The sequence below is a fragment of the Paenibacillus sp. NAIST15-1 genome (genome assembly GCF_001894745.1).
Lineage (GTDB): Bacteria > Bacillota > Bacilli > Paenibacillales > Paenibacillaceae > Paenibacillus_B > Paenibacillus_B suaedae.
This window is the reverse complement of record NZ_BBYF01000003.1, coordinates 461,373-519,043: the sequence shown is the minus strand read 5'-3', so window position 1 is coordinate 519,043 and position 57,671 is coordinate 461,373. Positions and strand designations below refer to the sequence as shown.

The window sequence follows — 57,671 nt, the reverse complement described above, 5'->3', positions numbered from 1 at the left end:
CTCGATCTTGAAGTCGCGACCTTCGATCATGCCAAGAATGGCACCTGTTCTATGGTCGACCATCAGCGATGCTACCTGTTCAACACCCTTCGTCTTGCTGTCAGGGGAGAAGTTATCAGGATTAGCAGAGACTCGCTTCATTGCATCATATATTTTCTTATCAATGGTGGTATACACGAGATAACCGCCGCGAAGCAGCTGCTCGCGTGCCGACTGCAGCATTTCGTTGTTCTCGCGCTTGCGCAAGTCTGCCTTCGTAAGTCCAGGATTCTGCTGAAGTACGAGTACTTCTGCTGCGGCACGTTCTGTTTCCATCATCAGATATGGATATGTAGCGTATGCCTTCTCCCGAGGCTGGGCAATTGATTTGCGAATATCAAACGCCAGCGCTTCATTATATTGCTGCATCGTAATTTTATTTTCTTCAAGCATTCGCTTGAGAACAAGCTTCTGCCGTTCAATTGCGCGTGCAATCCCTTTTTCATTGACTTCACCTTTACCGGTAAAGGCCGAGTAAGCGGATGGAAGCTGTGGAAGGCCTGCAAGATACGCTGATTGGGCGATGTTCAACTTGCTCAGATTATCAATATTAAAAATACCTTTTGCTGCTGCTTTAATTCCGTATAAGTTGTAGCCTGTTGAACCGTTGCCGAAAGGAACCTTATTCAAGTATGCAACAATAATTTCATCTTTGGACAATACACGCTCCATACGCATGGAGAGCAGTATTTCCTTCGCTTTACGACTGTCGGTACGATCCAAATTCAAAAATACACGTCTTGCCAATTGCTGAGTAAGCGTACTGCCGCCTGTCTGCACAGATTGATTCATTACTTTCTGTACAACAGCCCGAGACAGTCCGCGAATATCAACGCCCATATGCTCATAGAATCGATTGTCTTCAATCGCAACAAGGGCATCAATGACGGATTGGGGGATATCTTTTAATGAGACGGGACGACGATCCTCTTCGGTTCGAAGCTGTCCGATCGGATTGCCGTCATTAAAAAAAGCGAATCCGGTTATGGCATTCTCCTGAATCTTCTGCTGAATCATTTCTCGTGGGCGAACCGGTTCGTCCTTGACTAAGGACGTTACATAACCGAGACCAGCGCCACCAGCAAATAAGCCGCATAGCAGGCCGAACAGCATGAGCCACTTCATAACGGACCATATCGTACGGCCAATCGACCTCTTGCGTGCTGGTCTTTTGCCGCTTTCCGTCACTTTCTCCTCAACCATGCATTATTTCCTCCTTAGTAATTGCAGCGCTTTCCATTATACCATAAAAGTGAGAGGAAAAAGAGCGTCCGTTATCGCATTTCCTGATGATAATATAGCAGGAAAAATAAAAAAATCGCCTCCCGCTAGGGAAGGCGATTGTGGTGTCGCTTCTATGCGATAGAGCGAATCTTATCGGCTGTAGAACTCGACGATTTGCTTTTCATCGATGTCTTGGGACAACTCGCCGCGCTCAGGCAAACGTACGAATTTACCTTCCATAGCAGCTTCGTTGAACTCCATGTATCCTGCCAAGTGATGACGGCCTTCAAGAGCTTCCTTGATCACTTTCAAGTTACGGCTTCTTTCGCGCAAGCCGATTACATCACCAGGAGATACGAGGTAAGACGCGATGTCTACTTTCTTGCCGTTTACAGTCACGTGACCGTGAGCTACCAATTGGCGAGCACCTGCACGGGAGTTGGAAAAGCCAAGACGGTATACCAAGTTGTCCAAGCGGCTTTCGAGCAAGAACATGAAGTTCTCACCAGCGATACCTGGCAATTTGGATGCGCGGTTGAACAGTGTGCGGAATTGCTTCTCGCCCAAACCGTACATGTGGCGCAATTTTTGTTTTTCTTGCAATTGAACACCGTAGCCGCTCAATTTTTTGCGTTGTCCTGGACCATGTTGTCCTGGAGGATACGCGCGCTTCAATTCTTTACCAGTACCGCTCAAGGAAATTCCAAGACGACGGCTCAATTTAAATTTAGGACCTGTGTAACGTGCCATGTTATATTGACTCCTTCTCAATCAAAATTATCGTTAGATTGTGGGGTGTCATTGCGTCGAAATCATCCTATGCTTTCCGATAATTCGGTCAGCTCCGACTCAGGTTTTCAGCCGCTGCCTAGTCGGTGATGATTATCGTGAGGGTGACACAACAGTTTCGCCCATATACATCACATAATATTATAAGATAGAGTACGCTCCTGTCAAGCTATATAATCAAATTGAGTTAGAATTTGATTTCTAGTTAGATCTTTTGGCATGGTTCAAATGGACCAAAAAAATAGAATTGGTTTTCGGGATATAGTACATTTTAATTGCAAAATCATGTATGATAGAAATTGAACAACCTTTCGAAAATGAAGGAGAAGAGGATGACGGAACGTCAACTTCCACAATACACAACTGAATTTGAACCCATAAAGACAGAGACAGAGGATTGCCAAGATCCTGCTCCTGTCGACGAAGAATTGGCATTAGAAGGATGGCTGCTTCAGCGTGACGTGACGACGCATGATTTCCCTTATATTGCCTCGCAATTGCAATCCGCATATCGCGCATGGCTGAAGGATATGCCGTATGAAGCCATTTCTATAATTGGAAGCAGTGCGATTTACGATTATGCTGGAGGATGGTTGGCAGGGGATGAGTCACTGCATGCGGATAGCAGGATAAGTATAGCGTTGAATGAATGCTTGCAAGAACGAACCAAGACAACAGCAGCTATAGACAATGGACAGTTGGTTATCTGCCCGCTGCAGACACGCGAGGGGCAAAATGTATTCGCAGCCGTTGCTTACAAGCTGTCGGCAGCTATGTCGAGTGGAGCCATGACAGCGCTGGAGGCGTGGACACACGCGCTTCGCTCGCAGTTCTACCTTGCATTCGAATATACATTTATTAAGGAACTTATGTACACTCAGCGCATTGTTGAACGAGAATACAAACGCAGAGATGTTCTATATAATGTGGTGCGTCACATGCATGATCGAATTGATGTTGATGCGGTGCTGACGCAAATAATGGAAAGTGTAGAGCGGCTTGTGCCGGAATCGAGCATTGAAGTGTATCTATCACAGGATCACCATAGTGTGAACCCGAAGGTGAAGACACTCGTGTTCAAGTCTTGGGGCGATCCGATTGTCATGCAGGCATTTATGAAGGGAGAGCTGTGCTACGGCCGGACGCAAGAGGGTCACACCGAAGTTGCTTTTGCGCTTTGCGGCAAGCAGGGCTCGTACGGCGTACTGAAAGTCTGCTTCCCATACGAGGAACCAGATCCTTCTGACGTACAGCTCATTCAACTCGTGGTCGAGACAGCAGGTACGGCATTTGAAAATGCGCGCCTTCATGAACAGGCCAATGAGGTCATTCAAGAGCTTCGCTTCATTAATGACTTGACGAAACGAATTAATCAGAGCTTGAGGTTGCGGGACGTATTCCGGGATGCGACGCACGAATTGCTCCGAGTATTCGGGGCTGAGTTCTGTGTACTGCTGCAGCTCAATGCTGAGAAGAACCGCTTTGAGGTTGTATCCTGCAACCTCGAAGAATTTGATGGTGCTCATATGCCAGCGGATGAAGGATTGTTCGGCTACATGATCTCATTGCGCGAGCCAATTATTGTCTCAGACAGCAAGGAACAGAGCCCTACATCCATGCACTTCTTTGAAAAGCTTGGACTGCGCTCTGTGATTGCTGCACCGTTATTTGGCGGAGGTGAGCTGGTTGGAATTGTCGTGCTGGCAGACAAGCGGCCGCAGTTCTTTACGTATGAGAATTTGAAACTGTTGCAAATGCTTGCCACTCATATCGGCCTTGCGATTGCCAACGCCACCTTGCATGCTAGGGTAAAGCATCTTGCCAACAAAGATCAGCTGACTGGTCTCTATGCTCGGCATTATTTGGATAAGCAGATTGATCGGTTGCAAAAAAACGACTTTTGCGGTTCATTGATTGTAGCGGATATCGATTACTTTAAACAGATTAACGACTCGTATGGCCATCAAATTGGCGATAAAATCTTGAACCAAGTCAGCCGGATTATTCGTACTTCAATTCGGGAGACTGATATTGCAGCTCGTTGGGGCGGTGAAGAGCTTGCAATTTATTTGCCGCAGTTGACCCTGCCCCAAACACTACGGGTGGCTGAACGCATACGAGCCCGGGTTGCGAACGAGACAGACCCGCGGGTAACAGTCTCATGCGGCATCGCGGACTGGAACTGGCAGGATGAGAAGATCAGTGTTGAATCCCTGTTCTACCGTGCGGATGTCGCTTTATATGAAGCGAAGCATGGCGGCCGCAATCAGATTCAAATGAGCAAGAAGGAGCAGTAAGCATCATTTTGATGCGCCGCATAATTCCAAAACAGACGTGACACGCTAAAAGAGGCAGGAATGCAAATTCCGACCTCTTTTTTTTGTTCATTTACAGTGGAGGTGACTTAATGACCATAGCACGATCAACATTACGGGAGAAGCGGCGCCGTGTCATATGGATGGCAACTTTGCTGATTGTTGCGCTTATTGCTCATGGATGTTCGATTGCTGACCATACTCCTCCTGATGCATTGCTCGATAGAGCGCTCAATGGAATGGTAGGCAAGGATCAGTTTCGCTTTCAGGGCATGGCCGAAATCCGAACAGGCAAAGATAAACTGCTAGCCAAGCAGCTGCGATACGAGGGGGAGATTCAACAGCATAAGGGCACCCATATGCGAATCAGTCCTCAAGCGGAGCAGACAACGACCGAGAGCAGATGGAATCCTCTGCGACAATTGGAGGAGCTTCGACTTGATGGGGCGAAGCGGGTAAAGCTGCTGACGGATTCTGATCCAGTTGTTCAGACGCATGCTGGGTTGCCCAACCAAATGCGTGTAATGAGCATCGATGCGAAGCAGCGGGCAGACCTGATTCCATTGCAAATCGTAATCGGTGCAGATCAGGCAAAGCGCCTGTATACCAAACAATTGGTTGAAGATTACGAACGGCTGATTACACCGAACGTGCAGCTGCAGCAAATGAAGGGCAGCATGTCGCAGGCTGATGAGCAGAAGCTTCAGAAGGAGTTAGCAGTTCTTGCTGCCCAAGGCCGCAAGGAGCTCCATGCAAGACTGGAGGATGCAGCGGTGCAGGCGAAGTATGTCGTGTGGGTGAATAAGCGAGATTCACTCCCTGCCTATGTCGAAGGTTGGATAACGTCATCCTATAAGGAGCAAGGGGAACCGAGAGAAGAATTGGTTCACATGCAGTCACAATTTATATACGAGTAGAAGTCTGCTGTACCGTGCAGGAACACGCTGACTCTGCATGATCATCGTGATACAATGATAATCGTAAGTTCATGTTAACTAATCGAGGAGGAACCATAGGATGAAAGACCCAAGAATAGAACAGCTTGCGAAAAACTTGGTTGGATACTCAGTTGATGTACAGCCAGGGGAAAATATCCTTGTAGAGATGATTGGATCTGAGCGTGAATTGGTTAAGTGTATAGTGGATGAGATTGCTAAGCGCGGCGGCCGTCCATTTGTACAGCTGACGGATCGTTCTGTACTGCGTTCGCTTCTCTTGAATGCAACGAAAGAGCAGATGGAGACATGGAAAGAGTATGATCTGCTTCGGATGCAGAATATGCAGGGATACATTGGAATCCGTGCTGGTGAGAATGCGAACGAATTGGCCGATGTGCCAAAAGATAAGATGGCGTTGTACGAATCGATCTATTCCCATCCAGTACATATGGAAGAACGCGTTAAACGTACGAAATGGGTTGTGCTTCGCTATCCGAATGCCTCCATGGCTCAGCTGGCGAACACGTCGACAGAAGCATTTGAGGACTTCTACTTCAATGTTTGCAACTTGGACTACTCCAAGATGGATGCTGCGATGGATTCCTTGAAAAACTTGATGGATCGTACAGACAAGGTGCGCTTGGTCGGGCCAGGAACAGATCTCAGCTTCTCCATCAAGAACATTGGTTCTGTCAAATGCTCCGGACAACGGAACATTCCAGACGGAGAAGTGTACACGGCTCCAGTGCGTGATTCGGTGAATGGCACTTTGTCCTACAACACACCGTCCATCTATAACGGGTTCACATTCGAGAACGTGAAATTCCGTTTTGAGAACGGTAAAATTGTGGAGGCAACAAGCAATGATACGGATCGCTTGAACGAAATCTTGGATTCGGATGAAGGTGCTCGCCACATCGGTGAATTTGCAATTGGCGTCAATCCGTATATTTTACACCCGATGAAGGACATTCTGTTCGATGAGAAGATTGCAGGCAGCATTCACTTCACACCGGGGCAAGCCTATGATACTGCTGATAACGGCAATCGCTCTTCCATCCACTGGGATCTGGTTCTGATCCAGCGTCCAGAGTACGGCGGCGGCGAAATGTACTTTGACGATGTGCTTGTTCGCAAAGACGGCCGCTTTGTTATTCCAGAGCTGGAATGCTTGAACCCTGAACATTTGAAGTAGTCTATATTTGCCTGCTTCATCTGATGGATTTCACCTTGCGCCCAGCCTCTTATTCACGGTATGATGGAAGCGTATAAATTAGATGTGATTTACTGAGACGGAGGGATTTCAATGTCTAATAACACGGCAATTGTGGAAATCTCGCAAACAGCGAACAAATTCAGATCTTCGATTGTGTTACAAGCCGACAACAAATACATTGACGTAAAAAGTATTCTTGGTTTGTTCACGACACTCGTTGGCAATCAAGCGTATGAACTGCATGTTCATGGACCGGATGTAGACGAAGCGAAAGTAGCTATGTCTGAAGTATTCGAGAAGCATGGTCTGAATGTAACTGTTGTAGCCGAATAATTCGGATCGAGAATTGGGGGGTCGGGACGTATTGTCTCGGCTCTTCTTTCTTTTGGACAAGCACTTTCTGCTTAATATTGAAATACGCTGTTATTTTTTTGCTCTCTCAAGTTTTTCTCTATGAGATGGCAATTATGCTGACCATGCAAGGCGTCGCTTCACTTTGGTACAGGGAATTGCAGGTGGAAAAGTGCGCATTGTCACACAGAAGTTCGCGGTGCATCTTGTGTTACAGGTCATGATCGTCTAATATTAGAAATAGAACAAACGTGACTTCGGGTCATAGGGGGGAAATCAGGCATGTCTTCGTCGGATGTGGTACAACAGATCAATGATAAAGCGCTCGCTCTGCTTGAAGATGATGCGCATCAAATAGAGAAACTCATTCAAGTTCAAATGGAGAACTTGGCGACGCGTTACTGCCCTCTCTATGAGGAAGTGCTAGATACGCAAATGTATGGTTTTTCTAGACAGGTGGATTTTGCAGTTAGAGCGGGATTGGTAGAAGAGACCGTCGGACGTATGCTGGTCAGCAGATTAGAGCGGAATCTTGCTGTACTGTATGAAGCATTGAACAAAGAAGAGAAATAAGATGAATGAAATTGCTCAGTGCGTAAACGACTGAATACAAAGAAAGCTTGGGACAAGTCCCAAGCTTTTTGTGTTTTGTTGGCAAATGGAAGGAAGGGGACAACGGCAAGCTGTTTCCATACACGAATCATGAATCAGAACGCCTATACGAGGTAAAAAGATACGCCAAGAATAATATACACAGCGAGCAGCAGCAGTCCTTCGTACCAATTCGTACGTCCATCCTGAGAAATCGACTTTGCGATAAAGACAGAGACTGCAATGGCCACCATTTCAATGGTTGTAAATACGATGTCCATCGTTTGCCCGAAGAGTGCACTGACAAACACGAGTACCGGTGCTACGAACAGAGCAATTTGCAAGCTGCTGCCGATTGCAATCTCGACAGCTGCGCCGATCTTATTCTTCATCGCCATCATGACGGCTGCGCTATGCTCTGCGGCGTTACCGACGATTGCAATAACGAATGCGCCCACGAACAGTTCGGATAAGCCGAATTGTGCGGTGAACGAATCAAGGGTGCCAACCAGCCATTCACTCACGAATGCGACCATAACCGTAGCTAGGAGCAGGAATACGATAGACTTTGATTTTGACCAAGCTGGCTCTTCTTCTGCCTGTTCCTCGCCAACCGCTGATTCATCGGTGAGCAGGTCCTTATGGGTAATCATAGAGAACACGAGCCAGAGCAAGTAAGCAGCGATCAATACGCCGGCAACAATGAGACTGAGCGTCTTCGTGCCTTCTGCACTAATCGAATGAGTGGTGAAAAATGCGGCAGGCACGAATAAGGCAATCACAGCAAGCAGCATCAGAGAACCGTTCATGCCTGCAAGCTCGATGTTGAACCGCTGCACCTTGTATTTTAAGCCGCCTACAAATAAGCTAAGCCCCAATACAAGCAGTAAGTTGCCGATAATCGCACCAGTCAAGCTAGCCTTGACCATGTCGAACAATCCTTCCCGAACAAGGAAGATTGCGATGATGAGCTCAGCTGCATTGCCGAAGGTTGCATTAAGGAAGCCACCGAGCCGCTGGCCTGCGTAGTGGGATACACTCTCTGTGGCCCGTCCAAGAAAGCCGGCGACGAAAATAATCGCGACTGCGGAGATGACGAATTGCAATGTCATATTCCAGTGAAGGTAATGACCTACCCCGCTAAGGACGAATGTGGTGCACAAAAGCGCAAAAAACAATCGGTTGCGCAAACCGATCACTCCTAACGTTCATAAGGTATGGGGCAAAACATCTGATATTTAATATAGCGAACTGATTTTCGTTTGTAAACTATGCCAATTGATCCATATCGTCGGTGCGAATTGAATCTGATTCGAGTTGAATAACACTGTTTGCTTTCATGTTCAAAAATCGACTACAATATAAGGGAGACAGAAAGGAGGATGACGATGGCTGAGGAACAATTGAACACGCAGGAAGGTAACATTCGGATATCCGACGATGTCGTCGCCACAATCGCTGGTCTTGCTGCGCTTGAAACTCCAGGTATTGCTGCTATGTCAGGCGGACTGTCCGAAGGCTGGGCGAAGCGATTGAGCGGCAAGAATGTACAAAAGGGTGTATCTGTAGAGGTAGGCCAAGTGGAAGCCGCTATAGATCTACGAGTGATTGTCATGTATGGCATGCCAATTCAGGAAGTGTGCCGCCAGTTGCAATTAAACGTCCGCGAAGCGGTTCAGAATATGACCGGACTAGGCGTCGTTGAAATTAATGTTAAGGTTGAGGGCGTCGCATTTAAAGATGAGGAACTGGAAGAGATCCAGCGAATCAGTAAATAGGCACTTATGCTTGCATGCACACCACGAAAAAAAAGACTACACGGACCTAAGAGGCCGGTAGTCTTTTTTGGTTGTTCGCTCGCGGGAATTCGGCAAGCTCCCAATTGGCTTCTTATCATGATTCATCCGATTCGCCTCGCGTGACACACTGAGCAATATGCCGATACTCGCCATCGTAATGAGCAGCGAGGAACCGCCATAACTGATGAGTGGAAGCGTGACACCGGTTATCGGGATCGTTCTCGTTACGCCTCCGATGTTAATGAAGGCTTGAACGGCGATAATCCCAACGATGCCGACACTAACAAGTGTCCCGTACGTATCTGGACACCGGAGAGCGATCATGATGCCGCGCCAGATGAACATCAAATAAACGATCAGGAATATGCTTGTTCCGATAAAGCCCCATTCCTCGGCGATGATAGCGAAGATGAAGTCATTATACGGGTAGGGCAGATAGAGCAGCTTCTGGATGCTCTGACCGAACCCAGCGCCAGTCCATCCGCCATGAGCGATCGCCTTCAACGATTGCAGGAGATTATAACTGGTATTCTGCGAATCGTGAAAAGGGTCGAGCCAGGACTGGATGCGGGCGAATTGATATCCGTCCGTCAGCTTCCCGGGCGATAACAAAAAATGCAATCCTAGAACGACAATCACACCTGTCAGTCCTACCAACAGGCAATTCATGATGTGCTTCAGGTTGGCTCCGCCTGCAATGACGATTACACCGGCGCAGAAGGCTAGAATCATGGCAGACCCAAAGTCGGGCTGCAGCATGATCAGGCCGACAACGAAGCCGACGATAATCATGACAGGGAAGAGCCCTTTTTTGAAATCTCGAAATTTCTCGCCCTTCTTGGTAATTAAGGCGGCCAGGTACAGAACAATTGATATCTTAGCCAGCTCTGCCGGCTGTACCCCAATGGTACTTCCGATGCCGAACCAGCTTCGCGCCCCGTTTCGTTCTTGTCCTATATAAGGAACGAGCATTAGCATTATAATCGTAACAATAAATAAAGGGATAAATAACTTTTTATACATCCTGTACGGGATATTCATTGCAATGAGCATTGCGATGAATCCAAGTCCAGCCCACATGAGCTGACGCTTGCCGAAGTAAAGTGCATCATGGTTGTATAAAGCAGAAACGGCAGCCAGACTAGAACTCGCACTATATACCATGACGACACCGAATCCTACTAGCAATAACGTAAGCACGAGCAAGGTGAAATCCGGCGTGCCTTTGGCTGGTGGAGACGGGGTATCTCGTTTCATGGGTTTATATGTTGTTCTACTCAAATGAGAACCACTACGCGCTAAGCGCTTCCTTCAATTGATGCAGGCGTTGGGTAGCAGTGTTGAGCTGTGCTTGCGGAATGGGTGTTTCGTAATCCAATCCGTGCGGGAAAGACGCACGTCCCATGTAGACCGCTTCGATTGCCAGAATCGCATCTGGCTTCTCCAGCTTGCCTTCCTTCACCCGTGTGTTAATACGCAAATAATAGTCTTCGCTGCCTGCTTCCAGTTTCAAGTCGTATGTAGCACGGTAATACTCCCATTGGCCGCGAAAGAAACCGAGCTTCTCCATTGCTTCATCAAGATAAGCAAGGTCGGATTCAAGCCCGATCAGGCCAGAATTTTCGATTATCATGTACCACTTTCCTCCTTCGAGTTCTCGTCTACCTTGTAAGTACAACCATCTTTACTCTCTACCATGATAGTATGTTTCCTACGCTTGCGCAAGACACCTCTAGCAGGAGCGGATATGGCTCCATATTTCAGGCAGAATCATGCAAAGATGTCTACGAAAGAATGCATGTTATGGTACAATTATGAAAATGGAAACGTAGGGGGGAGAGAAGGATGAGTGTGTCTCAGGCATCGTCCTTATGGAAGGAAGCTTTGTCAGCGCAGTTTGACCAGATGATTGCATGGCGACGTTACTTGCATCAGAATCCGGAACTGTCCTATGAGGAATCGAAGACATCCGCATTTGTAGCGGAACAGCTGCGCTCCTTCGGAATTGAGGTTGAAACCGGCATTGGTGGCAACGGAGTGGTAGGCCGCATTCGCAATGGTGATGGTGCGGTCGTTGCCCTGCGTGCAGATATAGATGCGCTTCCGATTCAAGATGAGAAGCAGTGTGAATACCGTTCACAGGTTGCCGGCGTGATGCATGCATGTGGTCATGATGGACATACGGCTACGCTGCTGTCGGTAGCTAAGGTGTTGTCAGAGCATCGAAGCCATTGGTCAGGAGAAATACGATTGCTGTTCCAGCCTGCGGAAGAGGTAAGCCCTGGCGGCGCTCAGGCTATGATCCGTGATGGCGCGCTGGAAGGTGTAGATCGGATATACGGCGTTCATCTGTGGACACCGATCCCTACAGGCATCATAGCTACGCGTCAAGGGCCGATGATGGCGGCTGTGGATGACTTCCGCTTGACGATTGCAGGGAAGGGCGGGCATGGAGGAATGCCGCATCTGTGTACAGATGCTGTATTAATCGGAGCCTCGCTTGTGCAGCAGCTGCAATCCATCGTTAGCCGCAACGTATCGCCGCTTCAGCCTGCGGTACTATCCATTGGCTCCATACAGGCGGGTACGACCCAAAATGTGATTGCAGAACGTGCAGAATTGAAGGGGACATTACGCTCGTTTGATCCGGATGTCCGCCAGCTGCTTCGTCAGCGCTTCGAGCGTATCGTAGATCTTACTTGTGCAATGCACGAAGCTGAATATGACTTAGAATTCCGAGTTGGCTATCCGGCACTCGTGAATGACAACAGCGAAGCTGAGCGTGTCTTCCGCATTGCAGCAGAAGTGGTGGGGCAGGATTGCGTTCGGGAAGCAGAGATGATGATGCCAGCCGAAGATTTTGCCTATTACGTGAAGCAGATTCAAGGCTGCTTCGTACTTGTCGGTGCTGGAAACGAGGACTACGCTCGTTATCCACACCATCATCCGAAGTTCGACTTCGACGAGTCTGCCATGTTGCCCGCTGGCCAGATGTTGATCGGATTAGCTATGGATGCATTGGCCGAGAAGAAGTAGCCATTGGCTGCCTGTGATATAGTAGTATAGAATACGTAACAGACTCCATTGGATGTGAATAAATTTGAGCAGCTAACCTCTTATTCAGCATTACATACGTGTTCGGCAATTACATACGTGGCTGAGCATTAGAGCGCATTATGCTGGGAGAATGGTTGATAACCTTGGATAATCTCCTCCAATTAGGGCAACCTATGCCTGAATAGGAGGATGCTGATGTCAACGGTACAAGAGGTAATGACGACAAACTGTGCATCATGTACAGTATTGGATAACATCTACGAGGCAGCCGTCAAGATGAAGCAATACGATACGGGATTTATTCCGATAGTTGACGGAGAACGACTCGTTGGGGCTGTAACGGATCGTGATTTGGTGCTTCGCGGCATTGCAGCCAAGCACCCTGGTTCCACACGGATTTCGCATATTATGACAGAAGAGATCGTTAGCATATCACCGGATACGACGATTGACGACGCAGCTGCATTGATGGCTGAAGAGCAAGTTAGACGTCTTCCTGTCGTGAAGAACGGCAAGCTCGTAGGGGTCGTGTCCATCGGCGACTTAGCGAAACGGACGCCATTTGCGGATGAAGCAGGCCAGGCGCTCAGCGAGATTTCTGAATCGCCTTACACACATTAGGCAAGACATGTAACATGTACAGTTCATCTCGTCTTCTGTTATGAGGAGGGATGGACTTTTTTGCATTTTGTGTTAAGGACAGTTCGGGGATTCTTATATAGATAAAAATAGTAACAAGCGAAGGGAGGTGCGGCAAATGACGAAAGAGATGTTTACGCTCGCAGTTCAGCAGGACATGACGATACTGGTTAATGCGCAGTCCGATGGCTATTCAGTTGTACGCCGAGCTCTGTTAGGATTTGCCGAGTTGGTGAAGAATCCGCACGGGCTGCATACCTTTCGAATGACTCCAATTACGCTATGGAATGCTGCGGCAAGCGGCAAGACTGCGGAGATGGTCTGCTCGGTGCTGGATGCTCATGCAACCTACCCTGTTCCTGTTAAGGCCAAGCAAGAGATCGCGATGTGGATGGGGCGGTATGGCTTATTCGTCCTGCATGGGGAAGAAAAAGAATCCAGCATTACCTTGCATGCTAAGGATGCGAAAGTGTTAGAGCGCATGTTGTCAGACCGAGAGGTCGGCAGATTGTTCACAGGGAAGCCGCAGGATGGCTGTGTGGCTATATTAGCGAAGCATCGTGGACGCTTGAAGCGGGCGCTTGCTAATGCAGGATATCCGGTTGTGGATCGGGTTGGATTCAGAGATGGGGAGCCGCTAGATTTCCGGTTTCGAGATGAAGGAGGCTTCCGAGTACGGGATTATCAGCGGGAAGCCGTACGGGCTTTTATCGGCAGTGAAGAACGTGCTGCGGGAGATGGCGTCATTGTGCTGCCATGCGGAGCGGGCAAGACAATCGTTGGGATTACGGCTATGACTGAGCTGCAAAGCGAGACTTTGATTCTCACATCGAATACAACTTCAGTGAAGCAGTGGAAGCGGGAAATACTGGCGCGAACGACCCTGTTAGATGAACAGATTGGCGAATATACGGGCAGAACGAAGCAGGTACGGCCGGTAACGATATCTACCTACCAAATGATGACTTACCGTCAAGACAAGGATGGGGAGTGCCAGCATATGCACTTATTTCATGAGCGGGATTGGGGGCTTATCGTTTATGACGAAGTGCACTTGCTTCCGGCCCCTGTATTTCGCACAACGGCAGATTTACAGGCAACCAGACGGCTTGGTTTGACGGCCACACTCGTCCGTGAGGATGGATGCGAACGGGATGTATTTTCCTTGATTGGTCCGAAGCGGTATGAGCTCCCTTGGAAGGAGCTGGAGCAGGATGGTTGGATTGCCGAGGTGGATTGTGTAGAGGTTCGTGTACCCTTATCAGAGGCTGGCAGACGGTACTACCTTCAAGCCGGCGAGCGAGACAAGGCAAGAATCGCGGGAGAGAATGAATTGAAGATAGAGGCTGTAAAGCGCCTCCTTCAGCGCCATCCCGGTGTTCCAACTCTGGTTATCGGGCAATATTTGCAGCAGTTGGATCGGTTATCGCAGTCACTGAATGCCCCTGTATTGACTGGGAAGACGCCGCAAGAGGAGCGGGAGCAGTTGTATGCACAGTTCAAGCAAGGAGCGATACAAGTGTTGATTGTCTCCAAGGTTGCTAACTTTGCTGTGGATTTGCCGGATGCTACGGTAGCGATACAAGTGTCTGGCAGCTTCGGATCAAGGCAGGAGGAGGCCCAGCGGTTAGGAAGACTGCTTCGTCCGAAGGCGGATGGGAGACAAGCAAGCTTCTATTCAGTTGTGAGTGAAGATACGAAGGAGCGGGATTACGCCTTGAAGCGACAGCGGTTCCTCGTGGAACAGGGGTACCAATATGCAATTGAGCAACAGGAGGGCAGCCATGAATACGTATCAACTATGGAAGCGGACGGAACAGGATAAGGAGCATCCACGCAGCCAGCAGTGGAGAACATTCAACGACAATCCTGCCCGGATTGCCGAGGCATATGCAGCACTGTCTGAGGAGCATAGAGTCTCGTACGATGTCATGCTCGATCGAACCGCTACTCTCCCTTTCGCATTGGATTCTCTGCGTAAATGGCATGGTCCTCAGGCAACAGGGGCGATGCTGCGCGCTGCTTGCGGATCGTTGTTGAAGTCAGGTCTGTTGGCAAGTGTCCGAACATCATGGGGAGAACGGCTTTTGTTCATTCCGAAGGACATTTACGAGCATTTGCTTGCAATGCGTCTAAACGATGCGTTCTCGAAGAATGATTACGTACCGGAAGGAGCGGAAATGGAAGATGCGTTCCTGTATTCCCTTCATCCTCTCCCTGGAGGCGGTGTAATCTCGGTAGAAGCTTCCAAGGGGATGCTGACTGATTTGTTCCAAATGCTCGTATACGCCATGAATGAAGGCCTTCCGCTTACGGCTAAAGGGAACCTGCATAAGAGGGCAATCACGCGGCTTGATTCCTTGCTTCGTTTGGATGGACAAGCACTTGCATCTTGGAACATCAAAATTCCGTTTGCAGAGTCGTTGCCCGTGCATGTAGCTATCGTGCTGGATATGGCTCTCCGGCTAGGGCTGCTGCGTAAAGACCCAACTAGCTATGCGGTGCAGATTGAACAGTTGAAGTGGTGGTTCAGCTTGCCTTCGCACGAAGCACTTCGAGCTATAGCCGAAGTTGTGATTGAGCACTATTTGCCTAATGAGGCGTTGGCAAGACATATTGCTTATTCCGCACTTTACTATGGAAGTTTGCGCAAGTGGAGCTCAGAAGAGAGTGTTGTGAACGCTTGTCGGCATCTTGGGTGGCTCGAAGAAACTGAACATACATATGAGGCGGTGCGAGGGCAAATTCGGGACTGGCTGAGAACGGCCCACTCCATAGGGTTGTGCGATGTTGGCACGTCGGATGGATGCTGGATGTTCCGCAGCATACAACAGGAAGAAGGTGTACATCAACGCGTTCTATTCGTCCAGCCCGATTTTGAGATTATGGTGCCGCCTCACACCTCATTTCTCATTCGCTTCGAATTGGAGGTCTTTGCCGAACTGTGGAAGTCCGATCAGATGGACACGTATCGCTTGACTCGTGATTCGTTCGAGAACGGATTGGAGCATGGTCGCTCCGTTCAGTCGGTTCTGTCGTTTCTAGAGAACTGCTCGCTGACGGGAGTACCGGGGCATGTACGCGATGCAATCGAAATGTGGGGTCGTCAATACGGAAGAGTTCAGTTCGCAGAAGTCATTCTGCTTCGTTGTACAGATGCGGATACAGCCCAGGCTGTACAGTGCGCAATGGACAGCTCTGAGCCGCTCAAAAGATGGCTTACTCCCGTAGGTGCCCTCGATTATATTGTCGATCGGGAACATGTTGATGAAGTATCCAATCAGCTGACTCGCTTCGAGCTGCCGCCCTTGCAGCGCTGGGGTGGAGAAGAGCGGATGCGCATGCCATGCCTGTGGCAGGGTGAGGTACGCGAACAAGAAGAACTGGAAGCAGATCATGAAGGGCCAGTTTACAGTCCATCCTCATTGCAGTATTATGAAATGGATACCGGTTCGATGGCGCAGGATGTTGATGAGAATAGCTACGACGACATTTCCAGCCAATGGACGAAGGCATTGCGGCCCTATCATACTTCAACGAAGCGTGATATGGTAATGGCCGCCATTCGGCATCAGACACAGCTTGAAGTCGAGGAAGAGGGGCGATCGCACGTGATTGTGCCGCTAACCTCGAAGGTGTCTGATGACAAGCGCTGGGCGGTGACAGCTTACGTATTGCCGTGCCTGTCGAGCGACAAGCCTGTCAACCTGTCTCCTGAGAAGTGGGACAAGGTTCGCTTGATCGTACCGGAGGGGCTTCTGTAGGGTTGGACTGCTGTATGCCCTCAATCGCAATACTTTTAAGAGAATTGAGCGTGATAACGTGCCAATAGAAGAAAAGCAAGATGTTGCCGATATGGCCGTTCTGCTCACCAATGCATATGAATTAGGCGACATGATCAACCAGTCAATAGAGGTTGCCGATTATGTGATGTGGAAAGAACGCATGGAAGGCAATGAGCAGGTTAAGCAGCTCGTACGTGAATTTGCCCGTAAGAAGGAACGTTTTGAAGAAGCGGAGCGATTTGGTCACTTCCATCCCGATTATCATAAGGCGAAGGATGAAGTGCTCGCTGTACAGCATGAGCTGGAGTCTATAGAAGAAGTATTTCAATTCAAGCAAGCTGAGGAAGCAGTCGATAAGCTGCTGCACAACTTGTCAGAAACAATTGCTCTTGCAGTATCTGAGACGATCAAGGTGCCGAGCAATGATCCACAACCGAAAGGTGGATGTGGGAGCGGCGGTTGCAGCGGCGGCTGCAGCAGTTGTTCATAGCAGCTCGGCTAGGGGAAAGCGAGGAGAGTTATGATTCCTGAACGGACGGGGTATATCATTTGGGTAAACGATGTGAAAGCAGCGCGCAACTTGGATAAATACGGAACGCTTCACTATGTATCGAAGAAGATGCAGTATGCTGTTCTTTATGTAAATGCGGAGAAGGCAGAAGAGACGGTCAAAAATGTGAAACGCTTGAATTACGTGAAGAAGATTGAGCGCTCGTATCGAAATGAGATTAAAACGGAATACAGTAAGGATGTTCCAGACAAAACTCGTTTTTACGGTATGTAAAATCAGATTAGAGCAGAATAGCAGAACTCTCCATTCTATTTGGAGGGGGCTGCTATTTTTTTTGTAATTTCTGATTTTATGTTAAAGATTTCCTAAAATGAAGGAAAAAGTTCTGTCTTGAACTTGTGAACAGTTGGCGCATCATGTAATATATTGGGTATATGTACATAGATATAAAGACCTAACATGGTGGAGAGTGGTGAAGCCAATGAGAGATAAAGTAATGAATCGATGGAGCACCTATGAACCTTTCTATGTGTTGTTAGGCGATAAGAAAGTAGCCAATGTTGTCATTACGAATCATGCACGGGCTCGCTGGAATGATCGTATCGCGAAGGAAGAGGCGGATATTGAGTCTATAGCAGCGTTCATATGGGACAGCTTGAAGCAGAATCGGATCATCTCTTACTACCGTAATGAGCAGGATGTGTTCTTAATCGATGATGATTTGGTTGTGGTAGCAGAGTTCGTGGAATCGGACACGGAGTTCGATTTGGCAGGTGATCCATTGTCTAAGATGATTATCGTTACCTTTCTCGGCAAGATGTCGGAGACGATGGAACTGCGTGATTTGAAGACATATTATTCATGGCTGCGGCATTCGCGGCGCATGACGTTGGTGAAGAATAGCCGCAAACATAGATGAATGCTTCTCCGAGTTGCATCGCATATATAATAGGCCAATCAGATTATCTGATTGGTTTTTTTGATTTGGCAACAGCATCGAGCTGAGTTGGTGCCGGCATGATATCAGTGGGAGGAGAAGTCTTATTGCATCTTACGGATTTACGCTATAATAGAGCAGAAGAGTTAGGAAAGAGGGGAAAGGCGTATGGGGTTGAACTTTCATCAGCTGCATATTTTCTATAACGTCGCAACAAGAGGAAGCTTCTCGGCTGCTGCGCAAGCGCTGCATATGACCCAGCCGGCGGTAACGATGCAGATTCAGGCATTGGAAGAGTATTTCGGAACGAAGCTGCTGCACCGTTCTACGAAGAAGCTGCAATTGTCTGAGGCGGGCCATAAGCTGTTCCCTTATGCACAGCGTTGTATGGAGCTTGTTCGTGAAACAGAGGAAATGATGTCAAATTATACACTCGACTTGCATGGCAAGCTTGTGCTTGCAGCGAGTTTGACCATTGGTGAATATATGTTGCCGCCGTTCCTCGGTCATTTTGCCAAGCTGCACCCGCATTTGGACATCCATATGCGCGTGATGAACAGCTCGCAAATTGTAGAGGGGATTCGCAGTCAACAGCTGCATCTCGGGCTCGTGGAAGCTCCGGTAGCGGATAATGACATCCATGTCGAGCCGATTATGGAGGATGAGCTGCTGCTGGTTGTGCCGCGGGATCACTCGCTGGCAGCGGTCAGTGAAGTGAAGCTTGAGGATGTGCTGTCTTATCCATTTGTGCTGCGGGAAATGGGATCGGGTACGCGCATTGTGATGGAGGAAGCGCTTCGCCAGCAGGGAGTTGACCCAGAGAAGCTCCATGTTGTGATGGAGCTAGGAAGCACGGGAGCGGTGAAATCTGCTGTAGAGGCAGGAATTGGCGTAACGATGCTGTCGCCGTATGTTGTACGGCATGAAGAAGCGCTCGGGCTGCTGAAGACTATTCGTATTCAGCAGGTGAACATGAAGCGACAATTTTATGCGGTTCATGCCCAAGCGGATCTGCTGTCGCTGCCTGCGACGGCACTGCTGACGATGCTGCGCAATCGACATGATAAGGAGCTATTACGATGAATAAGCATGAGGATGACATTCAAGTGGATGAGAAGATGTTGTTTGCAAGACAAGGAATGGGCGGTTCTAGTGTCGAGCCAGGCGGGGCGGATCTGCATACCCATACGATAGCTTCCGATGGGATGACATCGCCTGCCTATAATGTGCGGCTCGCTCATTTAGCGGGTCTGAAGGCTCTAGCAATTACCGATCATGACACGGTGCTTGGTGTGCCTGAAGCGATTGAGGCCGGCGCACAGTATGGCATTCACATCGTACCGGGGGTTGAGATCAGTACGGTGGAAGAAGGAATTGATATTCATGTGCTTGGTTATTTCTTAGATATTGAGGATGCGGGATTGCTGGAGCGGTTGGCTGATTTGAGAGCTGTGCGGGATCGGCGCAATGAAATGCTTGTAGCGAAGCTGACGGAGCTGGGAATTCCACTGACGATGGAGGAAGTGGTGTCCGAGCTTGGGCGGCCGCTGTCTCCAGGCGAGACGGTAGGACGTCCCCATATCGCGGATGCCTTGGTTCGCCGAGGCGTTGTTCGTAATATGAAGGAGGCTTTCGATGAGTATTTGGGTGCTGGCGGCAAGGCTTATGTGAACCCGCCGCGCATACGGCCACAAGAGGCAGTGCGGTGGATTCATGAAGCGGGCGGTGCTGCAGTTATGGCACATCCAGGCATCTACCATCGTGATGATCTGGTTATTCAGTTGCTGGATACGGCGCCATGGGATGGCATAGAGGTATGGCATTCGGATCATTCGGAAGAGGACGCGAAGCGTTATGGCGAGATGGCAAGTGCAAGAGACTTGCTGCAAACGGCAGGCTCTGACTTCCACGGTGCGCGCAAGGGGGATGTATTCCATGGGGCTTTGGGCGGACGTAGGGTTCATGAGCAAGTGGTTCAGCAGCTACAAGAGCGGGCAGAGCAATATCAAGCGGAGCGAAGAAGCTAAATGAAAATAAAATAAGACCTAGCCAATTCGGGATACTCCTTAACAGGATCAACATGAACGAATAGAGAAGAAGACCTGCTGATTAGCAGGTCTTCTTCGTATGTGAGCGGGTTGGCATACTGTGCAAGACTGCGGTTAGCCGCCCTGCTTCACGGTCAGGCTCATGCCCTCAATGCGTTTTGCATCAGGGGTAATGAATAACGTTTTCTGACGTTCGTAGATGACGAACCCAGGTTTGGCTCCGTTAGGCTTCCGCACATGGCGGATAAGTGTATAGTCAACAGGCACCTGGCTGGAATGCTTCGCCTGACTGAAATAAGCGGCAAGCTGGGCTGCTTCCTCTAATGTCGCATCTCCGAACTGTTCGCTGCGTATGACAACATGTGATCCAGGGATATCCTTGGTGTGCAGCCAAGTATCGTTTGGCTTGCCGAGGCGATTGGTTACATATTCATTTTGCAAATTATTTTTGCCTACGTAGATTGGAATGTCTTCCGATGACGTGTAGCAATAGATGGTTGGACGTCCATCCTTCTTCTTCCGCTTGTCCTTGCGGCCCCGGTCACGCAAGTAGCCTTGGCCAACAAGCTCCTCTCGAATTTCCTGCGCATCTTGCACCGTTGCATCCTCCAACTGCTGCATAAGCGTTTCAAAATAGCGATTTTCCTCTTTGGCAGCAGACATTTGTTCTTGGACGACGGCGATGCTGTTTTTAGCTTTATTATATTTTTTGAAATAACGCTGTGCATTGTCTGAAGGAGTGAGCAGCGGATCAAGCGGTATCGTCATGGACGCACCGTTCTCATCGTAATAATTGATGAGTGTGATATCTCTATCACCCTTCGTAATCATATGCAGGGATGCAAATAACAGCTCACCCATAATGCGTAATCGATCCGCATCCTGTGCTTCATTAAGCGTTTCCTCTAATTTGTCGAGTTTCTTCGCATTCTTCGTATGCTCCTGTTGCAGGAAGCGGAACAAATCGCCAACACGCTGCTTAATCATGTCGCGCTCGGCCTTGTCCCCATAAAAGTGCTCCATACAGTCACTCATTGTATCGAAGTATCGAGCTTCCCCGTGAATGTGGGTTATATTCAGCGCTGAAAAATACGTTTTGCCGCGTTCATCTGCAAGCAGGGTAGGCTTGTACCGCTGATTAGCGACATCGTCCATTGCTTGGAGAAAGGCTTCGCTCAGGTGCTGGGCTAATGTTTCCGGTGTACGCGTCTCCTCGGTGGATTCCGTGGCGGTTGGTACAGCGTACAATCCTGTACGCCATACGATCTCATCGGCCAATCGTGGGCTTACACCCGAGAAGTGCTGGACAAGCCATTTGGACAAAAATTTGGAGTCGATGCGTTGTTCCGGTTGTTCCGCTGACTCTTCCGCCTGCTCCACAAACATGGATAGGAAGGTAGCGGGTTCCACGCTCAGCGGATCCAGTTTGTGCTGTTCAGGCGGTGCCGTATATGTGAATCCAGGCATGACGATGCGGAAGCTGCTGATGGCAGGAGTGACATGATGAATGCCGTCAATAATGGTGAATGATGACGGTTCAACAATGATAATGTTACTGTGTCTGCCTGTAAGCTCAATGATGATCTTCTTCAGTGATTCATCTCCAAGCTCATCCCGCGAACGAACGGTGATATGTACAATACGTTCCCGGCCAATCTGCTCGATCTTCTCAATAACGCCGCCCTCGCAATGTTTGCGCATGAGCATGCAGAACATTGGCGGTTCCGGCGGGTTCATGTACGAATGCTCTGTAAAATGAATGCGCGGATACGTTGGGTTGGCGGAGAGCAGCAGTTTGCGATTTTTGCCTCCCGTTCGGATATGCAGAATCAAGTCGTGTTCGGTAGGTTGATATAATTTAAGAATGCGAGCGCCTACCGTCTGTTGCAGTTCATCGACGAGGGCACGGGTTACAATTCCATCTAATGACATTATGAACTAACTCCTGTCTATCGAAATTCAATTCCTCGGCAAGCCTGCCGCAGCAAGCGGTATATCTGAGCATATGCTCTACATATACCGTGCTTCGTTCTAGTAGCGGGAACTGATCATCCTTCATTTGTGAACAAAAGCGCATATGACGGACGTCAATATGCTGTATCTCCTATCATGCCATATTTTTAATGAAAACTTAAGTGTCTCTTGGATCGTTGGGATATTTTTGGACTCGTCCGAATACCTATAGCGTAGAGGCTGTCTGCTTGGACACTTTTGCAAGGCTATCATACGGAACAATAACGGGAATGGAAAGGGGTACGAACCATGGATCAAATGAAGTGGCACCAGGCATCTTCGGAGCAATTGCTTCAAGCGCTGGGAGTCCACAGGGAAGAAGGGCTCTCTGATGAAGAAGCGGCGTCTCGCCAAACGCGTTTCGGGCATAATGAGCTGTCTGAAGGAGCGCGCATCTCGCCGATCACCTTGTTTTTAAACCAATTTAAAGATTTCATGGTACTGGTTCTTGCCGGTGCTACGCTCGTATCTGGGATACTCGGAGAGTATCTTGATGCCATAACGATTATTGCGATTATTTCACTGAATGCTGTACTCGGATTCATTCAAGAGTTTCGAGCGGAACGATCGCTTCATGCATTAAAGCAGATGTCTGCGCCTACGGCCAATGTGCTTCGCAACAAGCAAGTGCGCAGTGTGCCCGCGAGTGAGCTTGTACCCGGGGACATCGTGCTTCTGGAGAGCGGAGATCGTGTGCCTGCCGACATCCGTTGGTTTGAGACGAACAGCTTGTATGCTGAGGAATCTGCCTTGACCGGAGAGTCGGTACCTGTTGGCAAGCATGCCAAGCCGATAGATAAGGAAGATATCCCATTAGGAGATATGAAAAATATCGGATTCATGGGCACGATGGTTACCCGCGGCTCCGGCAAAGGCGTTGTTATCCGAACAGGTATGGACACCGAGATGGGGAAAATCGCCGATCTAATCGAAAACACCGAATCGATGGATACTCCGCTGCAGCATCGGCTTGAGCAACTAGGCAAAATTCTAATTATCGTCGCACTTCTGGTGACGGTAGTGGTTGTGGCTGCTGGTATTATGCATGGACAACCCGCGATGACGATGTTTTTGGCGGGTGTCAGCTTGGCCGTTGCTGCAATTCCCGAAGGATTGCCAGCGATCGTTACGATTGCGCTGGCCCTAGGGGTTCAGCGCATGATTAAGCGCAAGGCTATCGTTCGCAAGTTGCCGTCAGTGGAGACGTTAGGGTGCGCCTCTGTCATATGCTCGGACAAAACAGGAACACTTACGCAGAATAAGATGACGGTAACCCGCATATGGACAGGTGGTCGTTCACTTGAAGTTAGCGGGGAAGGATTTGAGCCGACTGGACAAATTACAGAACTAGGCAAGCAGTTGGATTTGAAGCACGATCAGTCTCTGCGCCGAGTGCTGCAGATCAGTGCATTGTGCAATAATGCCACCCTTATCGAATCTTATCCGACCGAACAACAAGCCGCTCCGTCTGAACGTAAAAAAGGGAAGAACGGTAAGCAAGCTGCGGGCAAAGAAGTGGAAGAGCTGAGGCCGATCTGGGACATTAAAGGTGATCCAACAGAAGGAGCACTGGTTGTACTGGCTGCGAAGTTAGGGATGACGCCGCAGTCATTGTCCGCCGTGTATGAACGCGTTGGAGAAATTTCCTTTGACTCGGATCGCAAGCGGATGTCTGTCATTGTGAAGCATCAGGGTGGTCGTCTCGCTTTGGTGAAGGGTGCGCCTGATGTGCTGCTGGAACGGTGCAGCTATGCACTGTGGGATGGCAAGGTCGTTCCATTCACGGCGACATTGAAGCAGAAGGCATTAGCAGCGAACGAAGCTATGGCGAAGCAGGCGCTCCGTGTACTGGGGCTTGCCTATCGTGAAATGAAACCCAGTGAAGATGCGGAGAATGAATCTGCAGTGGAATCCCAGCTCGTGTTCGCAGGATTAGCGGGTATGATTGATCCGCCGCGCCGCGAGGCAAGAGAAGCCATTGCTATCTGCAGACGTGCTGGAATTAAGACGGTAATGATTACGGGTGATCATCAATTGACTGCAGAAGCGATCGCCAATCAGCTCGGCATCATCCCGCGCGGCGGATTAACGATGAGCGGAGTGCAGCTTGCTATGATGGATGATGATGCACTGGATAAGGTCGTGGACAATGCTTATGTATATGCGAGGGTTTCGCCAGAGCATAAGCTAAGAATCGTTAAGGCATTACAGCGCAAGGGTCATGTTGTGGCGATGACAGGGGACGGTGTTAATGATGCTCCTGCCATTAAGGCTGCAGATATCGGCATTGCGATGGGGAAAACAGGTACCGATGTAACCAAAGAAGCCTCATCGCTCATCCTGAGCGATGATAATTTTGCAACGATCGTAGCGGCTATTGAGGAAGGACGCGGCATTTACGAGAATATTCGCAAATTTATACGATACTTACTAGCTTCGAACGTAGGGGAAATATTAGTCATGTTCCTTGCCATGATACTAGGACTTCCCTTGCCGCTTGTACCGATACAAATTTTATGGGTGAATCTGGTGACTGACGGGCTGCCTGCAATGGCGCTCGGCGTCGATCAGCCTGAGAAGGATTTAATGGAGCATCGGCCGAGGTCTGCAAAGGAAAGTATCTTCTCACGGAGATTGGGTTGGAAAATTATTAGCCGAGGCATCTTGATTGGGGTATGTACGTTAATCGCATTTTGGCTTACATGGAGTACGGATCCAGACAGTGCTGCACAGCTTACGAAGGCTCAATCCGTTGCATTTGCGACACTCGTACTAGCCCAGCTTATCCATGTGTTTGATTGCCGAAGCTCTCGTTCGATTTTCCATCGGAATTTCTTCCAGAACCGCTACTTGGTGCTGGCAGTTGCCTCCTCGGTTGTGCTTCTGCTTGGTGTGCTCTATATCGAGTCGTTGCAGCCAATATTCAAGACGGTTCCGCTCAACTTCAGAGATTGGGCGATTACATTTGTTATGGCTGGCATTCCAACCTTCTTGATGGGGATCGGATCAGTCCTGACTGGCAAGAAGTCGGGACGGCCAAGTGGGGCGAATCCCGCCTATACCTCCAATCGAAGAGCGGCTTGAAGTTGGTAAATGTTGAAGAATGTATTTATGCAAAAAGTGCAAATATTACTCCACTAGGTTTATAGATTAATAAGCCTTGATTCGGTAAACTTTGAGTTGTTATGAATGACTAAAATGTGGTCAATAATGCAAACTTAGTTTGCCGTATGAAAGGTTGATTGCGATGGAATTTACAAAGATGCATGGACTCGGCAATGACTTCGTTATTGTTCATGGAGAGCAGGAGCTTCCAGCTAACGTATCTGAGTTGGCGGTTGCAGTCTGTAATCGCCATTTCGGTATTGGTGCTGACGGTCTTGTATATATATTGCCTTCTGAATCTGCTGATGTGAGAATGCGAATTATTAATTCGGATGGGTCAGAAGCTGAACAGTGCGGTAATGCGATTCGATGTGTCTCGACCTATGTCGTGGAGCATGGATATGTGAAGCGAGATGAGCTTACGATCGAGACTCAGGCTGGTGTGCAGCATGTTCAGATCATTCGTGAGGACGGATGCGTCCATGCCGTGCGTGTAGATATGGGAGAGCCAGTGCTTGAAGGGCTGCAGGTACCGACGGTATTTGATAAGCCTGCTGTCATTGACCAGCCGATTGAAGCAGGCGGCCACGCATTTACGTTTACGGCAGTATCTATGGGTAATCCACATTGTGTCATCTATGTGGATGATGCAGCAACGTTCGATATCCATGGATGGGGGCCGCTGTTGGAGAGTCACTCTTATTTTCCGCGGAACATCAATGTAGAGTTTGTCTCTATTCATACACGCGATCATGTCACGATGCGAGTATGGGAGCGGGGAGCAGGGGCTACTCTTGCATGTGGAACAGGCGCTTGCGCGACGCTCGTATCGAGTGTGCTTAATGGGTTGACGGACAGAGCGGCAACCGTATCGCTTGCAGGAGGAGACTTATTTATTGAATGGAATGCGGGGGATAATCATGTCTACATGACAGGGCCTGCAACATTTGTATTTGATGGTGTATGGGAGTAAGGAACTTAATAAACATGATGAGATATGAACATGAGGGGTCAGCTGTAGTCGATGCAGCGGGCCTCTTTTTTATGCTGTGATGTACGTATAACACAGTATTTTGGTGGAAATTCTATGAGTTTTTCAAAAAAAGACGAACAAAATGGGCGATTTTACTTGATGAACCGCGGTTTCTTGATAGAATGTTTACTAAGCAAGTTACTACTATATACAGAGGATTCACCAACGATGGGAGATTGGGGTGCGAGACAGGATGAAGAACTTTCGGGAAGCACTGCACGAGCAAATCATAATTGGCGATGGTGCAATGGGGACGTATTTGTATCAACTTGGGTATCCTGTTGGTATCTCGTATGAAATACTGAATGTTACCGATCCAGAGGTGATCCGCAATATCCATAAGCAGTATGTGGATGCAGGTGCGGGCCTGCTAGAGACGAATACATTCACTGCGAATCGGGAGAAGCTCTACAGACATGGCAAAGAGCATCTCGTTAAGGATATTAATAGAGCGGCTGTCCGCCTTGCCCGTGAAGCAGCAGGAAATCAAGCTTATGTGATAGGTGCGCTTGGTTCTATTCGAGCAGGTAAACGTGAGAATGTTCATACCAACCAAGTCATTCGAGATTATCATGAACAGATGTCGGCCATGCTGGAAGAAGGCGTTGACGGCATTATGTTTGAGACCTTCTACGATCTGGAAGAAATGCGTCTTGCCTTGCAAGTGGTGCGTGAACTGGATCAAGATGTTCCTGTAATCTGTCAATTCGCCGTGGAGGAATCTCGGAGAACGAAGGATGGCAAGAGCTTGCTGGAAGCATTCCGCGTCTTGCGTGACGATGGAGCGGATGTAGTAGGCTTGAACTGCCATATGGGTCCGAATGGCGTGCTGCGTGCGCTAGAGGGTGTTCAAGGGCGTATCGACCTGCCGTTGTCTGCATTCCCAAATGCAGGTCTGCCTGATTATGTCGATGGACGCTACAACTTCGTTGCATCCGCAGAATATATGGCGCAAAGCGCGGTTAAATTCGTGCAGATGGGTGCTCGGATTGTCGGCGGCTGCTGCGGAACGACACCTGAACATGTTGCGGCAATCGTAGAAGCTCTTCGGGACGTGGAAGTTCCTGAGCTCCCTGTGCAGCCTGTGGAAAGCATCATTATTGAAGAGGAATCAGAATCTATGCTTTGGCATGACGGTGCTGCTTGCTACGACGGCTGTGATCATGGACACGATGCTGAGGAATCAATAGTCGATATGGTGCGATCCCGTCATACAGTCATCGTGGAGCTGGATCCGCCTCGTGATCTGGACGTATCGAAGTTCATGAAGGGTGCGCAGGTATTGAAGGAGGCGGGGGTTGACGCCCTGACGTTGGCAGATAATTCGCTTGCCGTTACCAGAATGAGCAACTTGGCTCTTGGTTACATGGCACTTGATAAAGTCGGCATTCGCCCGCTTGTCCATATTGCATGCCGAGATCGCAATCTGATAGGAACTCAGTCCCACATGATGGGCCTTCATGCACTTGGCATTGACCATGTGCTCGCTGTAACGGGAGATCCAGCCCGATTCGGTGATCTTCCTGACTCGAGCTCGGTATACGACATGACCTCTTTCGAGATCATTCGGATGATTAAGCAGTTGAATAGCGGTCTCGCATTCTCAGGCAAGCCGCTCAAGCAGAAGGCGAAGTTCGTCGTTGGCGGCGCATTCAATCCGAATGTGAAGCATCTGGATAAAGCGATTGCGCGTTTGGAACGGAAAATCGAGGCCGGCGCGGATTACATTATGACGCAGCCCGTCTATGATAAAGAGTTAATTGTACGGATAGCAGAAGGTACGAAACATCTTAATGTACCAGTCTTTATCGGGATTATGCCGCTTGCGAGCGGACGCAATGCTGAATATCTCCACAATGAGGTTCCCGGTATCGAACTGTCCGATGAAGTACGTAGTAGAATGAGCGGATTAGAAGGGGAAGCTGGGCGCAAGGAAGGGGTCGCCATCGCGAAGGAACTGCTGGATGTCGCGCTTACCCATTTTAAGGGCATCTACTTCATGACGCCGTTCATGTTCTATGAAATGACAGCCGAATTGACCCAGTATGTATGGGAAAAAGCGGAACGCCAGGCAGACCCCTTGTATCGTCTGACATAATCAATTAAAATAGGGTAATGGATGTGGTGCCCGTGGTCTATAGTATGACTGGTTACGGTCAGTCTACCCGCGAGATTGGCGGGTACAAGATAACGATTGAAGCGAAGTCTGTTAACCATCGTTACTGCGAAGCTGTGCTTCGCTTGCCGAGAGAATGGACATGCTATGAGGATCGTCTTCGGCGCATCGTTCAGCAGAAGGTTAGTCGCGGCCGAATCGATGTGTTTATGAATAAGGAGCGGAACGGCGAGGTTAAGTCGGTTGTGGAATTGAATCGGCAAACGCTCGAAGCGTATCTTCAAGCTTCTGCGAAAGTTCAAAGTGAGTATGGTGTAGCGGGAGATTTGTCGGTTACCGACTTGCTCTCGCTTCCTGATTTGTTCACGGTTAGAGAGTTAACCTCTTGGTCGGAGGAGGAGCTTGCTGCTTCTCTTGAATCGGGATTGCTGGAAGCAATGGATGGATTGTGCAGGATGCGCGCCATGGAAGGCAGCCACCTCAACCGAGATTTGGCGGAACGACTGAGCCGGTTGGAATTGCTCCATTCGGAACTCACAGAATGGGCTCCGGTCGTTGTGACCGATTATCGAGCGAAACTGAATCAACGTATCGAACAACTGTTGGATGCCAGTTTTCCAATGGACGAGCATAAGCTTGCACTGGAAGTGGCACTGTTTGCGGAACGCTCCAACATTGATGAAGAACTGACGCGGCTGAAGAGCCATTTCGAACAGTTCAGACGACTGCTCGAAAGTAATGAAGCGATAGGACGCAAGCTTGATTTTCTTGTACAAGAAATGAACCGCGAAACGAACACCATCGGCTCCAAGGCGAATCATTTGGAAATAACGAACCGCGTCGTTGAAATGAAAGCGGAGCTGGAGAAAATTCGCGAACAAGCAGCGAATATTGAATAAATTGTGGAGCGCTCGAAAGTAGAGGGAGGACCTGTAATGGCGATTAAGCTAATCAATATCGGGTTTGGTAATATCGTATCTGCCAACCGGATCATTTCGATTGTGAGCCCGGAATCGGCTCCAATTAAACGAATCATTCAAGAGGCTCGAGACCGTCATATGCTGATTGACGCTACATACGGCCGACGTACGCGTGCCGTAATTATTACGGACAGTGACCATGTCATTTTGTCCGCTGTGCAGCCTGAAACGGTAGCTCACCGTCTATCTACAAAGGATGACGACAACGACGAATAAGATGGAGACGAAGATGAAGAAGGGGTTATTGATTGTGCTGTCCGGCCCATCTGGCGTCGGTAAGGGCACAGTATGCAAAGCTTTACTGAAGAAAACCAACGATCTTACTTATTCCGTGTCTGCAACGACACGCGAGCCGCGTGCCGGCGAAGTAGACGGTGTGAATTATTTCTTCAAATCACGCGAGGAATTCATGCAGATGATCGAGGAAGATCGTTTGCTTGAATATGCGGAATACGTAGGTAACTATTACGGAACACCATGTGACTTCGTTGAACAGAAGTTGACTGAAGGCCGTGATGTTATTTTGGAAATCGAAGTGCAGGGTGCAATGAAGGTAAAGGAGAAATTCCCGAACGGAATTTTCATCTTCTTGCTCCCGCCGTCGCTCGACGAGCTGAAGGATCGCATTCGTGGTCGCGGTACAGAGCAGGAGCACGTAATCGATTCCCGGATGAATGTAGCCGTTGAAGAGATTGCGTTAATGGAGAACTATGATTACGCGGTCGTTAACGACGAGATTGATCTTGCGTGCAAGCGTATAGAGAGCATCATCATTGCCGAACATTGTAAGATTGGGTTTCAAGAATAAGCTGCAGCAAGGCGCACTTTCATTGGAAGTGTGCCTTGTCACGGTTGTTAGAAGAGAGCGGCTTCTACAACGTAGATAAACGGCATATATTGTCTGCTGGGCGTCTGCGTCAGAAGCGAGGATACGAAAAAAGGAGTGCTGAACCATGCTTTATCCTTCCATTGATGAATTGATGAAAAAGGTTGACAGTAAATATTCTTTGGTAGTTGCAGCTTCACGCCGTGCGCGCCAATTGCGTGAAGGCGGTCGTACGGAATTGAAAAACCCAAAATCCCATAAACAAGTGGGCGTGGCTTTGGAAGAAATTTATGGCGATTACATTCACACAGAGCAAGACCACAGTCAGCTTCAACCAGGTGAATAAACACAACTGCAAATGCGAGCTGGAAGGCTCTTGGTCAGAGAATGAGGCACGAGTTGACCAGTGGCGCATAGCAGGACGGAAGTTCATACAAGTTTGAAAAAGGATAACAACCGCAAGGTTGTTATTTTTTTCAAGAAGAAGGAACAAGGAAGTACTGTAATAGCAATAATTCCTAAAGAATGATACGTTCGGCGGCATATTGGGCCGATTAATCGCCATGCAGTATGGTCATGAATCGCTAGCGGCTAAGGGGATTTCGGCATGTCGGCTGAACGGAAAGGCGGGATACAATGTTGCAAGGGAAAACGATAGTGCTCGGAGTTACTGGAGGCATTGCCGCTTATAAAGCTGCTGCCTTGTGCAGCAAGCTGAAGCAGGAAGGTGCAGAGGTTCACGTCATTATGACGAAATCGGCAACGGAATTCATTACCGAGTTGACTTTCCAAACGCTATCTCGTCATCTCGTATATACAGATACGTTTGACGAGAGGGATGCATCTGTCGTCTCTCATATTGACTTGGCGGATCGGGCTGATCTGATTCTGGTAGCACCTGCAACAGCGAATGTAATTGGGAAGATGGCACACGGGCTTGCGGATGATATGCTGACGACAACGCTGCTTGCAACGACGGCTCCTGTCATTGTTGCGCCAGCGATGAATGTACATATGTATGTCCATCCTGCAGTTCAGCATAACATGGGGATGCTGCGCGAGCGTGGAGTCCACTTCATAGAGCCAGAAGAGGGCCTCCTCGCCTGCGGTTATACAGGCAAGGGAAGAATGGCAGAGCCCGAGCATATCATCGAGCAGCTCAAACAGTGGATGGCTTCCAACAAGCTGCCTGAGAGATTCGGGCCGAGCAATGTGATGACAAGCGTCAAGGCGAATGGCTCTGGCGTACCGCCAGAAGCTGCTGCACAAGAAGAACTGCTTCTATATGGAAAAACGGTACTTGTCACAGCAGGTGGAACTGTTGAACGCATTGACCCCGTTCGCTATATAACGAATGATTCCTCAGGCAAGATGGGATTTGCTATCGCAGAGGCGGCGCGAAATATGGGGGCTCAGGTGGTCGTAGTAGCAGGACAAACGCAAGTATGCCCGCCAGAAGGGGTAACGATTGTCCGCGTGGAATCCACACAGGATATGTACGAGGAAGTCATGAGCCGCTATCCAGAGATTGATCTGGTTGTGAAGACAGCAGCAGTTGCTGACTATCGCCCGGTCGCACGGGCACCTCAAAAGTTGAAAAAGACTGGGGAACGTCTCATCATTGAGTTGGAACGGAACCCGGATATTTTAGAAGAGCTTGGGCGCCAAAAGTCGAAGCAATTCCTCGTTGGCTTTGCCGCAGAGACGGAGCATGTTGACCAATACGCGGCAGATAAGCTGCGCCGCAAACGGCTTGATCTCATCGTTGCGAATGATGTATCGCGATCAGAAGGTGGATTTGGATCTGATAACAATGAGGTATCGATTTATGACGCGGAAGGTCTTGTAGAACGAATTCCGCTTATGGCGAAGAGTGGGGTTGCGAAGCGTATATTGCAGTTGGCTGCATCGAGAATGAAGGATCCGACCCGGGTGCTGGCAGGTGCTGAAGAGGTGCATCCGATTGAGTAGTGAACATGACTGGATGCCTGCACATGAGCCTTTGTTCCATGCGGTGGGGGCCACAGTCTTGGATGAAGGAACTCGCTGCAATGTGGCTCAGGTCATTGTTGATGTATCTAGCAAGGCAACGAATCGCCCATTTGATTATGCAGTGCCGCAGGATATGGAGGCATGGCTCGAAATTGGCAGCAGAGTTGGGGTTCCTTTTGGCGGGAGAACCGTACAAGGATTCGTCATCGGACTGTCAGATACGACGGATGTGCCGAAGTCTAGATTGAAGCCCATCCAGCAGCTGCTCGACATTGTCCCTCCTCTGCGTCCTGATTTGGTGCAGCTTGCGAAGTGGATGAGTGACCGCTATGTATGTACTTTGACGGCAGCGCTGCAGGTTATGATTCCCGGCGCAATGAAGGGCAAACGAGAGAAGGCCGTTCAACTTGGGGAAGATGCGGTGTTGTATATGCATCACACACGCCTTCATGAAGAGCAGATGAAGGCTGACGATCCTTCAATTGTGGACACGCAGCTTCCCGATCAACTTGAGCTTATGCCGCATAAACTGCTTGCGGACAGCCTCACCGCTGAACTGCTTGCTTATGTAGAACGGAACGAGCCAATCGCTGCCGATAAGCTGCTGCAGGCATTCCCAGCCGGAGCCGCCCTAATCAAAGAGGCGATGCAGCACGGGTGGCTCGTGGAGACGGAGCGAATTAAAGATCGTATAGGCGTGAAGAAGCTGAAGCGTGTTCGCCTTGCTGTGGAACCGGATCAGGCTGAGCAAGCAGCGGTGGAGATTGGCGCTCGCGCTCGCCGTCAGCAGGAATTGCTTCGGCAGCTTCTTGAATTCGGCGGGGAACTTCCGCTTCGCTCGCTCAATGCTTCTGCGGTGAAAGCCTTGGAAGGCAAAGGATTGATCGTCGTCGACGAGGTTGAGGTTATGCGTGATCCATACGCCGACCGGCGCTTCAAGCCGACTCAGCCGCTGCCTCTAACAGAAGAGCAGCAGGGCGTTCTAAGCCGAATTACCGAAATGCTGGATGAGGGTTGTGCACAATCATTTCTTCTCCACGGCGTGACCGGAAGTGGCAAGACAGAAGTATACTTGCAGGCAATCGACCGCTGTCTCCGTTCCGGCAGACAAGCGATCGTGCTGGTACCGGAAATATCACTGACCCCTCAAATGGTAGAGCGGTTCAAGGGACGATTCGGCTCAAAGGTGGCTGTTATGCACAGTCGCCTGTCCCAAGGGGAGCGTTACGATGAGTGGAGGAAAATACGAGAGCGGCGCGTTCAGGTCGCGATTGGAGCGCGTTCTGCCATATTTGCTCCATTTGAGCATATCGGTCTTATCATTATGGATGAAGAACATGAAACCTCTTATAAACAGGAGGAGACACCGAAGTATCATGCCCGCGATGTCGCCGTAGAGCGAGCTAGATTACATGACGCCGTTGTTGTGCTTGGATCAGCGACGCCCTCTATGGAGACGTATTACGCGGCCAAGCTTCATGGATATGAAGCTCCGCCGTCAGGGCTGGAGCCGCCTGCTTGGGATTTGGCTCCGCTGGCCATGCCAACCCGCGTTGGTGGCAGAGCGCTTCCGCCCGTGACGATTGTGGATATGCGTGAGCAGCTGAAGATAGGCAATCGCTCGATGTTCAGCGCTCCGCTGGAGAAGGCGCTGGAGGAGCGGATCGAACGGGGAGAGCAGACAGTTCTGCTGTTGAATCGACGTGGTTACTCCACATTCGTGATGTGTCGGACGTGTGGGTATGTTGCCCAATGTCCTGAATGTGATATTTCGCTGACTTATCATATGAAGTCTGGGCATATGCGCTGTCATTATTGTGGGTACGCGGAACGGGCACCAGTCGTCTGTCCCTCATGCGAAAGCGAGCATATACGCTACTTTGGCACAGGGACACAGCGTGTTGAAGAGCAGCTAGCCAAGCGTTTTCCGGGCATACGTGTCATTCGGATGGACGTGGACACGACGACGGAGAAGGGATCGCATGAACGTCTGCTTGCCCAGTTCGGTGAACGCAAGGCAGATGTACTGCTGGGGACGCAGATGGTCGCGAAGGGACTTGATTTCCCTTATGTGACATTGGTAGGTGTTATCGCTGCGGATTCTGCGCTGCACATGCCGGACTTCCGAGCGGCGGAGAAGACATTCCAGCTTCTTACGCAGGTCGCAGGCCGTGCAGGCAGACATCAGTTGCCAGGCGAAGTAATTGTGCAGACCTATGCACCGGAACATTACTCCATTACCCATGCTGCCCAGCATGATTACTCGGCTTTCGCCTCAGATGAGCTAAGGCATAGAATGCAGCAGATGGTTCCGCCTTTTTGTCGATTGGCCTTGCTCTCTATGACACATGAACAGCTGCCGCTGCTCGTGCGTGTCGCAGAGAACGCTGCCCTGCGGCTGAAGGAGCTGGCTGAGCAGCGAGGATGGCTTCATGGGCTGAACGAAGCAGCCAATGCGGTTGAAATTTTGGGGCCAGTTGCTTCTCCAATTCCGCGAATTAAGAACCGCTACCGGTTCCAATGCATTATCAAGAGCAGAGGAAATGTTGATTTGTCCTCTTTGATGGCAGATGCGATGAAGGAGTTCGACATGGTATCCAAAGAGCAGGATGTATGGTTCAATGTAGATATCGACCCGCAAATGATGATGTAGAGATGAATATAAAGCACTGGAGCATTCGTCATCAGCATATATGGTGAATAAACTATAAATAAACGATTCAAAAAGGAAGGTGTGCCCGATGGCATTACGAATTATTGTACACGAACCAGATGAGGTTCTACATCAAATAGCAAAGGAAGTTCCTAAGATTACGCCGAATATTCAGAAGCTGCTGACAGATATGGCAGATACGATGTACCATGCTGAAGGTGTCGGACTTGCTGCACCGCAGATCGGTATCTTGAAGCGTGTCATTGTTGTAGATGTCGGCGATGAGCATGGATTGATCGAGATGGTGAACCCTGTTATCCTGTCTGCGGAAGGAGAACAGCTTGGCCCGGAAGGCTGCTTGAGCATTCCAGGAATCAATGGCGACGTACTCCGCCATCAGAAAATCACGGTAAAAGGGCTTGACCGCAATGGTCGTGAAATTACGGTTGAAGCTGAAGATTTCTTGGCTCGTGCATTCCAGCATGAGATCGACCATTTGAACGGTGTATTGTTCACCGAGATTGCAGAACGGGTATATGAGGTGCCCCGCGAAGGCAGGGAATAAATGATGACGAAGATTGTATTTATGGGGACGCCTGAGTTCGCGGTCCCTTGCTTGGAGAATTTGTTAAAGGAAGGGTACGAAGTTGCAGCGGTGGTTACTCAGCCGGATCGTCCGGTAGGGCGTAAACGTGTGCTGACGCCTACACCAGTGAAGGCTGCTGCGCTGGAGCATGGGATTCCTGTATGGCAGCCTGAGAAGCTTCGTACCTCTACCACGATAGAGGATATTCGCGCTTTGGAGCCGGATCTTATTGTTACTGCAGCTTATGGACAGATTCTGCCGAAGTCTGTGCTTGATATTCCGCGTCTCGGCTGTATTAATGTACACGGTTCACTTCTGCCGAAGTACCGTGGAGGTGCACCAATTCAGCGTTCGATCATGAATGGCGAGCCGGTGACTGGTGTAACGATTATGTATATGGCGGAAGGCATGGATACAGGCGATATGATCAGACCGATTGAAGTGCCGATTACGGATGAGGACAATGCCGGCACGATGTTCCAGAAGTTAAGCGCTGCAGGAGCACAGCTTCTGATCGATACGCTGCCGGATCTAATCGCAGGTCGTATCCAGGCGATACCGCAGCCTCATGAGGAAGCAACTTACGCCCCTAACTTGAAGCGCGAGGATGAGAAGATCGATTGGTCACACTCTGCGCGTGAGATTTTCAATCAGGTTCGCGGCCTTGTACCGTTCTCTGGCGGATTTACGTTGTGGAACGATGAGGTATTCAAGGTGTGGGCTTGTGAGGCGCCGAGCAAGGCAGAGGCTGATGCATCCAAGGGATCGCAGGAGCCGGGAACTGTGTTGGCACTTAGCCCACGCGGCATTGAGGTTCAGACAGGTGCAGGCACATTGTGGCTGACCGAGGTTCAGCCTGCTGGCAAGAAGGCAATGGCTGCTAGCGAATTCGTTCGCGGCGGCAAGATGATGCAAGGGATGGTGCTGAAGTGAGCGAGCAGCATTCGGGAGGCGCGAAGAAGCGCAAGACAGCACGCGATGTTGCGCTCGAGGTGCTTGTTCAAGTGGAGAAGGAGCACTCCTACAGCAATTTGCAATTGAACCAGGCACTCCAAGGAGCGAATTTACCGCGAGTTGACGCAGGTCTGGCGACAGAACTTGTATACGGAACGATTCAGCGATTGAATACGATTGATGGTGTGCTGGAGCAGAAGGTACAGCGTGGTTTGTCCAAGCTTAAGCCGTGGATGCGCAATCTGCTGCGCATGACAGCCTATCAGCTGCATTATCTGGATCGCATTCCTGCCCATGCCGCCATCAATGAAGCGGTTACGATTGCGAAGCGACGCGGTGGACAGTCCATGGGCGGCTTCGCCAATGGAGTGCTGCGAGCGATTATGCGCGAGCCGAATTTATGGGATACTCCTGCTGGTTCAGATCCGGTCTCACGAATTGTATGGGAGCATTCGCATCCGGCTTGGCTTGTCTCCGACTGGGTCGATGCTTACGGGGAAGCAGACACAGCAGCGATGTGTGAGGCGAACAATCGTCCTCCGCACGGTAGCGTACGTGTAAATGCGCTGCGAACGAATCGTGAGAAGCTGCTTGCCGATATGAAGGAGGAAGGCTTGAATGCAATGCCTTCTTCACTTTCGAAGGATGGAATCGTAGCTGAGGGTGCAGGGAATCTGGCGTTAAGCAAGTGGTATCGCAATGGCGAACTGTCTGTGCAGGATGAGAGCTCCATGCTCGTCGTTGAGGCGCTTCGTCCTGAGGCTGGCATGCGAGTGCTGGACTGCTGTGCAGCTCCTGGAGGCAAGACGACACATATTGCGGAGCGAATGGGCAATACGGGTGAGGTAGTGGCTAATGATGTTCATGCTCATAAGGTGGCGCTCATCGCAGATCAGGCTGAACGTCTTGGCTTGACATCAGTAGCGATGATGAATGTGGATGCGTCCACACTAAGCCGCGAACTTCCTTCTGGCAGCTTTGATGCAGTGCTGCTCGATGCACCGTGCACAGGCTTCGGTGTCATTCGACGTAAGCCGGACATTAAGTGGGCCAAGCGTCCTGAGGACGTAGCATCTATTGCTTCCCTTCAAGCTGAGCTGCTTGATCAGGCAGCCCAATTGGTTCGCCCAGGCGGACGCCTCGTCTATTCAACTTGTACGGTTGAGCGTGCGGAAAATGAGGATGTGGTTCGCCGCTTCCTAGCATACGCTGCTGAGGAAGGTTGGGAACTGGATGATACGTGGAAGGCGGCTCTTCCAGCGGAGCCCCTCGCTGCGGCACTGAAGCGGAGCCCGGAAGGCATGCTGCAGGTACTGCCGCATGATGCGGAATCGGATGGCTTCTTCATCGCTTGCCTGAAGAAGCGCAAGTAAGCATATCATCGTGCGAATCGCATGATGTTGATACCTGCATAGGGTGTGAAGCATACGCCGCAACGCTCAAGACGAGGCTTCTTGAACGTTGCGGCTTTCTTTTTCAAGCAGGGAAGATCTGCTGCTTGCAACACGCGCTTTTAGCATTTCGCCCATTTGTGGTAAAATAAATCGAACTGCATGATTGAGGAAAGGTAGAGGTTGAACAAACGAATGAAACCATTTATATACGATCTAACATTTGAACAGCTTCAAGAATGGTTGAAGGAGCAAGGAGAGCCGGCATTCCGTGCCGGACAAATTTTTGATTGGCTATACGTGAAGCGTGTGGATGACTTCCAAGGGATGTCAAACTTGTCCAAGTCGCTTCGTGAGAAGTTGGAGAACAGCTTCCAATTTGTAACACTGAAAGAAATTACACACATGAAATCGCAGGATGGAACGTATAAATTCCTATTCGGACTACACGATGATCATGCGATTGAGACTGTCATTATGAAGCATAGTTATGGGAACAGCATCTGTGTAACGACCCAGGTCGGATGCCGTGTAGGCTGTACCTTCTGTGCCTCTACGCTTGGCGGGTTGAAGCGGAACCTGACAGCGGGCGAGATTGTAGCCCAAGTCGTCGCTGCGCAGAAAATTCTGGACGAATCCGAAGAGCGCGTGAGCAGCATCGTTATTATGGGGACGGGAGAGCCGTTTGAAAATTATGATGCGACGATGGCGTTTCTGCGCATTATGATCCATGAGAAGGGGCTGCACATCGGACAACGTCATATTACGGTATCAACGAGCGGCATTGTGCCAAGCATTTACAAATTTGCTGACGAGAATACGCAAATCAACTTGGCGATTTCAATTCATGCGCCGAATGATGCTCTGCGTTCGAAGCTTATGCCCGTTAACCGCAGATTCCCATTCGAGGAAGTGATGAAGGCGCTCAAGCATTATCAAGTGAAGACTGGACGCCGTATAACCTTCGAATACGCGCTTATTGGCGGTGTGAACGATAAGGTTGAGCATGCGGAAGAACTTGCAGATGTATTGAAACGTATGGAAATGCTCGCACATGTCAACTTGATTCCGGTCAACTATGTACCGGAGCGGAATTATGTACGTACCCCTCGCAACGATATTTTTGCATTCCACCGTGCGCTTCAGGATCGAGGTATTAATTCGACGATACGCCGGGAGCAGGGGCATGACATTGCTGCAGCGTGTGGACAATTGCGAGCGAAGCATATGGAGTCTAATGCGAGGTGATCGAAAATGAGAGCTGTACAACGTTCTGATGTAGGACGCGTCCGTGCGGTCAATGAAGACCGTGCTTTCCTGTCCGAGTTGTCGAACGGCTATTACGCAGCTATCGTAGCCGATGGAATGGGTGGACATCAGGCGGGAGATATTGCAAGCCGACTTGCTGTCGAGACGGTTATATCTGAATTGTCAGCATTGCCAGGTGAGTTGGATCAGGAGATGCTGGGCAGTGCGCTTGAACAGGCGATTATCCGAGCGAACCAAACGATTTTTCATATTGCCTCTCAAGATGAGAAGTATCATCACATGGGAACGACAATTGTCGCAGCCCTCTTCGATAAATCTGATTGGAAAGGATTTATCGGGTATATCGGCGACAGTCGAGCCTATGTGATTAATCGCAGTGGAATTAAGCAGCTGACGGATGATCATACACTAGTCAATGAGCTGGTGAAGCGCGGTCAGATCGAACCACAGGAGGCAGAGCGTCATCCGCGGCGCAATGTACTTATTCGTGCGCTCGGAACGGACGAGCAGGTGGAAGTGGATCTGCTATCTGTTGAAATTTGTGCTGGAGATGTGCTGCTTCTATGCAGTGATGGATTGACGAATATGCTGAATGCTGAACAAATATGGGGAGTTGTCATTGATCCTTCGCTCCCGCTGCCTGTCAAGGCGGATCGTCTGCTCGGACAAGCGCTTGATGCCGGGGGGGATGACAACATCACGATTGTCCTTCTGGATCGTTTGGAGAACAGCGTTGTGGAAGAGGGGGGTAGCTCATGATTGGCACCATACTGTCTGGTCGCTATGAGATCATTACGCGGATTGGTGGAGGCGGCATGGCGCTTGTGTACAAGGCGCTTGACAATTTGCTGAACCGCTATGTAGCAGTCAAAGTATTGCGCCAGCAGTTCGTTCATGATGAAGAGTTTATCCGCCGATTCCGCCGGGAGGCTCAGTCTGCTGCATCGTTGTCTCATCCAAATGTAGTCAGCATTTATGATGTTGGACAGGAAGAAGATACTCACTTTATCGTTATGGAGTATGTGGAAGGGCATAATCTGAACGAGATTATTCTGGAGCGGGCTCCCCTGCAGGTTGACGAGTCGGTGCGAATCACTACGCAAATCTGTGACGCGCTAGATCATGCCCATCAGAATCATATTATTCACCGCGACATTAAACCGCATAACATCTTAATTGGCCTGAACGGCCGCGTCAAGGTGACAGACTTCGGGATTGCACGCGCGGTTACTTCATCGACGATCACACAGACTGGATCTGTGGTCGGCTCGGTTCATTATTTTTCTCCAGAGCACGCGAAGGGCGTGTCGACAGGAGAGAAGTCTGACTTATACTCGCTCGGGATTGTGTTATATCAGATGCTTACCGGCAAGCTTCCGTTCCTCGGGGAGAGCCCGATCAGCGTGGCGCTGAAGCATCTGCAGGAGCCGTTCGATGAACCAAGAGTGGTTAATCCGCATATTCCTCAGAGCGTGGAGAACGTCATTCTGAAATCGATGCGCAAAAATCCTGCTGAACGATATCAATCCGCAGCCGAGATGATGCGTGATCTGGAGACATGCTTGCTGCCTGAACGTCTGCATGAGCCCAAAATTACATTCAAGCCGCGGCCTGTCTATGATGACGATCAAGAAACGCGGGTGATGCCTGCAATTCGCTCCACGACGTCAGATCATGCAGCTAGCCCTCAGGGAAGGACGGGAAAGCCTCCTGAGCGCTCGGCATCATCTGCTGCAGCTGGAGCAAGCAAGCGCAAGTCTTGGGTAAAGCCTGCGATTTGGGCAAGTGTGACAGTTGTATTCCTAGCGATTTTAATCGGTGTAGTGTATTACGTGAAGAGTGTGCTTGTTGTGAAGGATGTTGAAGTTCCGAAACTGATCAACATGACGTTACAAGAGGCCCAGAAGGAACTGGGCGCTCTCAAGATTGAGATTGAGGATCCTGTAATTGAGGAATATAAGGAAGGCTTCGAGGCGGGGAAAATCTTCGACCAGAGCAAGCCCCCTGGATCGATGGTGAAGGAAGGCTCGACCATTCGCTTATATGTGAGCAAAGGCACCCCGCTTGTGAAGCTTGCTGATTACAAGGGGAAGTCGGTCGACAATGTCGTACAGCAGCTGTTAGATCTAGGCTTCGACAATTCACAGATTGAGAAGAAGCTCGTCTATGATGATGAGTTGGAAGAAGGTCTGGTCGTCAGCATGTCTCCTAGCCCGAATACGGAGGTCGATCCAAAGAAGACAACGATTCAGCTTATGGTCAGCAAGGGCAAGGAATCGTTCGGCATGCCGAACTTGAAAGGCATGACCAAGGAAGCGGCCATTGCCGCGATTGAATCGAGTGGACTGAAGCTGGCTAGGGACGGGGTTGTGGAAGAGCCTAGTTATGAAGAACAAGGCAAGGTAATTAAGCAGCAGCCGTACGAGGCAAATGATCCGGTGACGAAGGGTGCGGAAGTTCGTATCTACATTAGCTCAGGCTATCCGCCTGAGGCATTGCGATATACGTTCCCGTTAACGGTGTATCCGGAAGTGGAAGGCAAGTCGAGCAAGATTCGGATCTATTATACGGATGCACGCGGAGAGAAGAGGGAATGGGGAACAGAGACCATTTCGACGGCCAAAACGTTCAATGTGGAGCTTATTCTTGCACCAAATAAGGATGGAGCTGTGTCCTTTGAGCGTGACGGCAAATTCGTAGATGCTTATCCTGTCTCTTATACCGATGCGAAGCAGGGAACGGTACACATCCCACCACCTCCTGATATTCCGGCTACTACACCGCCAGGAGGCACTCCAGAACAGGGAGGCGGCCAAGGCAATGGCGAAGGGGTCACACCTCCTGCGGATGGAACAGATGGACAGAACGGAGAGGCAGGGGCAGGCGGTGAGGAAACTGGGAACTAACAGTTGGCCTCGCTGCCGTGCAATGAACAGCAGGAACGTGAAGAGCTTGGAGGAACATATATGCCAGAAGGTTTAATTGTAAAGGCGCTGAGCGGCTTCTATTATGTTCGGCCCGATGAGTCTACAGATGAAGAGGTCGTTCAGTGCCGTGCCCGCGGCATTTTCAAGAAGAAAGGCGTGTCCCCGCTTGTCGGGGATCGCGTCACCTTCTCTATGACGGATAATGGAGAAGGTACGGTAGATCAGATTGAGAAGCGGAAGACAGAGCTGATTCGTCCGCCAATTGCGAATGTGGGGCTGGCAGCGCTTGTCTTCTCGGTAGCTGAACCCGTATTGAACCGCCAATTGCTGGACAAGTTCCTTGTACATATCGAGCACGCGGGACTTGATGCGGTTATCGTGTTGACGAAGTGCGACATCATCGAAGGGCTGCCAGAGACAGAGCAGTCGGCTGCACGTCAGGAGATGGAAGAGACAATTCGTCTGTATTCCAATGTCGGTTACGACGTTATTTCTACCAGTGCCCGAGGCGGGTATGGCTATAGTGAAGTGGAGAGCAAGTTGAATCAAGACATCAGTGTATTTGCGGGTCAGTCTGGTGTCGGCAAGTCATCGCTACTTAATGCGATGCTGCCCGGCGTATCGCTGGAGACGAACCAGATCAGCCATCGTCTCGGTCGAGGCAAGCATACGACACGTCATGTGGAGCTGCTTGCATTGCCCCGTGGCGGCTATATTGCGGATACTCCGGGATTCAGCCAGCTGGATTTCTTGGAACTGGGCGTTGATCAGCTTGGAGACTGTTTCCGCGAGTTCAGAGCATATGCAGACGGCTGCAAATTCCGTGGCTGTACGCATATTCATGAACCCGGTTGTCAGGTAAAGATGGCTTTGGAGCAAGGCGATATTGCGAAATCCCGCTATGAGCACTATGTGCTATTTTTCGAGGAAATGAAAGAGAAAAAACGGAGGTACTAACATGACACAGCAGAACGACATCCGAATTGCCCCTTCCATTTTGTCCGCTGACTTTGCGAAGCTTGCGGAGGATATTCGTGACGTAGAGCGAGGTGGCGCCGACTGGATCCACATCGATGCGATGGATGGCCGCTTCGTTCCGAACTTGACGTTTGGTCCGCTCATTGTAGATGCTATCCGTCCGCATACGGAGCTGACATTGGACGCTCACCTCATGATTGTGGAGCCGGAGAAGTACGTTCCTGACTTTGCTAAGGCAGGAGCCGATGTCATCACCGTACATGCGGAAGCTTGCCCGCACCTGCATCGTGTGGTGCATCAAATTAAGGAATGTGGTGCCAAGGCAGGCGTCGCGTTGAATCCTGGCACCTCGCTGTCGGCTGTTGAGGAGCTGCTCGGTGATGTGGATTTATTCCTCATCATGACGGTTAATCCAGGGTTCGGCGGACAGAAATTCATTTCTTCGATGACGGATAAAATCAAGCGTCTGCGTACAATGCTGAACGAACGTGGCAGACAGGACGTCCATATTGAAGTGGATGGAGGAATATCGGCAGCAACAGCTGGCCTCGTTACAGAAGCGGGAGCGGATGTACTCGTGGCAGGCAGCGCGGTGTATGGGGCACCGGATCGTGCAGAAGCGATTCGTGTGCTTCGCGAAGCAGCAAGAAGAGGGTGACACGGCAACTAGATTGCGCAGCGGCATCATGGGATATGCGTGTGGGAGAACGCGCGTGATGCTGCTGAGTGGCAAAGGGGAGAAAAGCATGTGGGTAACAGCGCTAATGCTGACGCTGTACAGCTTTGTGTGCGGATCACTAATAGGATTGTATGCATTTTTGACCTTTCCAATTAACTTGGTATGCTCGGTGGGGGCTTTGTTTCTTGGATACAAGTTCTTCAAGCGGTATCAGACCAAGAGCATTCGGATCTGGTTTGTATCCTTGTCCGTATTGTTTTACTTCATCTTTTTATTCATGATGTCAGTTGTCACATATTTGAAGCAATTGCCTACGCCTGCTGCCTGAATCCTTCAGAATCGGGCTTGCTCTCCATGCATAGAGCTTGTGGGGTCGGCATATAGTGGTTACATGAGCACAGATCTCATGTAACCTTTTTTCTTATCATGACGGGTCTTTCGGACATGTCGGCGAATAGAAGTGTAGGGTAGATGAGATGACGAGGAGGGTGGAGTATGAAGTTCTATACGTTTAAGCTGCCTAAGTTCTTGGGAGGTTTCGTCAAGGCCATCTTAAATACGTTTCAAAAAAACTGACGTTCCTGGCGGCCATGATGCTGAATCCGTATCCATCATCCACCACCCGAACGTAATTGCATATAAGCTACAGCGGGAACGGGGCAAAAGGCTCAGCACAAATATGAACTTACGGCGGGTTCCGGCATGAAGCAGAAACGGTTGTTCCGTCCCGTCCGGAGGGCCGACCGTTCTCTGCAAGATGGCATAAATTCATGTCATTTCATGCAAATAAGGCAGAATCGAAAAAAAAGACTCCCCATTGAATAATGTCAATGAGGAGTTCCATTCCCATATGAAAAAAGCACCTGATCGCGTCAAGGTGCTTTTTGTATATCTTACATGGGATTAGACGCGAGTCACTTTACCTGCTTTCAAAGCGCGTGTGCTCACGTAGACGCGTTTAGGTTTGCCATCTACCAAGATGCGAACCTTCTGAACGTTAACGCCCCAAGTGCGGCGGTTTTTGTTATTCGCGTGCGACACGTGATTACCGGATCCAGGTTTCTTCCCCGTTACATAACATTTGCGAGCCATGCCTTACACCTCCTTATCCCAAAACAACCCTCATACAATTAAATACTCAAATATGATATCATATATGAAAAAGCCTCGTCAACTGAATCAAAAACTTTGTTTATTTCTGTTTTCTATTATAGTACAATGTTGATTAGTCCATAATACTCACAAAAAGGGGTGGAACAACCATGGCCATTCAATTGGATACCAATCTCGGAGCTGTGAATATTTCCGAAGGGGTCGTAGCAGTCATCGCCGGATCAGCGGCAATGGAATGTTATGGACTTGTGGGCATGGCCTCGCGCAAGCAGTTGAAGGACGGCATTGCTGAGCTGCTTGGTCGCGAAAATCTGACGCGTGGTGTCGAAGTGCGCCGGGAGCAAGATGCGCTACATATCGATTTATATATTATTGTTAGCTACGGAACGAAAATATCCGAAGTGGCGCACAACATTCAACAGAAAGTGAAATATGTATTGAATGATGTAGCTGGCCTGTCAGTCGAGCAAGTCAACATCTTTGTCCAAGACGTACGCGTATTAAGCTAGGAAGGGGAATATTCGTTGAATATACGTTCTTTAAATGGAACACAATTTGCCAATATGGTGCTAAGTGGTGCGGACAGTCTGAATCGCCACGCAGAGCATGTCAATTCATTAAATGTCTTTCCGGTACCTGATGGGGATACGGGAACGAATATGAATTTGACGATGACAGCAGGCGTTACTGAACTGAAAGCGAAGATGTCTGCATCCATCGCCAAGTCGGCAGAAGTTTTGTCCAAAGGATTGCTAATGGGAGCCCGGGGTAACTCGGGTGTTATTTTGTCTCAATTGTTCCGCGGCTTTAGCCGTGGTGTTGCTGGTTTGGATGAGGTGAACTCGGTTCAGTTCGCCCATGCGATGCAGAGTGGTGTTGATACCGCTTATAAGGCTGTCGTCAAGCCGGTTGAAGGGACGATTTTGACAGTTGCGAAGGAAACAGCCAAGTACGCTGTTCAAATTGCTCGTCGTACTCCGGATTTGACGGAGTTTATGCGTGAGGTATTGGCGAAGTCCAAGGAAGCATTAGCGAAGACGCCGGATATGCTGCCCGTGCTCAAGCAAGTAGGCGTTGTAGACTCCGGTGGACAAGGCCTCGTATACATTTATGAAGGTTTCTTGGCTGTTCTGGAATCCGCAGATGGTTCTTTCCATGAGTCGACTGCGTCGTCTGCAGCCGTTCATATACCATCCGGAGCAGCGACTCCGCATGTGAATGCTTCTGCACAAGCGAAGCTGCATACGGAAGATATTGAGTTCTTGTATGATATGGAATTTTTCATTGATCGTACGCGCGGAGTATCTAAGCCGTTCGATGAAGACAATTTCAGGAAAGCGCTTGCCAAAAATGGGGATTCGATCATTGTGATTCCAGATGATGAGATCATTAAGGTTCACGTTCATTCCCGCAAGCCAGGTGAAGTATTCGATCTGGCCATGGAGTATGGCGAGCTGACGCAAATGCACATCTTGAATATGCGCGAGCAGCACCGTGAGATCATTCATGGCGAACACGGCGATGTGTCTGCTATGCCTGAATTATTCGCAGAAATTCCTGTACAGGAAGTAGCTGTAGAATCCACTTTGGTAGAGCCGCCAGCTGAAGAACTTGCACCTTATGGCTTTATCGCTGTAGCAATGGGCGATGGCATCCGGGATATTTTCAGCAGCTTGGGCGTAGACGTTGTGCTTTCTGGTGGACAAACGATGAACCCAAGTACACAAGATTTCATCGACGCTATTGAGTCGATCTCGGCACAGCATATCTTCATCTTGCCGAACAACTCTAACATCGTGATGGCTGCGAAGCAGGCTGCAGAAATCGTGGAACGTGATGTAACAGTACTTGTTAGCAAGACAATTCCACAAGGGATTGCAGCGGCATTCGCCTTCCAAGAAGACGAGAGCTTGGAAGTGAACCGCTGTGCGATGGAGGACGCTATCGCTCATATTACGTCTGGTCAAGTGACGTACGCGGTGCGTGATACGACGTTGGATGGTCTGGAAATTAAGGCCGGACATTATATGGGTATTGTAAACGGGAAGATCGTAACGACGACGGAATCGGTTGCGGATACGCTGCAGCAGCTGATGACGAAGATGTTGGAGAATAATGGGGAAGTCGTGACGCTTCTTACAGGAGAAGAAGCGAAGGACGAGGATACGGAAGCGATTGTTGCATGGCTCAGCGAGCAATATCCGAACGCTGAAGTAGAAGTGCATCAAGGCGGTCAACCGATCTATTCCTATATCATTTCCGTAGAGTAGGACAATGTGGAGGGGGATTCTGTATGAGTCATATTCGTATCGTAACGGACAGTACAGCGGATATTCCGCAGGATGTGCGTGAACGCTACGGAATCGAGATGGTTCCGCTCAAGGTGCATTTCGGTCAGGATATGTTCAAAGATTCTGTAACGATTACCGCGGAACAGTTTTATGAGAAGCTGGTGCAGGCTGACAAGCTTCCTACAACATCTCAGCCTTCGCCAGTTGAGTTTTTGGATGTATATAAGCGTTTGACTACAGAATCAGACACCCAAGTTATTTCGATACATTTGTCCGCAGCGCTCAGCGGAACGTATCAATCAGCGGTTCTCGCCAAGAGTATGATCGAGGATGAGGCGGATATTACAATTATTGATTCGATGTCAGCCTCTTATGGATTTGGATTGATTGTCGTTGAGGCAGCACGCATGGCGGAAGCAGGTCAATCCAAGGACGAGATACTGGCCATGATTGAACGTTATCAAGCGGAGCGCTCTTTATACTTTTTAGTGGATTCATTGGAATTTTTGCATAAAGGCGGACGTATCGGCAAAGCTGCTGCTATGTTCGGTACTCTGCTAAACATTAAGCCTATCTTGTCTGTAGATCGTGCAGGTGAAGTATGTGCAGTGGACAAGGTTCGCGGTCATAAGCGTGCTGTTGCACGCATCGTTGAACTGCTGGAGCGGGATCACGGAGGCCATCCAGTTCATGTCGTGATGGGCTACACGAGTGACCAATCTGCAACAGATGAACTAATGGGAGCGATTAAGGAGCGGTTTGATATTCGCTCCTTGTCATATACGGCCATTGGAGCCGTTATCGGCACCCACGTCGGAACAGGCGTAGGCGCTGTGTTCATGTGGCGCGCTGATACGGATACTGCCGAATCTATGCAATAGGGTAAGTGTGGTGCAATTATGATTGAACTTAAACAATGTCCGGTTACGATGATCAAAGGCGTGAGCGCTTCGAAACAACAAGAGCTTCACGCCTTTGGCATCTCTACCGTTGCTGATTTGCTTGATTATTTTCCATATCGTTATGATGATTTTCATCTTCGTCCGCTTAGCGAACTGAAGGATGGAGAGAAAGTAACTGTTGAGGGACGGGTGATGAGTGCTCCTGTCCTTCAGAGATTTGGGGGCAAGTCTCGCTTGTCCTGCAAGGTGATGGTAGAAGATTGGCTCATTACGGCCACCTGGTTCAACCGCCATTACTTGCGCGAGCAGCTGACACAAGGCCGGGAGATTGTATTGACAGGGAAGTGGGATCAACGCCGGCTGCAAATGACGGTGTCGACATCCGAATTCTCTGACCGTGGGGGAGGGCGTAAGAATACCTTGCAGCCGGTCTATTCGGTTGGCAGCAAGATTACGCAGACATGGATGCGCAAGACGATCACCCAAGCGCTCCAACAGTTCGGAGAAGCAATTCCTGAGCTAATGCCCCCGGAATTGATGCGGCGCTATCGGTTGATGCCGCGCAAGCAGGCAGTACGAGCGATGCATATGCCGCAAGATGCGGAGGAAGGCAAGCAAGCACGAAGACGAATGGTCTACGAGGAGCTGCTGCTATTCCAGTTGAAGCTGCATGTATTCCGTGCGGTGACTCGCGAGCGTGCCGACGGCGTTGCACATGAGGTGGATAATGCGACAATTCGCGAGTTCGTCCGCAGTCTTCCCTTCGAGCTTACAGATGGCCAGAAGAAGGCTGTAACCGATATTTTACGTGATATGCGGGCCAACACCTGCATGAACCGTCTGCTTCAGGGTGATGTTGGTTCTGGTAAGACGGTTGTTGCCGCTGTTGCCCTGTACGCTACCGTACGTGCAGGCTATCAGGGAGCGCTCATGGTGCCTACAGAAATATTAGCGGAGCAGCATATGCGTTCGCTAACGAAACTGTTCGAACCGCATGGCATTGAGGTTGGGCTGTTAACCGGCAGCTTGACTGGACGGAAACGGAAGGATCTGCTTGCTTCCTTGCAGATGGGCATGATCGATATCTTGGTTGGGACGCATGCGCTTATCCAGGATGATGTTCATTATCGGAAGCTCGGCCTTGTCGTAACAGATGAGCAGCATCGGTTCGGTGTCAATCAGCGGAGTATATTGCGGCGCAAGGGGATGAATCCAGATGTGCTTCTGATGACGGCGACGCCAATTCCGCGCACGCTGGCGATTACGGCATTTGGCGATATGGATGTATCCTCAATCCGTGAACGTCCTGCAGGACGCAAAGTCATTAAGTCATACTGGGTGAAGCATGACATGATGGATCGAGTGCTTGGCTTCATCCGTCGTGAGGTATCCGCTGGTCGCCAAGCCTATATTATTTGTCCACTTATTGAAGAGTCGGACAAGCTGGATGTGCAAAATGCGATTGATGTGCATGTGCAAATGCAGCAGGCCTTTCCGGATTTGCATGTTGGCTTGCTTCATGGCCGCATGACGCCATCAGAGAAAGACGAGGTCATGCGCACATTCAGTACAGGAGAAACTCATGTACTTGTATCGACGACTGTAATCGAGGTTGGTGTTGATGTACCGAACTCGACGCTCATGATCGTGATGGATGCGGAGCGCTTCGGCTTGTCTCAGCTTCATCAGCTTCGCGGACGTGTCGGACGCGGTGAGCATCAGTCTTATTGTGTACTCATTGCGGATCCGAAGTCGGAGGTTGGGCAAGAACGTATGCGCATTATGACGGAAACAGACGATGGCTTCGAATTGTCGGAACGCGATCTGGAGCTGCGCGGTCCTGGCGACTTCTTCGGAACGAAGCAGAGCGGGATGCCAGACTTTAAGGTCGCGGATATGTCGAGCGACTTCGCTGTGCTGGAACAGGCGCGGGATGATGCAGCAGAGCTTATCCGATCTGAGGCATATTGGACGTCGCTTGAATACGCCTCGCTTCGAGATGCTGCCCAGCAAGAGCAGCTGTTCCAAGGGGAGCTTCTCGATTAGTCGTAGGGTAGTAGTGCGGATAGAATGAAAACGGGCGGATAGTAGACAAGCGGGCATGCATATATTGGAACAGTATTCCGTTTAGAGGTTGTTCAAAACGCAAATTTTGATAACCAACCTTTTTGAACTTGCATGGATTTGCAGGATATGTTCTGGAGGTGCTGCCCGCATGAGTTATGTAAAATACGGCATTAGCCCACAGCTGGTGGAGCGAATAAAGCAGAAATTGAAAAATCCGGTGACGAAAGATCGTGTGAAAAAGCTTGTCGAGGGATTGAGCAAGGCAGATTTGCAAAATCGCCCGACAATTAAGCGCTTGATGAAGCAAATCGCGAAGGTGCTCAATGAGCCGCTAACGAGTCAGCAGGAGGATCAGTTCGCTGATTTTATCATTGCTCAGAAGATCGATCCGAACAATACGTTCCATTTATTGAAGCTATGGGGGATGTTCCGCTGATACACGCCCTTTTCTTGAAGCCTTGGTTCTATAGTTATACGCAGAAGCTCAGTTCTCTTAGGAGGACTGGGCTTCTTGTGCGTTATGCCGGATTTATGCTGGTTAATAGGGTTTGGCTTCATTGCAGCAATATAGGTCTAGGGAGGATTCTGAATAGTAGAGAATGATGATCATCGAGTACATTGCTCACGAAATGGCCTTGCAATGGTGACGAATTCGGCACACTTCGATATTTTTGCGATCCGTACATGCAAAATATGCTTATATAGGGGTATAACGTTTGTAGATGATTGACATTTCTTAATCAATTTATATGTGGAGGCGAATGACATGAAGAAGATGAAAATAGGCGCAGCTGCATTAGCTGCCATGCTGCTGGCTGTATCTCTTGCTGGCTGCGGCTCGGCGAAAGATTCCGCCAAAGAGTTGGAGGGGACGGCTACTTCCTCTGAAGGGACAGGTGCGGTAACCATTAAGGCAACAAATTATAAATTCGAACCTGGAACCATTAAGGTGAAGAAGGGCGATAAGGTGAAGCTGACGCTGAGCAATAAGCAGGGTCTGCACGGTTTGAAGCTGGAGGACTACAACGTAGAACTGCAGGAAGACGGCGCAACTGCCGAGTTCACAGCAGATAAGGCGGGTACATTTGAGTTCCATTGTTCGATCATGTGCGGTTCTGGCCATGATGGAATGAAGGGCGAGCTTGTTGTTGAAGAGTAAAGCTAGCGATGAATAAGACGGATCGCATGATGGCGATTGTACTGGAGCTGCAGCGCAGAGGTACGCTGCGTGCAGAAGATCTGGCATCTGTATTCGAGACGAGTGTCCGTACAATCTATCGCGATATTCAGGCGCTCTGTGAAGCAGGGGTTGCGATTATCGGAGCTCCCGGCCAAGGATACTCGCTTATGGATGGCTATTTTCTGCCGCCTGTTCATTTTACAGCGGAGGAAGCAGAGGCGATTTTGCTTGGCGTAGATTATATGGAGCAGCAGTTCGGAAGGGCTCATGAAGATACGATACAGGCCGTTCGGCGCAAGCTTGAATCAGTCATGCCACAATCGGTACGGCAGGATACGGAACGGATGCGCTCTTCCTTGAAGCTCATTGCCCATTCTGCGCATGCAGAAGGACTTGCTCTGCTACGGCGTGCTGTAATGGAGGAGCGAAGTGTGCGCTTCCGCTATGTGAAGCCTTTTCAAGGGGACGATGGCCGTAGAGAACATGTTCGCAAGGTAGATCCCTACGGGATTGTGCATATCAAAGGAACATGGTCGATGGTGGCTTATTGTCATCTTAGACAGGGACTTAGACATTTCCGACTTAGTCGCATACAGGATTTAGAACTGCTCGATGAATCATTCACTCGTCCGCCCGACTTCTCCCTACAGTCTTATCAGCCGACAGATGATCGCCAGCTCCTTGTACGTGTGCTTCTGCACACCGCTGCCGCTGAGCGTGTGAAGGAGCAGGGATATTTCTTTATCGATACCATGGAGGAACAACCAGAAGGGGCACTTGTGACATTGCGAGTGAGACAACCTGAAGATGTGCTTGGTTGGATTCTAGGGTGGGGTTCGGCAGCTGTTGTATTGGAACCGGAGTCGCTTACAGCCCTTGTCCGCTTTGAGGCAGAAAAAATATTGCAGCAGTTAAAACGCTACTGACATACTGTTGTCAGTAGCGTTCGCGTATAGTAGGGGTATATTCGTTCGAAGGGAGCTTTACTAATGACAAATATGACCCCGCATCAGTCACTGTTAAGCCTAGAGGAATCAGTGAAGCAGGTTGTGCAAGAGCTTGATCTTTACAGTATGGAGGAGATTACACGCAAGCCAAGCGAGGAGGAGTGGTCGCTCGGACAGGTCTATATGCATTTGATCCGCTCTGCGCTCTTTATGCAGCTTCGTCAGGTGGAAGTATGCCGCGACATGACTGCAGATGCAGCTAGCAGTGAACAGTTGGAGAAGACGCAGCAGGGCAGTATGGTCTTCGCGGCTGGGAGCATCCCTCCTATTCGTGTGAAGGTGCCAGCCTCTCCAGAATATACGCCACCTCAACCTGCCAGCAAGGAGGAGATTGTAGAAGGCATGCAGGCAGTACTGCGGCGCATGAACGAGCTTGAACCTGTTATTGCTTCGATTCCAGAGAATCGCAGAACGATGCATCCAGGCTTCGGTTACTTGAGTGCGATGGAATGGTACTTGCTTGTGGATATGCACTTCCGTCACCATGCTCTGCAGCGGGGACGCCTGGCGGAATTTCTCCGGGGAACTCCATCAGCCTCGTATTGAATGAGCATCGGAGTATCGGATGCTCTAAGGTGCGCGATTGCGAGATGAAGGAGCATGGCGTGATACTGCTATATGCTAGCGATAGGTTTATAGCGTAAATAAGGTAGGGGGGACGCTGTCTGGTGTCTCCTCTTGGTGCTGCTCGCTTATCTGCTCGATACAGGAGGGATCGTCCACTCGTGTATTCCCCACCTTAGCGCTGACAGGGTAGACCTCCATTAGCTTAGACGGATAGGGAAGGAGAACGGATTGAAGCTTCCCAGTGTCGGTCATTCGGCGATCAAGCCAGAATGACAGCTGATCCTCTGGTAAAATAACCGGCATTCGATCATGAATCGGCTCCATCAGTTCGTTCGGAGTCGTCGTGATGATCGTGCAGGTGCTGATTTTCTCCCCATTGGGATTGACCCATGTGTCATATAATCCTGCCATATTGAAAATACCGCCATCAGTGCGTCTAATACGCATAGGCTGCTTCGTTCCATCTGGATTTCGTTTCCATTCATAGAAGCTGTCTGCTGGTATAATGCACCGCTTCCGCTGGAATGGGAGGCGGAAGGCGGGCTTGTCCCGAACGGTTTCGGCGCGCGCATTAATTGTTCGTGCAGCGAACTTCTCGTCCTTCGCCCAAGCTGGAATGAGGCCCCACTTAAGCGGTCCAAGCCGCAGCTTCGTACCATCATGAATCAGAGCAGGTACTTGCTGGCTCGGCGCAATATTGTAGCGCGGCTCATGGAAGGGCACGAGGGCTCCTGAATCAAGCAGATAGTGCGCCATTAGCTGTTCAATGGTCACGGTTAATGTATATCGTCCACACACGTTACGTCTTCCTCTCTTGTCCGTTCTATCCTATGGTGATCTCATCATATCACATTCTCTTCCTTCCCGTGAGGTGATCCCTCAGTCACATGAAACGACTTAAACTTTACATACATTCAGCGTGAATTTGGAGTTATACGCCATCCGCAGTAGATCCTTACCTACTCGACGCCATTCGATCCGAATTTTCAAAATCTCCCTGTTGAAAAGAGAATATATGTTCGGTATTCTGTGTATATAAGAACAAATGTTCTCGCTAGGGTGAAGGGTGTATGGATGGCAAACCGAATAAATCATGAGAACGAGTTATTATGTTGGCAGATTGTCAATCGTTCTATGCGAGTGTGGGGAAGGTTTCACACCCTGAATACAAGGATCGTCTGCTAGTTGTAGTAGGCGATCCTGCTCGTCGTGCTGGTATCGCACTGGCAGCTTGCCCTACAACTAAGAAACATGGTGTCATACAGCGGAGTGGCTCGGCTTGGCGAAGTCATTAGTAAATGTGCAGACCTTATTGTTGTTCAGCCCCGTATGGATGAACAGCATTTGGATGTGGCGGGCAGCCTATTACTTGCATAACGAATGTACGTTCGGCATACAATAGGAATATACGTTCTTATTTTGTGATTGTGTATGTAATATGATTTATAACTATTGGAGGGCTTTAATGTGAGTCAGAAAAGGGAAAGGGTAATATTTTTGGCCGATTGCGAAAGCTTCTACGCAAGTGTAGAAAAAGCAGATCATCCAGAATATCAAAATAAAGCAGTAGCAGTAGCTGGTGACCCTACACGTCGTTCAGGGATTATTCTGGCCGCGTGCCCGATCGCTAAAAGTTTTGGTGTGACGTCAGCCGAACGGTTGGGTGAAGCACTCAAGAAATGCCCCGATCTCATCATTATGCGTCCTCGTATGCAGCATTATATCGATGTTTCATTGATGATTACTCAGATTTATGAAGAGTTTACGGATCTGGTTGAAGTGTTTAGTATTGACGAACAATTTTTGGATGTGACAGCCAGTCAATCCATTTTTGGTGATCCAATCACCATTGCGAAGGAAATCCAGAAACGGGTAATGCTCCAGACAGGGGTGCGGATTCGAATCGGGATCGGTACCAATAAAATATTGGCTAAGACGGCAACGGATATTTGGGCCAAAAAAAATAAAAGCGGTATTTTTACTTTGCATCCATCCGACGTTCCCACCATGCTGTGGAAAGAGCCCGTTCATAAAATGTTCGGTGTTGGATCTCGAATGTGCAAGCATTTTGCGAAACTAGGGATAGTTACGATTGGGGATATTGCGAGAACTCCATTGCCCCAGCTCAAAAATAAATTTCGAGCTCGATTCGGCAAACAGTCGGATATTCATGCCGAGGTGATGTGGCGAACTGCGAACGGCTTGGATGATAGTCCGGTAACACCGGGTACATTTCAAACACCTCCCAAATCGATTGGTCACATGATGACCCTGCCCAGGGATTATGTGCATTCTACGGAGATCGATACTATCCTGTTGGAGTTGACGGAGGAAGTCTGCCGAGATTGTCGGATAAAAGGGTATATGGGCTGGGTCGTAACCGTAAGCTGCATGTGCAGCCCGTATGAAGCGCCCACAGGATTCTCACGCCAAATGAAAATGCCGGATCCGACGAATCATACAAATAAAGTATTTGATATGGTCAAGCGAATTTTTTATCAATATTGGGATCGAATGCCTGTACGTCGTGTAGGTGTTATGCTAAGCACATTGGAAGATGACCAGCAGTATCAACTAACGCTCTTTGAAGATCAAGTCAGAGCTAGAGCGCTGGATAAGGTGACGGATATGATTAAGGATCGATATGGCAATGCGGCAATTATCAGAGCTTCTTCTCTTACCTATGCAGGTCAAGCGGTAGAGAGATCCCTGAAAATCGGGGGGCATTATAAATGAGTAAAAAGCTCGAGAAGAATGGTCTTTGGGAGTCCAGCCGGATGATGTTACCGCAACATCGGGAGGCTCTGTTGAGAAGGCATAGTGATACGTCAAGCGGAGAGTTAAACCAGCCAAAGAGGGAAGATATTGAATTAATGCGCGATTATGTTCTACTTTCGGTGATGTGTACGATGGTAACTAAGAAAATTCACGAAATGAAGGGATCTTCTGAGACATTGAAATCTCTATATACCAAGGCTGCTCAAATCCTTGCAAATGATATCTCTACCGACCTGTCCAAAAGAAGACAGGAGATGTTGAAAAAAGAAATTCGTATTGTAGATGAAGAGAAGCATGATAGTACAATGATATTACACTATGCGTACCATGGCTATGAGGATAGTTTTCATATAACGAAAGAGTACATGAAGATGGAGATAAGCAGAAGGTTAGCTCGATACACGGACAGACTTACCACTAAATTAAGCAACTTAGTTGAAATAGAGCCGCGTTATTAATCGAGTCAAGAGAAGAAGAAAGAGGGCACCTGAGCCTAATTTGACTTCTAAGCCTGACAAAGCCATAACGAAGAATGCCAATTTCCCCAACTCGGGACTGGTTAGCCTGTTGAGAAATCCTCAACAGGTTTTTATCTTTTCCATTGTGTATTCATCCACAGCGTTAATAGGGGATAGACTCCAACAATCGAAAGTTCGAGGATGCAGTGAATTCTGCGGGCTGTCTCATTGACGATGCTGGGCAAGCACGTGATCAGAAATGCCCCTTAGCAAGCATTAGAAGAGCGGCTGCTCCGTCCTTGCCAAGGGGCATTGTTCTGAGGAAGTGGATAAGATGAGGCAGCGGTGAATATGAGGCTGTAAACCTATTGGTGCCGAGTAAGGGGACTGCCCATACTTGTGTCTGGATTCGAAGCTTGGGAGGCGGCAATGTTCAAGTAAGCCTGCATGCGGTTCTTCACCTCTGCACGAATCAAGCCGCGCAGCATGTAGAACGAATGTTGATAGCCTCGGCATACGTATTGGACACGAATCCCATGTTCAAGCCGTTCCTCCTCATACACTTTAATGCCGCGGTTGCGAAACTGTTTGCGTAGGCGGTACAAATCGAGAGAAACATTATCTTGTGCTTGTCTTAGACATTGTGTGTAGATGTCGGCCATCTTCAAATTAGAGGCTCCAATCCGTTCAATGTCGCGTTCCAGCACATCCAAGATTAGCGTTTGAATAATATATTGCTTGACAATGTAGGCATCTTCTCCGTTGTGGGGGGGAGAGCCGTTCGATGCGAATGGTGTGCCCATGCGCGTTCTTCCTCCTTGTATATATCGCGTGTGTGCCATATGCATGGCCTCATGTCGTGTGGGGCATGAGATATCTATTTAAAAAGAGCAGAAGGGGAACCCTTGTTCTTATTATATCCATAATACCGAACAAATATTCGTATTTCAACAGCCAAGCGTGGTCAAAAGGGTGAGAAATCGGTACAATAGGTACAACATACGTGCGAATGCGGCAGCATTCATAGACGGAACGGCAATTAGGGGGGGGAGCAAAAATGATTATGACACTGCATCGGGGAGAAGTTTTATTTCGACAAGGAGATCCAGGAACGTATTTGTACCGCATTATAAGCGGGCTGTGCAAGGTTACACGCTTGCATGAGAACGGCAATATTATTTTGTTCAACCTCGTATACACGGGCGAAATCGTCCCGCATCATTCCTTAATCACGCCGAAGGAATGTCACGGAACAGCGATCGCGATGGTTAAGACGGTCGTGGAACGGATTCCGGCTGAGGAGTGGTATGAAGGCTTGCGGCAGCAGCCGGACAAGGCGCTGGATGTTGCGAAGCTGCTTCAAGATAAGCTGCGTTTCATGCAGCAGCGCATTGATCATTTGACTATCGGGACACCGAGTGAACGACTAGAGCTGTTGTCAGCATGGCTGAGAAGCTATGCGGATACGATGCCTATTACCGAATTATTGACACAAGAAGAAATCGGCCAATTTATTGGTGTGCGGCGGGAAACAGTAAATCGGCTTCTTCGTCAGGGTCAACACGGG

Annotated in this window: 54 protein-coding genes and 1 pseudogene (2 of these 55 cut by a window edge); 46 read left to right on the top strand and 9 right to left on the bottom strand. The window is 49.4% G+C overall.

From position 1 onward, the window contains the following. Window positions 1-1,242: the beginning of a penicillin-binding protein 1A gene (locus PBN151_RS10045; RefSeq protein ID WP_072728836.1), read on the bottom strand. The gene continues 1,905 nt to the left of window position 1, outside the view; only the first 1,242 of its 3,147 coding nucleotides appear in the window; it begins with the start codon at window positions 1,240-1,242; its stop codon lies off the left edge, out of view. Window positions 1,243-1,413: 171 nt separating this feature from the next. Beyond that, window positions 1,414-2,013 (bottom strand): 30S ribosomal protein S4, encoded by a 600-nt coding sequence (gene rpsD, locus PBN151_RS10040; protein ID WP_021256682.1) that lies wholly within the window; start codon window positions 2,011-2,013, stop codon window positions 1,414-1,416. Window positions 2,014-2,384: 371 nt separating this feature from the next. Between rpsD and PBN151_RS10035 the strand changes: the two genes are divergently transcribed. The 5 genes from PBN151_RS10035 to PBN151_RS10015 all read left to right on the top strand — a co-directional run bounded on the left by PBN151_RS10035 (window position 2,385) and on the right by PBN151_RS10015 (window position 7,445). Next, the gene (locus PBN151_RS10035; RefSeq protein WP_072728835.1) at window positions 2,385-4,349 is read left to right on the top strand and encodes a GGDEF domain-containing protein; all 1,965 of its coding nucleotides are present in this window, start codon (window positions 2,385-2,387) and stop codon (window positions 4,347-4,349) included. Between the two features lie 110 nt (window positions 4,350-4,459). Beyond that, a complete protein-coding gene (locus tag PBN151_RS10030; RefSeq protein ID WP_072728834.1) occupies window positions 4,460-5,284 on the top strand; it encodes a hypothetical protein in 825 nt (274 codons plus the stop codon). Window positions 5,285-5,384: 100 nt separating this feature from the next. Further along, window positions 5,385-6,500 carry an aminopeptidase gene (locus PBN151_RS10025; RefSeq protein ID WP_021256679.1) on the top strand — a complete coding sequence of 372 codons (1,116 nt, stop codon included), beginning with the start codon at window positions 5,385-5,387 and terminating at the stop codon, window positions 6,498-6,500. Window positions 6,501-6,611: 111 nt separating this feature from the next. Beyond that, window positions 6,612-6,854, top strand: coding sequence for an HPr family phosphocarrier protein (locus tag PBN151_RS10020; RefSeq protein WP_021256678.1), 243 nt, complete (start codon window positions 6,612-6,614; stop codon window positions 6,852-6,854). Between the two features lie 300 nt (window positions 6,855-7,154). Continuing rightward, the gene (locus PBN151_RS10015; protein ID WP_065290268.1) at window positions 7,155-7,445 is read left to right on the top strand and encodes an Fpa/YlaN family protein; all 291 of its coding nucleotides are present in this window, start codon (window positions 7,155-7,157) and stop codon (window positions 7,443-7,445) included. 143 nt (window positions 7,446-7,588) lie between these two features. Here the strand turns inward: PBN151_RS10015 and cax are convergent, their stop codons facing one another. Next, entirely contained in the window at window positions 7,589-8,653 is a 1,065-nt protein-coding gene (gene cax / locus PBN151_RS10010; protein WP_072728833.1) for a calcium/proton exchanger, read from the bottom strand. A gap of 198 nt (window positions 8,654-8,851) precedes the next feature. On the opposite strand from cax, the gene PBN151_RS10005 reads away from it, so the two are divergent. After that, on the top strand, window positions 8,852-9,241 hold the full coding sequence (locus tag PBN151_RS10005) for an Asp23/Gls24 family envelope stress response protein (RefSeq protein WP_021256675.1): 390 nt from the start codon (window positions 8,852-8,854) through the stop codon (window positions 9,239-9,241). A gap of 36 nt (window positions 9,242-9,277) precedes the next feature. Here the strand turns inward: PBN151_RS10005 and ftsW are convergent, their stop codons facing one another. Together ftsW and PBN151_RS09995 are read right to left on the bottom strand one after the other, a co-directional pair. After that, on the bottom strand, window positions 9,278-10,519 hold the full coding sequence (ftsW, locus tag PBN151_RS10000) for a putative lipid II flippase FtsW (protein ID WP_072728832.1): 1,242 nt from the start codon (window positions 10,517-10,519) through the stop codon (window positions 9,278-9,280). 34 nt (window positions 10,520-10,553) lie between these two features. After that, window positions 10,554-10,895 (bottom strand): YugN family protein, encoded by a 342-nt coding sequence (locus PBN151_RS09995; RefSeq protein ID WP_021256673.1) that lies wholly within the window; start codon window positions 10,893-10,895, stop codon window positions 10,554-10,556. 212 nt (window positions 10,896-11,107) lie between these two features. On the opposite strand from PBN151_RS09995, the gene PBN151_RS09990 reads away from it, so the two are divergent. The 9 genes from PBN151_RS09990 (at window position 11,108) to PBN151_RS09950 (ending at window position 20,218) form a co-directional block, all read left to right on the top strand. After that, complete coding sequence (locus PBN151_RS09990) at window positions 11,108-12,298, top strand: M20 metallopeptidase family protein (protein WP_072728831.1); 1,191 nt, start codon at window positions 11,108-11,110, stop codon at window positions 12,296-12,298. Between the two features lie 216 nt (window positions 12,299-12,514). After that, window positions 12,515-12,940, top strand: a complete 426-nt coding sequence (locus tag PBN151_RS09985; protein ID WP_021256671.1) for a CBS domain-containing protein — start codon at window positions 12,515-12,517, stop codon at window positions 12,938-12,940. A gap of 136 nt (window positions 12,941-13,076) precedes the next feature. After that, window positions 13,077-14,783, top strand: coding sequence for a DNA repair helicase XPB (locus PBN151_RS09980; protein WP_072728830.1), 1,707 nt, complete (start codon window positions 13,077-13,079; stop codon window positions 14,781-14,783). Further along, window positions 14,743-16,722, top strand: coding sequence for a helicase-associated domain-containing protein (locus PBN151_RS09975; RefSeq protein ID WP_072728829.1), 1,980 nt, complete (start codon window positions 14,743-14,745; stop codon window positions 16,720-16,722). Before PBN151_RS09980 ends, PBN151_RS09975 begins: the two co-directional genes overlap by 41 nt. 91 nt (window positions 16,723-16,813) lie before the next feature. Continuing rightward, window positions 16,814-17,233, top strand: coding sequence for a YlbF/YmcA family competence regulator (locus PBN151_RS09970; protein ID WP_021262570.1), 420 nt, complete (start codon window positions 16,814-16,816; stop codon window positions 17,231-17,233). Window positions 17,234-17,263: 30 nt separating this feature from the next. After that, window positions 17,264-17,527, top strand: a complete 264-nt coding sequence (locus PBN151_RS09965) for a YlbG family protein (RefSeq protein WP_021256667.1) — start codon at window positions 17,264-17,266, stop codon at window positions 17,525-17,527. Between the two features lie 208 nt (window positions 17,528-17,735). Further along, entirely contained in the window at window positions 17,736-18,173 is a 438-nt protein-coding gene (locus PBN151_RS09960; protein WP_021256666.1) for a hypothetical protein, read from the top strand. 186 nt (window positions 18,174-18,359) lie between these two features. Then, window positions 18,360-19,274 carry a selenium metabolism-associated LysR family transcriptional regulator gene (locus PBN151_RS09955; RefSeq protein ID WP_072728828.1) on the top strand — a complete coding sequence of 305 codons (915 nt, stop codon included), beginning with the start codon at window positions 18,360-18,362 and terminating at the stop codon, window positions 19,272-19,274. Beyond that, window positions 19,271-20,218 carry a PHP domain-containing protein gene (locus tag PBN151_RS09950; RefSeq protein WP_139295314.1) on the top strand — a complete coding sequence of 316 codons (948 nt, stop codon included), beginning with the start codon at window positions 19,271-19,273 and terminating at the stop codon, window positions 20,216-20,218. Before PBN151_RS09955 ends, PBN151_RS09950 begins: the two co-directional genes overlap by 4 nt. Window positions 20,219-20,353: 135 nt before the next feature. Here the strand turns inward: PBN151_RS09950 and PBN151_RS09945 are convergent, their stop codons facing one another. Further along, a complete protein-coding gene (locus tag PBN151_RS09945) occupies window positions 20,354-22,171 on the bottom strand; it encodes an Rqc2 family fibronectin-binding protein (protein WP_065290277.1) in 1,818 nt (605 codons plus the stop codon). Between the two features lie 330 nt (window positions 22,172-22,501). On the opposite strand from PBN151_RS09945, the gene PBN151_RS09940 reads away from it, so the two are divergent. From PBN151_RS09940 to spoVM, 19 genes are all read left to right on the top strand, one after another. After that, complete coding sequence (locus PBN151_RS09940) at window positions 22,502-25,336, top strand: calcium-translocating P-type ATPase, SERCA-type (protein ID WP_072728826.1); 2,835 nt, start codon at window positions 22,502-22,504, stop codon at window positions 25,334-25,336. A 163-nt stretch (window positions 25,337-25,499) separates the two neighbouring features. Continuing rightward, the gene (gene dapF / locus PBN151_RS09935; protein ID WP_028531240.1) at window positions 25,500-26,330 is read left to right on the top strand and encodes a diaminopimelate epimerase; all 831 of its coding nucleotides are present in this window, start codon (window positions 25,500-25,502) and stop codon (window positions 26,328-26,330) included. A gap of 253 nt (window positions 26,331-26,583) precedes the next feature. Beyond that, window positions 26,584-28,488: a bifunctional homocysteine S-methyltransferase/methylenetetrahydrofolate reductase gene (locus tag PBN151_RS09930; RefSeq protein ID WP_072728825.1), complete on the top strand. Its 1,905-nt coding sequence runs from the start codon at window positions 26,584-26,586 to the stop codon at window positions 28,486-28,488. Between the two features lie 32 nt (window positions 28,489-28,520). Further along, entirely contained in the window at window positions 28,521-29,405 is an 885-nt protein-coding gene (locus PBN151_RS09925) for a YicC/YloC family endoribonuclease (RefSeq protein ID WP_028531238.1), read from the top strand. A 36-nt stretch (window positions 29,406-29,441) separates the two neighbouring features. Continuing rightward, entirely contained in the window at window positions 29,442-29,702 is a 261-nt protein-coding gene (gene remA / locus PBN151_RS09920) for an extracellular matrix/biofilm regulator RemA (RefSeq protein ID WP_005548256.1), read from the top strand. A 13-nt stretch (window positions 29,703-29,715) separates the two neighbouring features. Then, entirely contained in the window at window positions 29,716-30,294 is a 579-nt protein-coding gene (gene gmk / locus PBN151_RS09915; protein ID WP_072728987.1) for a guanylate kinase, read from the top strand. A gap of 145 nt (window positions 30,295-30,439) precedes the next feature. Then, window positions 30,440-30,658 (top strand): DNA-directed RNA polymerase subunit omega, encoded by a 219-nt coding sequence (gene rpoZ / locus PBN151_RS09910; RefSeq protein WP_065290281.1) that lies wholly within the window; start codon window positions 30,440-30,442, stop codon window positions 30,656-30,658. A gap of 290 nt (window positions 30,659-30,948) precedes the next feature. Then, window positions 30,949-32,283, top strand: coding sequence for a bifunctional phosphopantothenoylcysteine decarboxylase/phosphopantothenate--cysteine ligase CoaBC (coaBC, locus tag PBN151_RS09905; RefSeq protein ID WP_072728824.1), 1,335 nt, complete (start codon window positions 30,949-30,951; stop codon window positions 32,281-32,283). Next, window positions 32,276-34,957 carry a primosomal protein N' gene (priA, locus tag PBN151_RS09900; protein WP_227774555.1) on the top strand — a complete coding sequence of 894 codons (2,682 nt, stop codon included), beginning with the start codon at window positions 32,276-32,278 and terminating at the stop codon, window positions 34,955-34,957. Before coaBC ends, priA begins: the two co-directional genes overlap by 8 nt. A gap of 88 nt (window positions 34,958-35,045) precedes the next feature. Beyond that, complete coding sequence (def, locus tag PBN151_RS09895; RefSeq protein WP_021256654.1) at window positions 35,046-35,522, top strand: peptide deformylase; 477 nt, start codon at window positions 35,046-35,048, stop codon at window positions 35,520-35,522. Window positions 35,523-35,525: 3 nt separating this feature from the next. Next, on the top strand, window positions 35,526-36,476 hold the full coding sequence (fmt, locus tag PBN151_RS09890; protein ID WP_072728985.1) for a methionyl-tRNA formyltransferase: 951 nt from the start codon (window positions 35,526-35,528) through the stop codon (window positions 36,474-36,476). After that, window positions 36,473-37,870 (top strand): 16S rRNA (cytosine(967)-C(5))-methyltransferase RsmB, encoded by a 1,398-nt coding sequence (rsmB, locus tag PBN151_RS09885; RefSeq protein WP_072728823.1) that lies wholly within the window; start codon window positions 36,473-36,475, stop codon window positions 37,868-37,870. Before fmt ends, rsmB begins: the two co-directional genes overlap by 4 nt. Before the next feature lie 213 nt (window positions 37,871-38,083). Beyond that, the gene (gene rlmN / locus PBN151_RS09880; RefSeq protein ID WP_028531234.1) at window positions 38,084-39,136 is read left to right on the top strand and encodes a dual-specificity RNA methyltransferase RlmN; all 1,053 of its coding nucleotides are present in this window, start codon (window positions 38,084-38,086) and stop codon (window positions 39,134-39,136) included. Window positions 39,137-39,142: 6 nt separating this feature from the next. Further along, window positions 39,143-39,916, top strand: coding sequence for a Stp1/IreP family PP2C-type Ser/Thr phosphatase (locus PBN151_RS09875; protein WP_072728822.1), 774 nt, complete (start codon window positions 39,143-39,145; stop codon window positions 39,914-39,916). After that, the gene (gene pknB / locus PBN151_RS09870; RefSeq protein ID WP_021256649.1) at window positions 39,913-42,063 is read left to right on the top strand and encodes a Stk1 family PASTA domain-containing Ser/Thr kinase; all 2,151 of its coding nucleotides are present in this window, start codon (window positions 39,913-39,915) and stop codon (window positions 42,061-42,063) included. The genes PBN151_RS09875 and pknB overlap by 4 nt, the downstream gene beginning before the upstream one ends. Window positions 42,064-42,123: 60 nt before the next feature. After that, window positions 42,124-43,041: a ribosome small subunit-dependent GTPase A gene (gene rsgA / locus PBN151_RS09865; RefSeq protein WP_028531233.1), complete on the top strand. Its 918-nt coding sequence runs from the start codon at window positions 42,124-42,126 to the stop codon at window positions 43,039-43,041. A 1-nt stretch (window position 43,042) separates the two neighbouring features. After that, the gene (gene rpe / locus PBN151_RS09860) at window positions 43,043-43,720 is read left to right on the top strand and encodes a ribulose-phosphate 3-epimerase (RefSeq protein WP_072728821.1); all 678 of its coding nucleotides are present in this window, start codon (window positions 43,043-43,045) and stop codon (window positions 43,718-43,720) included. Then, complete coding sequence (locus PBN151_RS09855; RefSeq protein ID WP_227774553.1) at window positions 43,674-44,069, top strand: hypothetical protein; 396 nt, start codon at window positions 43,674-43,676, stop codon at window positions 44,067-44,069. Before rpe ends, PBN151_RS09855 begins: the two co-directional genes overlap by 47 nt. A 167-nt stretch (window positions 44,070-44,236) precedes the next feature. Beyond that, window positions 44,237-44,317: a stage V sporulation protein SpoVM gene (spoVM, locus tag PBN151_RS09850; protein ID WP_019424875.1), complete on the top strand. Its 81-nt coding sequence runs from the start codon at window positions 44,237-44,239 to the stop codon at window positions 44,315-44,317. A 327-nt stretch (window positions 44,318-44,644) separates the two neighbouring features. Here spoVM and rpmB read toward each other — a convergent pair whose 3' ends face one another. Beyond that, window positions 44,645-44,833 (bottom strand): 50S ribosomal protein L28, encoded by a 189-nt coding sequence (rpmB, locus tag PBN151_RS09845; protein WP_005548278.1) that lies wholly within the window; start codon window positions 44,831-44,833, stop codon window positions 44,645-44,647. A 170-nt stretch (window positions 44,834-45,003) separates the two neighbouring features. Between rpmB and PBN151_RS09840 the strand changes: the two genes are divergently transcribed. The 8 genes from PBN151_RS09840 (at window position 45,004) to PBN151_RS09805 (ending at window position 52,847) form a co-directional block, all read left to right on the top strand. Continuing rightward, window positions 45,004-45,363 carry an Asp23/Gls24 family envelope stress response protein gene (locus tag PBN151_RS09840; RefSeq protein ID WP_021256645.1) on the top strand — a complete coding sequence of 120 codons (360 nt, stop codon included), beginning with the start codon at window positions 45,004-45,006 and terminating at the stop codon, window positions 45,361-45,363. Between the two features lie 54 nt (window positions 45,364-45,417). Then, complete coding sequence (locus PBN151_RS09835; protein ID WP_036592511.1) at window positions 45,418-47,124, top strand: DAK2 domain-containing protein; 1,707 nt, start codon at window positions 45,418-45,420, stop codon at window positions 47,122-47,124. A 23-nt stretch (window positions 47,125-47,147) separates the two neighbouring features. After that, the gene (locus tag PBN151_RS09830; protein WP_072728820.1) at window positions 47,148-48,026 is read left to right on the top strand and encodes a DegV family protein; all 879 of its coding nucleotides are present in this window, start codon (window positions 47,148-47,150) and stop codon (window positions 48,024-48,026) included. A gap of 18 nt (window positions 48,027-48,044) precedes the next feature. Then, window positions 48,045-50,093, top strand: coding sequence for an ATP-dependent DNA helicase RecG (gene recG / locus PBN151_RS09825; protein ID WP_072728819.1), 2,049 nt, complete (start codon window positions 48,045-48,047; stop codon window positions 50,091-50,093). Between the two features lie 169 nt (window positions 50,094-50,262). Then, a complete protein-coding gene (locus PBN151_RS09820) occupies window positions 50,263-50,550 on the top strand; it encodes a stage VI sporulation protein F (RefSeq protein WP_072728818.1) in 288 nt (95 codons plus the stop codon). 330 nt (window positions 50,551-50,880) lie between these two features. After that, window positions 50,881-51,273, top strand: coding sequence for a cupredoxin domain-containing protein (locus PBN151_RS09815; protein WP_021256640.1), 393 nt, complete (start codon window positions 50,881-50,883; stop codon window positions 51,271-51,273). A gap of 8 nt (window positions 51,274-51,281) precedes the next feature. Next, entirely contained in the window at window positions 51,282-52,220 is a 939-nt protein-coding gene (locus PBN151_RS09810) for a helix-turn-helix transcriptional regulator (RefSeq protein ID WP_072728817.1), read from the top strand. Between the two features lie 63 nt (window positions 52,221-52,283). Beyond that, window positions 52,284-52,847 carry a DinB family protein gene (locus tag PBN151_RS09805; RefSeq protein WP_083545084.1) on the top strand — a complete coding sequence of 188 codons (564 nt, stop codon included), beginning with the start codon at window positions 52,284-52,286 and terminating at the stop codon, window positions 52,845-52,847. 87 nt (window positions 52,848-52,934) lie between these two features. Here PBN151_RS09805 and PBN151_RS09800 read toward each other — a convergent pair whose 3' ends face one another. Continuing rightward, window positions 52,935-53,666, bottom strand: a complete 732-nt coding sequence (locus PBN151_RS09800) for an SOS response-associated peptidase (protein WP_072728816.1) — start codon at window positions 53,664-53,666, stop codon at window positions 52,935-52,937. Window positions 53,667-53,977: 311 nt separating this feature from the next. Here PBN151_RS09800 and PBN151_RS30695 point away from each other — a divergent pair. The 3 genes and pseudogenes from PBN151_RS30695 to PBN151_RS09790 all read left to right on the top strand — a co-directional run. After that, window positions 53,978-54,239, top strand: a pseudogene (locus PBN151_RS30695) (Y-family DNA polymerase); the annotation flags it as partial. A gap of 96 nt (window positions 54,240-54,335) precedes the next feature. Beyond that, a complete protein-coding gene (locus tag PBN151_RS09795; protein ID WP_021256635.1) occupies window positions 54,336-55,604 on the top strand; it encodes a DNA polymerase IV in 1,269 nt (422 codons plus the stop codon). Then, the gene (locus PBN151_RS09790) at window positions 55,601-56,104 is read left to right on the top strand and encodes a YhjD family protein (protein ID WP_021256634.1); all 504 of its coding nucleotides are present in this window, start codon (window positions 55,601-55,603) and stop codon (window positions 56,102-56,104) included. The genes PBN151_RS09795 and PBN151_RS09790 overlap by 4 nt, the downstream gene beginning before the upstream one ends. A gap of 365 nt (window positions 56,105-56,469) precedes the next feature. On the opposite strand, the gene PBN151_RS09785 is transcribed toward PBN151_RS09790, so the two are convergent. Beyond that, window positions 56,470-56,907, bottom strand: a complete 438-nt coding sequence (locus PBN151_RS09785) for a YhjD family protein (protein ID WP_051613960.1) — start codon at window positions 56,905-56,907, stop codon at window positions 56,470-56,472. A gap of 254 nt (window positions 56,908-57,161) precedes the next feature. Here PBN151_RS09785 and PBN151_RS09780 point away from each other — a divergent pair, with 254 nt between their 5' ends. Next, window positions 57,162-57,671: the 5' portion of a Crp/Fnr family transcriptional regulator gene (locus tag PBN151_RS09780; RefSeq protein WP_072728815.1), read on the top strand. 3 nt of this gene lie beyond the right edge of the window; 510 of the gene's 513 nt are visible here — the first part of the coding sequence; it begins with the start codon at window positions 57,162-57,164; its stop codon lies beyond the right edge, outside the window.

Bases quoted from the DNA above. Each gene is read 5' to 3' on its own strand.
- PBN151_RS09840 (WP_021256645.1), top strand. From the start codon at position 45,004: ATGGCCATTCAATTGGATACCAATCTCGGAGCTGTGAATATTTCCGAA.
- rpoZ (WP_065290281.1), top strand. From the start codon at position 30,440: ATGCTTTATCCTTCCATTGATGAATTGATGAAAAAGGTTGACAGTAAA.
- PBN151_RS10025 (WP_021256679.1), top strand. From the start codon at position 5,385: ATGAAAGACCCAAGAATAGAACAGCTTGCGAAAAACTTGGTTGGATAC.
- coaBC (WP_072728824.1), top strand. From the start codon at position 30,949: ATGTTGCAAGGGAAAACGATAGTGCTCGGAGTTACTGGAGGCATTGCC.
- PBN151_RS09830 (WP_072728820.1), top strand. From the start codon at position 47,148: ATGAGTCATATTCGTATCGTAACGGACAGTACAGCGGATATTCCGCAG.
- PBN151_RS10020 (WP_021256678.1), top strand. From the start codon at position 6,612: ATGTCTAATAACACGGCAATTGTGGAAATCTCGCAAACAGCGAACAAA.
- PBN151_RS09785 (WP_051613960.1), bottom strand. From the start codon at position 56,907: ATGGGCACACCATTCGCATCGAACGGCTCTCCCCCCCACAACGGAGAA.
- PBN151_RS10035 (WP_072728835.1), top strand. From the start codon at position 2,385: ATGACGGAACGTCAACTTCCACAATACACAACTGAATTTGAACCCATA.
- PBN151_RS09980 (WP_072728830.1), top strand. From the start codon at position 13,077: ATGACGAAAGAGATGTTTACGCTCGCAGTTCAGCAGGACATGACGATA.
- PBN151_RS09990 (WP_072728831.1), top strand. From the start codon at position 11,108: ATGAGTGTGTCTCAGGCATCGTCCTTATGGAAGGAAGCTTTGTCAGCG.
- PBN151_RS09955 (WP_072728828.1), top strand. From the start codon at position 18,360: ATGGGGTTGAACTTTCATCAGCTGCATATTTTCTATAACGTCGCAACA.
- PBN151_RS09790 (WP_021256634.1), top strand. From the start codon at position 55,601: ATGAGTAAAAAGCTCGAGAAGAATGGTCTTTGGGAGTCCAGCCGGATG.
- rpsD (WP_021256682.1), bottom strand. From the start codon at position 2,013: ATGGCACGTTACACAGGTCCTAAATTTAAATTGAGCCGTCGTCTTGGA.
- gmk (WP_072728987.1), top strand. From the start codon at position 29,716: ATGAAGAAGGGGTTATTGATTGTGCTGTCCGGCCCATCTGGCGTCGGT.
- PBN151_RS09930 (WP_072728825.1), top strand. From the start codon at position 26,584: ATGAAGAACTTTCGGGAAGCACTGCACGAGCAAATCATAATTGGCGAT.
- PBN151_RS09875 (WP_072728822.1), top strand. From the start codon at position 39,143: ATGAGAGCTGTACAACGTTCTGATGTAGGACGCGTCCGTGCGGTCAAT.
- def (WP_021256654.1), top strand. From the start codon at position 35,046: ATGGCATTACGAATTATTGTACACGAACCAGATGAGGTTCTACATCAA.
- PBN151_RS09975 (WP_072728829.1), top strand. From the start codon at position 14,743: ATGAATACGTATCAACTATGGAAGCGGACGGAACAGGATAAGGAGCAT.
- PBN151_RS09970 (WP_021262570.1), top strand. From the start codon at position 16,814: ATGGCCGTTCTGCTCACCAATGCATATGAATTAGGCGACATGATCAAC.
- rlmN (WP_028531234.1), top strand. From the start codon at position 38,084: ATGAAACCATTTATATACGATCTAACATTTGAACAGCTTCAAGAATGG.
- rpe (WP_072728821.1), top strand. From the start codon at position 43,043: ATGACACAGCAGAACGACATCCGAATTGCCCCTTCCATTTTGTCCGCT.
- PBN151_RS09985 (WP_021256671.1), top strand. From the start codon at position 12,515: ATGTCAACGGTACAAGAGGTAATGACGACAAACTGTGCATCATGTACA.
- PBN151_RS10005 (WP_021256675.1), top strand. From the start codon at position 8,852: ATGGCTGAGGAACAATTGAACACGCAGGAAGGTAACATTCGGATATCC.
- PBN151_RS09940 (WP_072728826.1), top strand. From the start codon at position 22,502: ATGGATCAAATGAAGTGGCACCAGGCATCTTCGGAGCAATTGCTTCAA.
- rpmB (WP_005548278.1), bottom strand. From the start codon at position 44,833: ATGGCTCGCAAATGTTATGTAACGGGGAAGAAACCTGGATCCGGTAAT.
- PBN151_RS09805 (WP_083545084.1), top strand. From the start codon at position 52,284: ATGACAAATATGACCCCGCATCAGTCACTGTTAAGCCTAGAGGAATCA.
- PBN151_RS10015 (WP_065290268.1), top strand. From the start codon at position 7,155: ATGTCTTCGTCGGATGTGGTACAACAGATCAATGATAAAGCGCTCGCT.
- recG (WP_072728819.1), top strand. From the start codon at position 48,045: ATGATTGAACTTAAACAATGTCCGGTTACGATGATCAAAGGCGTGAGC.
- spoVM (WP_019424875.1), top strand. From the start codon at position 44,237: ATGAAGTTCTATACGTTTAAGCTGCCTAAGTTCTTGGGAGGTTTCGTC.
- PBN151_RS09835 (WP_036592511.1), top strand. From the start codon at position 45,418: ATGGTGCTAAGTGGTGCGGACAGTCTGAATCGCCACGCAGAGCATGTC.
- PBN151_RS10030 (WP_072728834.1), top strand. From the start codon at position 4,460: ATGACCATAGCACGATCAACATTACGGGAGAAGCGGCGCCGTGTCATA.
- PBN151_RS09815 (WP_021256640.1), top strand. From the start codon at position 50,881: ATGAAGAAGATGAAAATAGGCGCAGCTGCATTAGCTGCCATGCTGCTG.
- dapF (WP_028531240.1), top strand. From the start codon at position 25,500: ATGGAATTTACAAAGATGCATGGACTCGGCAATGACTTCGTTATTGTT.
- PBN151_RS09820 (WP_072728818.1), top strand. From the start codon at position 50,263: ATGAGTTATGTAAAATACGGCATTAGCCCACAGCTGGTGGAGCGAATA.
- PBN151_RS09945 (WP_065290277.1), bottom strand. From the start codon at position 22,171: ATGTCATTAGATGGAATTGTAACCCGTGCCCTCGTCGATGAACTGCAA.
- PBN151_RS09950 (WP_139295314.1), top strand. From the start codon at position 19,271: ATGAATAAGCATGAGGATGACATTCAAGTGGATGAGAAGATGTTGTTT.
- fmt (WP_072728985.1), top strand. From the start codon at position 35,526: ATGACGAAGATTGTATTTATGGGGACGCCTGAGTTCGCGGTCCCTTGC.
- PBN151_RS09995 (WP_021256673.1), bottom strand. From the start codon at position 10,895: ATGATAATCGAAAATTCTGGCCTGATCGGGCTTGAATCCGACCTTGCT.
- PBN151_RS09810 (WP_072728817.1), top strand. From the start codon at position 51,282: ATGAATAAGACGGATCGCATGATGGCGATTGTACTGGAGCTGCAGCGC.
- PBN151_RS09960 (WP_021256666.1), top strand. From the start codon at position 17,736: ATGAGAGATAAAGTAATGAATCGATGGAGCACCTATGAACCTTTCTAT.
- rsgA (WP_028531233.1), top strand. From the start codon at position 42,124: ATGCCAGAAGGTTTAATTGTAAAGGCGCTGAGCGGCTTCTATTATGTT.
- remA (WP_005548256.1), top strand. From the start codon at position 29,442: ATGGCGATTAAGCTAATCAATATCGGGTTTGGTAATATCGTATCTGCC.
- pknB (WP_021256649.1), top strand. From the start codon at position 39,913: ATGATTGGCACCATACTGTCTGGTCGCTATGAGATCATTACGCGGATT.
- ftsW (WP_072728832.1), bottom strand. From the start codon at position 10,519: ATGAAACGAGATACCCCGTCTCCACCAGCCAAAGGCACGCCGGATTTC.
- PBN151_RS09965 (WP_021256667.1), top strand. From the start codon at position 17,264: ATGATTCCTGAACGGACGGGGTATATCATTTGGGTAAACGATGTGAAA.